The sequence below is a fragment of the Pseudomonas graminis genome (assembly GCF_900111735.1).
Classification (GTDB): Bacteria; Pseudomonadota; Gammaproteobacteria; order Pseudomonadales; family Pseudomonadaceae; genus Aquipseudomonas; species Aquipseudomonas graminis.
This window is the reverse complement of the sequence record NZ_FOHW01000016.1, coordinates 57,672-115,342: the sequence shown is the minus strand read 5'-3', so window position 1 is coordinate 115,342 and position 57,671 is coordinate 57,672. Positions and strand designations below refer to the sequence as shown.

The window sequence follows — 57,671 nt, the reverse complement described above, 5'->3', positions numbered from 1 at the left end:
ACCTTGGGCGGCTGCACTTCGATGGTCTTGACCACATCGCCTTCGTAATACGTACTCGGCACGGGTTTGCCCGAGGCCATCAGCTCGTCGACGTAGCCTTTGAGTTCTTTGAGGGTGAAGCCGGAAAACACCTGCGCGACCCACGGATAGCAGACCATGTCGTCGATTTCGCACAGCCGGTAGTAGTAGCTGAACAGACTTTCCTTGTGGTCAGCGGTGTCCTTGAACGGGATGAGCTTGAGAGAAGGATCAAGTTTGTCGCGGGTGATCAGCCCTTTATTTTCCATGAACGGCAACAGCGACTCTTCCAGGTCGTAGCGGTAGCTGGTGTTGTCCATGTCGAAAACAGCGAAGTTACCTTTGTTGGCATTTGCCGCAATCATGGCATTGAGCTGCTTGGCGGCGGGCGCGGGCCAGTGGTTCAGCTCGGTGGCCAGTGCCTGTCCGGCAAGGCCAAGACACAGCGCAGTCGCCAAAAGTGTTGGTACGAATTTCATGGTGATCTCCTCCCCTTTTCTGGTTCGAGGAGGACCGTAACAAAAAGCCATGACTGTTTGGATGCGTCAGCGACAGCGTCCGTTCTGATGGCGTCACCTTGATCGTCTTTTGCGACAGATGACACGAAAACGACGTTTTTGTGACAAGTACGGACGTTAACGTGGCGGCAAAACCTGTAGGAGCGCGGCTTGTCCCGCGATCTGCCGGGGACCGGCAGCAATGGCTACCTGCTTGCCGTATCAGACACGCCGCGTTCGCCGGGTTTACTGCCGGTTCCCGGCAGATCGCGGGACAAGCCTCGCTCCTACAGTTGATCGCATACCCCTGTAGGAGTGAGCTTGCTCGCGATAGCAATATCAGGCGCGCTCCCATACCTCGAAGCTGTACGCAGGCTTGTCATCCAGTGCCGGGGTTGGCGTGTCGGAAACCAGTTTCCACTGCGCCAGATCGAATTCCGGAAACCACGCATCGCCTTCGGGACTCAACACCACGCGGGTGAGGTACAGGCGGTCAGCATGCTCAAGGGCCTGGCCGTAGAGCTGCGCGCCGCCGATCAGCATCACTTCGCTGACACCCTGCTCGCGGGCCCACTCTTCCGCGCGGTGCACCGCCGCTTCCAGAGAGGTGAAAACCTCGGCGCCCTCAAGCTGCAAATCCTGTTGGCGGGTGACAACCAGATTCAACCGGCCCGGCAGCGGACGGCCCAGAGAATCCCAAGTCTTGCGACCCATGATGATCGGCTTGCCCAGCGTGGTTGCCTTGAAGTATTTGAAATCGCCCGGCAGGTGCCAGGGCATGGAATTGTCGACGCCGATGACCCGGTTTTCAGCGAGTGCGGCGATCAAGCTCAAGGGGAGATGTTTTTTCATGGTGCGAGGATATCAGAGGCCACCCTCTGATTCCTTCACCGGAGTACAAGCCGAATGACCATCGCCGGGAAGGTCCCTATCGCGAGCAAGCTCACTCCTACACTGTGCGCACAGGGCGGGAAATTTCAAACGACGAACCTGTAGGAGTGAGCTTGCTCGCGATGGCGGTTGTCCAAGCAACGCAAACCCTTGGCAATGCGCGATCGCAGCCACACCGGTTATGCTCACCCACGACTTTACCGACGAGACGCCGCGTGACTGCATTGACTCCCCTTGATGAACTCTGGCTGACCGAAGCCGTGCGCCTGCGTGAAGAACACGCCGGCGCGCTCGAAGACGAAGAAGCCAACCGCCGCGCGCGCGCCGCTGCAGGCGACTTGCAAACCCGGATCAAACACCGCGCCCTATGGCTTGCCGAACGCGACGGCATGCTTAAGGCCCTGCATCACTGGAAACACGGCGCGCGCCTGGCGCTGATACTGCTGGCGGTGTTCGCGGTGGTCAGCGGTGCCGGACTGGCGTTCGCTGCGCTGGGCGACGGACAGACGCCCGTCAATGTGTTCTGGGCGCTGGGCAGCCTGCTCGGGCTTAACCTGATTCTGCTGTTGAGTTGGGCCATAGGTGTGTTCTTCGTCGGGGAAAGTACCGCCGGGCTTGGTCGCCTCTGGTTGTGGCTGAGCGAGAAACTGGCGCGCGATGCCCAGGCGGCGCAGCTCGCGCCTGCATTGATATTGCTGCTGCAACGCAAGCGCCTGAACCGCTGGGTGCTGGGCATCTGCGTCAACGGTCTGTGGCTGCTTGCCCTGCTTAGCGCGCTGACGCTGCTGCTGTTACTGATGGCGACACGGCGCTACGGCTTCGTCTGGGAAACCACCATTCTGGGCAGCGACACCTTTGTCAGCCTGACCCGAGGCCTGGGAGCAATTCCCTCGCTTCTCGGTTTCAGCGTGCCCACCGAGTCAATGATTCGCGCCAGCGGTGACAATGCGCTCGCCATCGAAAACGCCCGTCAGGCCTGGGCCGGATGGCTGGTCGGGGTGCTGGTGGTGTTCGGTATTTTCCCGCGCCTGCTGCTGACGATGCTGTGTTACCTGCGTTGGCGCGTGGGCCGACAAGGGTTGGCACTGGAGCTGAGCCATCCCGGTTTCGTCGAGCTGCGCGAGCGCTTGATGCCCAGCAGCGAACGGCTGGGCATCAACGATGCAGCGCCTCCCGAGCTTCACGAGGTCACCACCGGTCCGTCGGCGAGCGAAAGCCAGGGCGCGCTGCTGGTCGCAATCGAGCTGGACAATCAGCAGCCGTGGCCACCCGAGCTTCCCGACAGCGTGGTGAACGCGGGCATTCTCGACTCCCGTGAATCAAGGCGCACACTGCTCGACCAACTGACACGCTATCCACCTGCGCGCCTGGCCATCGCCTGCGATCCACGTCGTTCGCCGGATCGCGGCAGCCTGGCGTTGATTGCGGAGTTGGCTCGCTGCGCCACCGTCACTCGCATCTGGTTGTTGCCCGCCCCCTCCGGACAGGCGCTGGATGCCGACCGACTGGATGATTGGCGCGCGGCGCTGCAGCAGCTTGAACTGAACTGGACCGACAGCACGCCAGTAACCTGGCTGGAGAGCGGACATGAGTGACAAGGACGCGATTCGACCGCTGAAACTGGCCGTGGTCGGCCACACCAACGTCGGCAAAACGTCGTTGTTGCGCACGCTCACCCGCGATGTCGGCTTCGGCGAAGTCTCCCACCGCCCCAGCACCACACGCCATGTCGAAGGCGCGCGATTGTCGGTGGATGGCGAGGCGCTGCTGGAGCTGTACGACACGCCCGGCCTGGAAGACGCCATCGCCCTGCTGGACTATCTCGAGCGGCTGGACCGGCCCGGCGAACGCCTTGATGGTCCGGCGCGGCTCGGACGCTTTCTCGAAGGCAGCGAGGCACGCCAGCGTTTCGAACAGGAAGCGAAAGTGCTTCGTCAGCTATTCGCCTCCGATGCCGGCCTGTACGTGATCGATGCGCGGGAGCCGGTGCTGGCCAAGTACCGCGACGAGCTGGCCGTGCTCGCCAGCTGCGGCAAACCGTTGCTGCCCGTGCTCAATTTTGTCAGCAGTGCGCAGCAGCGCGAACCGGACTGGCGTGAAGCGCTGGCGCGTCTCGGCCTGCACGCGCTGGTGCGTTTTGACAGCGTCGCCCCGCCCGAAGATGGCGAACGTCGCCTGTATGAAAGCCTCGCCCTGTTGCTGGAAACCTCACGGGGACGACTTGAGCGTCTCATCGCAGATCAACAGGCCCAGCGTGAGGCTCGCAAGCAGAGCGCAGCCCGACTGATCTCCGAGCTCTTGCTCGACTGCGCAGCCTGCCGCCGAAGTGTTGCGACGGATTCCGGTCAAGTGCAGGCCGCCATAGACGATCTGCGCAAAGCCGTGCGTCAGCGCGAACAGCGTTGCGTCGAGTCGCTGCTCAAGCTTTACGCGTTTCGTCGAGAAGATGCCTCGGCCAGCGACTTGCCGTTGATGGATGGCCGCTGGGGGGATGACCTGTTCAATCCCGAAACCCTGAAATTGCTTGGCGTACGCGTGGGTGGCGGTATCGCTGCGGGCGCGGCGGCAGGTGCAGGCGTGGACTTGCTGGTCGGCGGCATCACGCTGGGGGCGGCGGCACTGGTCGGCGCGATTGCCGGCGGCGCTCTGCAGACAGCGCGCAGTTACGGCGGCCGGCTGATGGACAAGTTCAAGGGTCAGCGCGAGCTGACGGTCGACGATGCCGTGCTGCGACTGCTCGCGCTGCGCCAACGGCAACTGCTGCAAGCGCTGGAAGTGCGCGGTCATGCCGCGATGGAGAGCATCAAACTGACCGAGCCTCTGGACAAGACCTGGCGCGAAGGCAAGCTGCCGGAGGCACTGCATAAGGCGCGGGCGCATCCGCAGTGGTCGTCGCTGAATCCTGGCGCAAAGCTGAACCAGAGCGAGCGCCAGGAGCAAGTCGAGGACTTGGCCAAGACTGTGCTGGTCTGAAATGGGCGACCGCAATGAGCTGCCAGGCAGCAGCCGATAGTCGCCCCGACGATTTTGCGGTAGGGGAATTGCGCGCGGACCGGTATGATCGCGCGCCCGATACACCCGGAAGCACACGCTCATGAAGCCCACTTTGATCGCCGCTGCAGAACTCGACCGCATCGAGACCTGGCAGAAATACTCCAGCTATATGTGCGGAGGCTGCGTCTCCAGCTGCTGCACGCTGCCTGTTGAAGTGAAGATCAAGGACCTGATCCGCATCGGCATCGTCGACGAGTTCGAACAGGGCGATAACCCGAAGAACATCGCCAAGCGGTTGCAGAAGGACGGGATCGTCGAGCGCTTCAACCAGAAGTCCGGAATCTTCACCCTTCAGCGCATGAGCAACAACGATTGCCTGTACCTGGATCGCAAGAGCCGGCTGTGCACCATCTACGACAAACGCCCCGACACCTGCCGCAACCACCCGAAGATCGGTCCGCGCCCGGGTTATTGCGCGTACAAGCCGAAAGAAGTCGTGCGCGAAAGCACCGGCACGCTGAACTCGAACTCCGGCCGGGTGCCGTTGAAGTTCTAAGCCTCACCTCAGTGGGACCGGCTTTAGCCGGGAAGAGGCTGGATTGAGCGACATCGCCCTCACAGTTTCGACACGGGCCAAGCCAAATCCCACACAAACAAAAACGCCCCCGGCCTTTCGACCGGGGGCGTTTTCGTTCAGCCGGGGCTAGTTACGCCTTGGCTTTCTTGGCAGCGCGGGTACGCTCGCTTTCGTCGAGGATCTTCTTGCGAAGACGGATCGACTTAGGAGTGACTTCACACAGCTCGTCGTCCTGGATGAATTCCAGAGCCTGTTCCAGGGTGAACTTGACCGGTGGAACCAGAGCGATGGTCTCGTCTTTACCCGAAGCACGCATGTTGTCGAGCTTCTTGCCTTTGGTTGGGTTGATACCCAGGTCGTTGTCGCGGCTGTTCAGGCCTACGATCTGACCGTTGTAGATCTCCTGGCCGTGTTCTACGAACAGCTTGCCACGAGCCTGCAGGGTTTCCAGCGAGTAGGTCAGCGCCTTGCCGGTCTCAACCGAAACCAGAACGCCGTTCTGACGGCCGGAGACGTCGCCCGACTTCATGGTGTCGTAACGGTCGAAGATCGAGGTCAGGATGCCTGCACCAGAGGTGAGGGTCAGGAACTCGTTACGGAAACCGATCAGACCGCGAGCCGGGATGTTGTACTCAAGGCGCACACGGCCCTTGCCATCCGGAACCATGTTGGTCAGATCGCCTTTGCGCAGACCCATTTGCTCCATGATGGCGCCCTGGGATTCTTCTGGCAGGTCGATGGTGACGTTTTCAAACGGTTCCTGCTTGACGCCGTCAACGACACGGATGATCACTTCCGGACGACCAACACCCATTTCGAAGCCTTCGCGACGCATGGTTTCGATCAGTACGGACAAGTGCAGCTCACCACGGCCCGAGACCTTGAACTTGTCAGCGGTGTCGCCTTCTTCAACGCGCAGAGCAACGTTGTACAGCAGCTCTTTGTCCAGACGTTCCTTGATGTTACGGGACGTCACGAACTTGCCTTCTTTACCGCAGAACGGCGAGTCGTTGACCTGGAAGGTCATCGAAACGGTTGGTTCGTCAACGGTCAACGGCACCATTGCTTCCACGTTCAGCGGATCGCACAGGGTGTCGGAAATGAACAGCGAGTCCATGCCGCTGATGCAGACGATGTCACCGGCTGCTGCTTCATCGACGTCGATGCGGTGCAGACCGTGGTGACCCATCAGCTTCAGGATACGGCCGTTGCGACGCTTGCCGTCAGCACCGATCGCGACAACCGGAGTGTTCGGCTTGACGCGGCCACGAGCGATACGGCCAACGCCGATAACACCCAGGAAGCTGTTGTAGTCCAGTGCCGAAATCTGCATCTGGAACGCACCGTCACGGTCAACCTTTGGCGCAGGTACGTTGTCGACGATCGACTGGTACAGCGGGGTCATGTCTTCAGCCATGTCGGTGTGTTCCAGACCGGCGATGCCGTTCAGGGCCGAGGCGTAGACGACTTTGAAGTCCAGCTGTTCTTCGGTGGCACCGAGGTTGTCGAACAGGTCGAAGATCTGGTCCAGAACCCAGTCCGGACGCGCGCCTGGACGGTCAACCTTGTTGATGACCACGATTGGACGCAGGCCGGCTTCGAACGCCTTCTTGGTCACGAAACGGGTTTGCGGCATAGGGCCGTCTTGAGCGTCGACCAGCAGCAGAACGGAGTCAACCATCGACATCACGCGCTCTACTTCACCACCGAAGTCGGCGTGGCCCGGGGTGTCAACGATGTTGATGTGGTAGCCATTCCAGTTGATCGCGGTGTTCTTCGCGAGAATGGTAATACCGCGTTCTTTCTCCTGGTCGTTGGAGTCCATCACGCGTTCGTCGTTGAGCTCGTTGCGCTCAAGGGTGCCGGACTGGCGCAGAAGCTTGTCGACGAGGGTAGTTTTACCGTGGTCAACGTGAGCAATGATGGCGATGTTGCGTAGATTTTCGATCACTTGTGTATCTCGATCAGAGGATTCGGTCAGCTGCCTGATTCCAGGCAGCTATGAACGGTGGAGCCGGCGAAAGCCGTTACGGCTGACGACTGGTGTCGGGGGGCCGGTGACGCAAGCCACAGGCAAACAGCCCCGGGCACTTAGCTCGGTCGATAAACGCGCACATTGGCATGCCCCTCACTGAGCAGATGATGAGCATGCAGGCGACTCATGACGCCTTTGTCGCAATAGAGCAGGTACTGGCGCGTGTCATCCAGTTCCTTGAAACGGCTGTTCAATGCAAAGAACGGCAGCGTTTGTACTTCAACGCCAGCCAGCGCCAGCGGACGGTCTTCAGCGTCATCCGGGTGACGGATGTCGATGACCACTTGCCCGGCCAGCGCCTGACTGACTTCTTCAATCTGAATGTCCTGGCCCAATTCCTCGATCACACGATCGATCGGTACCAGACGAGCGTTTTCCAGCGCACGTTCGAGCACGGACATGTCGAACGATTTTTCTTCGTGCTCGACCCGGTTGCGCTTGGCGGCGGTCTTCGGGTTCACCGAAATCACACCGCAGTATTCGGGCATGTGCCGGGCAAAATCGCCGGTGCCGATCTGATCGGCCAGGTCGATGATGTCCTGTTTGTGACTGGCGATCAGCGGTCGCAGGACCAGCTTCTCTGTCACGCAATCAATCACCGACAGGTTGGGCAGCGTCTGGCTGGACACCTGGGAAATCGCCTCGCCGGTGACCAGCGCGTCGATTTCCAGCCGGTCGGCAATATTGGTCGCAGCGCGCAACATCATACGCTTCAATACTACGCCCATATGACTGTTATCGACTTTTCCGAGAATTTCTCCCAGAACTTCCTCGAACGGTACGCTGACGAACAGCACTCGCTGGGAGCTGCCGTACTTCTTCCAGATGAAGTGCGCGACTTCCATCACGCCCAGCTCGTGGGCACGTCCGCCCAGATTGAAGAAGCAGAAATGGCTCATCAGGCCACGGCGCATGATCTGGTAAGCGGCCACGGTTGAGTCAAAGCCACCGGACATCAGGATCAGGGTCTGTTCAAGCGAACCCAGCGGATAACCGCCCATGCCGTTGTGCTGGCTGTGGATCACGAACAGACGCTGGTCCCGAATTTCGATTCTGACTTCGACTTCCGGCGCCTTCAGCGAAATACCGGCGGCGTTGCACTCACGGCGCAGCTTACTACCGACGTACTTCTCGACGTCCATGGAGCTGAAGTCATGATGACCTGCGCGCTTGCAGCGCACCCCGAATATCTTGCCGGGGATCGCATCGCCGAAGTGCAGTTTGCACTTCTCGTAGATGTCATCCATGTCGCCCAGCGGATACTGGTCAACCTGCAGAAAGTGCGTGATGCCGGGCATGCAGCTCAGCCGCTCGGTCATCTCGCGCAGGACTTTGGCATCCTCGACCTTTGTTTCGACCTCAAGGTTGTCCCACACGCCATCCACCACCAACGCCGGGTCCAGATCGCGGAGCACCGTACGGATGTTCTTGGCCAGCTGTTTGATGAAGCGCTTGCGCACAGGCCGGCTTTTGATAGTGATTTCTGGGAAGACTTTGACGATTAATTTCATGAAAACAGCGCGCTAGGTCCCGGTCGAAAATGGGGGGCGCGGATTATAGCGGAAATTGCTCAAGGTTTAACCAGTTATCGTACAGCCAATCGTCCACGCACCAAAACGGCCCTGTATACAATTACTTAGCACCACAACGGTGCGCCCGTTTTCGAATATGCGACGTTTAACGCGCTAAAAGACTGGTATTCCCGCGGAAAACCCAACACAGGGCACTGGCATGCAAATTGCTCCCTTGTGAGGCAGGTTGCCTTGGTCGAGTATCGCGCCCGGCATCACCCAAATTGAAGGGCCCACTACTACTCAGGCCCTAATCCACCCCGGAGGACAACATGTCGAAGTCGGTTCAACTCATCAAAGATCATGACGTTAAGTGGATTGATCTGCGCTTCACGGACACCAAAGGCACTCAGCACCACGTGACCATGCCGGCCCGCGATGCGCTGGAAGACGACTTCTTCGAAGTCGGCAAAATGTTCGACGGTTCCTCCATCTCGGGCTGGAAAGGCATCGAAGCCTCCGACATGATCCTGCTGCCGGACGACGAAACCGCCGTCCTGGATCCGTTCACCGAAGAGCCTACCCTGATCCTGGTTTGCGACATCATCGAACCTTCGACTATGCAGGGCTACGATCGCGACCCACGCGCCATCGCTCACCGCGCCGAGGAATACCTGAAGTCGACCGGTATCGGTGACACCGTATTCGCCGGCCCTGAGCCAGAATTCTTCATCTTCGACGAAGTGAAATTCAAGTCCGACATCTCCGGCTCCATGTTCAAGATCTACTCCGAACAAGGTTCGTGGATGTCCGACGCGGACATCGAAGGCGGCAACAAGGGCCACCGTCCAGGCATCAAAGGCGGCTACTTCCCGGTTCCACCGTTCGACCACGACCACGAAATCCGCACCGCAATGTGCAACGCTCTGGAAGAAATGGGCCAGGTCGTCGAAGTTCACCACCACGAAGTGGCAACCGCTGGCCAGAACGAGATCGGCGTGAAATTCAACACGCTGGTTAAAAAGGCTGACGAAGTTCAGACCCTGAAATACGTCGTGCACAACGTTGCCGACGCTTACGGCCGCACCGCTACCTTCATGCCAAAGCCTCTGTACGGCGATAACGGTTCGGGTATGCACGTTCACATGTCCATCTCCAAAGATGGCAAGAACACCTTCGCAGGCGAAGGTTATGCCGGCCTGTCCGACACCGCTCTGTACTTCATCGGCGGCATCATCAAGCACGGCAAGGCACTGAACGGCTTCACCAACCCGGCAACCAACTCGTACAAGCGTCTGGTTCCAGGTTTCGAAGCGCCGGTCATGCTGGCCTACTCGGCTCGTAACCGTTCGGCATCGATCCGTATTCCTTACGTCAACAGCCCTAAAGGCCGTCGTATCGAAGCACGTTTCCCGGACCCGGCAGCCAACCCGTACCTGGCATTCGCTGCACTGTTGATGGCTGGCCTGGACGGCATCCAGAACAAGATCCACCCTGGCGACGCTGCTGACAAAAACCTGTATGACTTGCCGCCTGAAGAGGCGAAAGAGATCCCACAAGTTTGCGGCAGCCTGAAAGAAGCCCTGGAAGAGCTGGATAAAGGCCGTGCGTTCCTGACCAAAGGCGGCGTATTCAGCGACGACTTCATCGACGCTTACATCGCGTTGAAATCCGAAGAAGAGATCAAAGTGCGCACCTTCGTACACCCACTGGAATACGAGCTGTACTACAGCTGCTGATCCAGTCGCGCCGGCGTAAGCTGCGTGAACAAGAGGCCTCCTTCGGGAGGCCTTTTTTGTTTCTGGCCGCGCATTGCTCGGTCGCTATAAATATGTACCGCAGATGGGAATGACGCTTCCGGCAACCTTGTGTTTTCTGCTTTTCAACAAGCACAAGGATTTCATCCATGTTCAACATCACCCCCGCTTGCCTGCTGCTGGCGGTGATCGCCCTTGGCGGATGCGCCACTGCGCAAACGTCCAGCTCCGTTCCAGTCTCAACGGTCGAATCCACCGTGCTGCTCAAAAGCTCAAATTCCTGGGACGGAACAGCCTATGACGCCTACCCCGTCGGCAAGCCTGAGCTGACCGTCCTCAACATCAAGATCCCCGCGAACACCGCACTCAAATGGCACGAGCACCCGATGCCCAATGCGGCCTATGTCGTTTCCGGCAATCTCACGGTCGAAACCCGCGAAGGCGGCAAGTCGATTCTGCTCAAGCCAGGCGATGTGCTGCCTGAAATGATCAACAGGCAGCATCGGGGTCTGACGGGAGACACCGCCGTGGAGCTCGTCGTTTTTTACGCCGGAACACCGGGAATGCCACTTTCTACCAGCCAAAGTGATAAACAGTGATCGCTCGGTCATACGTGAGGACATAACAATGCTTAAACAGCTCCAACTCGCTGCCTTGGCCTGCGGCCTGGTGTCAACCGGCCTTCACGCGGCGCCTGCCCAGCAGCCCCCTGCGCAACTTCAGCCGCTTATTGCGGCCATGGAGCAGCGGCTGGAAATCGCCAATGACGTAGCACGCAGCAAATGGCACAGCGGCAAGCCGGTGCAGGACAGTGAGCGCGAGCGTCAGGTGATTCAGAACGCCGAATCACGGGCGGGTGAATTCAAGCTGGCGACCGACGACGTACGCGCTTTCATGACCGCCCAGATGGAAGCCAACAAGATGGTGCAATACGTGCGCATTGAGCAGTGGCGTGAAAGCGGCCACTCCCCGGAGACGCCCGATTCCAGTCTCACCGATGGCATCCGGGGTCGGCTGGATACGCTGCTGCCGGTATTGATGCAGAGTTACTCGGCGTTCCAGCCCTACCGCAGCGATGCTAAATGCCCAGCCTGGGTGCAGTCGGAGATCCACCGACAGGCAAGTGATCCCGTCATCGTGACCGCACTGCAAAGGGCGGCAGGCGACCTCTGCCGGACCACGGCAAGCCAGTGAGCAAGCGCGCAGATCCGCTTCTCAACTGACACCGTCGATCAGTATTCCTCTATGCTGACCCACGCCGCGCCATGCATTGAGCGCGGCACCATTGTGGGTTGTCCTGATCGCTGCACTGGAGTGTTCATGCGTCAATGTCTCGCCCTTCTGTTGCTGGTGTTTGCACTGCCCGCTGCCGCGCAGATCTACAAATACACCGATGCCTCCGGGAACACGGCGTACAGCAATCAGCCGCCGAACGGCACCAAAGCCGAAACCGTCGAGCTGCCGCCACTCAACAGCGTCGAGACCGTCGTGCCTGCTGCGCCGCCGCCACTCCCCGCGACGCAGACGCAGACCCAGAGCCAAACCCGGAACCCGCAAAACGCCGCTGCCTATCAGGTGCTCGCGCTGAAAGACCTGCCTCAGGAAGAAGCGCTTCGTGCCAACAACGGCTCGTTCACCGTGGGCGTCGCCATTGAGCCTCGTTTACAGCCCGGGCATCTGCTGCAGTTGATTGTGGACGGCGCGCCCTACGGCCAGCCCACCAACATTCCGCGTCTGCAGGTGATGGAGCTTGAACGGGGCGAGCACAGTTTTTCGGTTCAGGTGCTGGAAAACCAGCGCTCAATCCAGCAAAGCGAGACGGTCAACCTGACGGTGCAGCGAGTCCATGTCGGCAAACCTTAAACACCTTTGCCGGATGGCCATTGCCCTGTGCCTGCTGTTCGGCGTGAGCCAGTCCATCCTCGCTCAGGTGTATACCTACGTCGATGCGGACGGCAATCGGGTCTTTACCGATCAACCTCACCGCAATGCGAAGAAGGTCGACATTGCGCCGACCAACCGGGTCGCCCAGCCCACGAGTGCGCCCGCTCGACCATACAAAGCGAAACCAGCGGCCAGCCCCATCTTTCATTATCAGTTACTGCGCATTCTGGCGCCGGAGCCTGACAGCACGATTCGCGACATTGAGGGCAACCTGAACGTCACCGTCAGCAATGAGCCCGAGTTGCAGCCAGACCATCTGTACCGGTTACTGCTCGACAGCAAGCCCTTTGGTGAGCCGACCCGCAGTCCGGTGTTTCCGCTGACGAACATCGATCGCGGCACTCACCAACTGTCCGTGGAGATCATCGATCAATATGGCCGAGTGCTGGAGCGAACCCCCAATCAGCCCTTCCATTTGGTACGCATCTCCCTGGCCCAGAAGCGACTCGCTCAGCCCTGCAAAACCGATGACTACGGCGTGCGCCCCGAGTGCCCCCTCAAGGACAAGCCGGAAGAAGAATCGAGCTTCTTCCCGTTTTTCCGCTAAAAACTGCCTGACCCGCTATGCTCTATTATGGTGCGCAACCTGAACAAGGTTTCGCCATAAAAGCCCATTTTGGTTCGGCATTCAGGAATCCATGCACTGTCGCCGGGCCTGTCGTGCAAAAAACGCTCGCAATTGCTCAATCCGCGCTTCTTTTCGGAGCCTTGGTTTGGTTTTTGCATTTTGTAATGAATGCGCGAGCACATCACACGTTTCAGCGGTTTCCATACGCTGGCAAAGACCAATCAGAGCCTGCACCAACGGCCCAGCCCGTGTGCATAGAGCCAAAAGAGGTCACCGGGATTCATGACTATCAGCGATGCGTTGCATCGGTTGTTACTCGACAACCTGACCACTGCCACGATTCTGCTCAACTCGGACCTGCGCCTCGAGTACATGAATCCTGCCGCTGAAATGCTGCTGGCCATCAGCGGCCAGCGCAGTCACGGACAATTTATCAGCGAGCTGTTCACCGAATCTGCCGAAGCGCTCAGCTCGCTTCGCCAGGCCGTCGAACAGGCCCATCCGTTTACCAAGCGTGAAGCGATGCTGACCGCACTCACCGGCCAGACGCTGACGGTCGATTACGCCGTAACGCCGATCCTTTCCCAAGCCGAGACCATGCTGCTGCTGGAAGTCCATCCCCGTGATCGCTTGCTGCGGATCACCAAGGAAGAGGCTCAGCTGTCCAAGCAGGAAACCACCAAGATGCTGGTGCGTGGCCTGGCCCATGAAATCAAGAACCCCCTCGGCGGGATTCGCGGCGCCGCACAGTTGCTGGCACGCGAGCTACCGGAGGAGAGTCTCAAGGACTACACCAACGTCATCATCGAAGAGGCCGACCGTCTGCGTAATCTGGTCGACCGCATGCTGGGCTCGAACAAGTTGCCGATGCTGGCGATGACCAACGTGCATGAAGTGCTCGAGCGCGTGTGCAGTCTGGTAGAAGCCGAAAGTCAGGGATGCATCACCATCGTGCGCGACTACGATCCGAGCATTCCCGATGTGCTGATCGACCGCGAGCAGATGATTCAGGCGGTGCTCAATATCGTGCGCAATGCCATGCAGGCCATCAGCAGCCAGAACGAGCTGCGTCTGGGCCGCATCAGCCTGCGCACTCGCGCCATGCGCCAGTTCACCATCGGCCACGTGCGCCATCGTCTGGTCAGCAAGATCGAAATCATCGACAACGGCCCGGGCATTCCGCCGGAGCTGCAAGAAACCATTTTTTATCCCATGGTCAGCGGCCGCCCGGATGGCACCGGGCTGGGCCTTGCCATTACTCAGAACATCATCAGTCAGCACCAGGGGCTGATCGAGTGTGATAGCCACCCTGGCCATACAACATTCTCGATCTTCCTGCCGCTGGAACAAGGAGCAGCGTCGACATGAGCCGTAGTGAAACTGTCTGGATCGTCGATGACGACCGTTCCATCCGCTGGGTACTGGAGAAAGCCCTGCAGCAAGAGGGCATGACCACGCAAAGTTTCGACAGCGCCGATGGCGTGATGAGCCGGCTGGCCCGCCAGCAACCGGATGTGATCATTTCCGATATCCGCATGCCCGGCGCCAGCGGCCTGGACCTGCTGGCGCGCATCCGTGAACAGCATCCGCGCCTGCCGGTCATCATCATGACCGCGCACTCGGACCTCGACAGCGCCGTAGCGTCCTATCAGGGCGGTGCCTTCGAGTACCTGCCCAAGCCGTTCGACGTCGACGAAGCCGTTTCGCTGGTCAAACGCGCCAATCAGCACGCCCAGGAGCAGCAAGGCCTGGCCGTTCCACCCACCCTGACCCGCACCCCGGAAATCATCGGTGAAGCACCGGCAATGCAGGAGGTGTTTCGTGCCATCGGCCGCTTGAGCCACTCCAACATCACCGTGCTGATCAACGGCGAATCCGGGACCGGTAAAGAGCTGGTTGCCCACGCCCTGCACCGCCACAGCCCGCGTTCGGCGTCGCCGTTCATTGCGCTGAACATGGCGGCGATTCCGAAAGATTTGATGGAGTCCGAGCTGTTCGGCCATGAAAAAGGCGCGTTCACCGGCGCGGCGAACCTGCGGCGCGGGCGTTTCGAGCAGGCAGACGGTGGCACGCTGTTTCTCGATGAAATCGGCGATATGCCGGCCGACACCCAGACCCGACTGCTGCGCGTGCTGGCCGACGGCGAGTTCTACCGGGTTGGCGGGCATGTGCCGGTCAAAGTCGACGTGCGCATCATTGCGGCGACCCACCAGAATCTGGAAACGCTGGTCCAGGCCGGCAAGTTCCGCGAAGACTTGTTCCACCGCCTGAACGTAATCCGCATCCACATCCCGCGCATGTCCGACCGTCGCGAAGACATTCCGACGCTGGCACGCCACTTCCTCAGCCGCGCTGCGCAGGAACTGGCGGTTGAGCCGAAGCTGCTTAAGGCGGAAACAGAGGAGTACCTCAAGCACCTGCCGTGGCCGGGCAACGTCCGTCAGCTGGAAAACACCTGCCGCTGGATCACCGTGATGGCGTCGGGTCGCGAAGTGCATGTCAGCGATCTGCCGCCTGAACTGCTGAGCCTGCCGCAGGACGCTGCTCCGGTAACCAACTGGGAACAAGCGCTGCGCCAATGGGCCGATCAAGCGCTGGCACGCGGCCAATCCAGCCTGCTGGACAGCGCCGTGCCGACGTTCGAACGCATCATGATCGAGACCGCGCTCAAGCACACCGCCGGCCGTCGTCGCGACGCCGCCGTGCTGCTGGGCTGGGGCCGCAACACCTTGACCCGCAAGATCAAGGAATTGGGCATGAAGATCGATGGTGGAGATGATGACGAGGGTGATGAGGGCTGAACGGATGCAGCCCGTGTATTGATGGGCTAGACCTGAAATTGTAGGAGCCGGGTTGCTGGCGAACGGAACGGTGTCAACGATAGAAACGTCGCCTGACGTGTTGAGTTCGCCAGCAAGCCGGCTCCCACAGCCCCAGCGTCACTCAGCCGAAGACGGCTTTTCCCACAGGTTGATCCCGCCTTCCACCGCAAACCGGTCGATCTCGGCCAGTTCTTCCTGACTGAACTCAAGATTGTCGAGGGCGCCAACGTTCTCGATGATCTGCTCCGGGCGGCTTGCACCGATCAGCGCAGAGGTGACGCGTGGATCGCGCAGCGTCCAGGCCAGTGCCATCTGCGCCAGGCTCTGGCCACGACGCTTGGCAATCTCGTTCAGCGCACGCACGTGCTCGATGTTCTGCTCCGACAAATGCGCCGCCTGGAGCGAGCCGCCACCGGGACGGTTAACCCGTGCATCCTTGGGAATGCCGTTCAGGTATTTGTCCGACAGCAGCCCTTGGGCCAGTGCGGTGAAGGCGATGACGCCCGAGCCGAGTTCTTCGGTGGTGTCCAGCAGGTCTTTTTCCACCCAGCGATTGAGCAGGTTATAGGCCGGCTGATGAATCAGCAGCGGCACTTTCCACTCTTTCAGCAGGCCTGCGATTTCCCGGGTTTTCGCGCCCGAATATGACGAAATCCCGATATACAGTGCCTTGCCCTGCTGCACAGCAGTGGCCAGTGCGCTCGCGGTCTCTTCCAGCGGGGTGTCCGGGTCAAAGCGGTGGGAATAGAAAATATCGACGTAGTCCAGCCCCATGCGCTGCAGGCTCTGGTCGAGGCTGGCGAGCACGTACTTGCGCGATCCACCGCCCTGACCGTAAGGCCCCGGCCACATGTCCCAGCCGGCTTTGCTGGAAATGATCAGCTCGTCGCGGTACTGCTTGAAGTCTTCTTTAAGCAGACGGCCGAAGTTGATCTCGGCACTGCCGTAGGGCGGGCCATAGTTGTTGGCGAGGTCGAAATGGTTGATACCCAGATCGAAGGCCGTGCGCAGCATGGCGCGCTGGGTGTCGATCGGCGTGCTGTCTCCGAAGTTGTGCCACAAGCCCATGGAGAGCGCTGGCAGCACAAGGCCGCTGCGGCCTACGCGACGATAGGGAATGCGTTCATAACGGTTTTCGGCAGCGATGTAAGTCATCCAGTCCTCTCTTTCTTGTATGGAAGTCAGGTCACATAACGAACCCGTGAGATTACTCGGATTTCTCTGGGACGAGGGGGTTCACACGAGCGGACGGATGCCACCCTTTCCAGCACCTGACCAACATCCGCCGTTGCAGCGGTTAGGTCAGCCGGAAGCCATCGCCAACGTCGTTTTCTGCTGCGCAAGCCCGGATTCATGCCGGGTGAATGGGCAGGTGGTGCGAGCGAATGGTGGCTTGCCGTAAAAAACCGAATTGCAGAAGCCAGCGTGCCCGCGAAGATTTCGTGTCAGTCCGGTCAGGTGACTGACACGACGCCGTCGCGGGCACGCGTGTTCCTACAAAACAAACAGCCTCAACGCACCAAGTGCAGGAACTGCATGTGGCGCTCGTACTGGTCGAGGATGTCGTTGATGACCTGTTCTTTGGTGTAACCGACCAGGTCGTAGTCCTGGCTGCCCTCACTCAAGTGCACTTCGGCGCGGTAGTAACGGCGGTTGTTGAGCTGTTTGGAGCCCATGCCGCCGCGCGCAAAGGACGGCGTGAAGTAGCCACGCATGGTCACCTGGTACACGAACGGACGCTCTTCACCGTGGCCGATTTCCAGCCCCACGGTGTCGTTGGCCGGATCCGGCTGAGTCACGACGGTCAGACCCTTCTCGACGAACACTGCCGTCACTTCTTCAATGGCCGGGCGCACGGTCTGATCGAGGAAGCGGTAAACCTCATCACGGGACGGGAATGCCACCGCCTGGGTCAGACGCTGACGCCAGCCGCCGCGCCGGGATCCGGAGACCGGTGCCAGTGAATAGAGCTGCGCGATCTTGCGCTGGGACTCCATGTAGAACGCCTTGTGCAGGCCCCACATCATCAGCAGTAGAATCAGGGAGAACGGCAACGAGGTCAGTACCACCGCTGACTTCAGCGCATCGATGCTGCCCGAGAACAGCAAGCCGCTGGTGATCAGCGCAGTCATCACGCCCCAGAACACCCGCAGCCATTTCGGGCCGTCTTCGTCCGGGCTGCCGCCTTTGGCGGACAGCGTCGACAGCACCACAGTGCCGGAGTCAGCCGAGGTCACGAAGAACACAAAGCTGATGAACACCGTCACGGCAATGACCGTTCGGCTCCACGGGTATGTCTGCAGCATCAGATACAGGGTCATCGACGGATCGTCGATAGCCGATTGCCCCAATGCCGCCATGCCGTGGTTCAGCACCAGGTCGATGGCGCTGTTACCAAAGATCGACATCCAGGCCAACGTAAAGCCCAACGGGATCAGCAGCACACCGCAGACGAATTCGCGAATGGTGCGACCACGGGAGATACGCGCAATGAACAGACCCACAAACGGCGACCAGGCAATCCACCACGCCCAATAGAACACGGTCCAGCCGCCCAGCCAGTCACTCGGGCCGTCGTACGCGTAGACGTCGAAGCTTTTGACCGGCAACGCGCCGAGGTAATCGCCGATGTTCTGCACCAGCGTATTCAGCAGGTGCTGGGTGGGTCCGGCGAACAACACGAACAGCAGCAGCGCGCAGGCCAGCAGCATGTTGATATCGGACATGACGCGCACGCCTTTGTCGACGCCCGCAATGGCCACCAGGATTGCCGCGCCCATCATCAGGGTGATCAAACCCACCTGAATCCATTGGGTGTGCGGCACGTTGAACAGGTAGTCCAGCCCGGAGTTCAGGTGCAATACGCCAAAGCCCATGTCGGCACCGAGGCCGAAGATGGTGGCGATAATGCCGAAGCCATCGACCGCATAGCCGATGGGGCCGTTGATGCGCTTGCCGATCAGCGGATACAGCGCTGAACGCAATGCCAGCGGCAGGTTATGGCGATACGCGAAGTAGGCCAGTGCCATGCCGACGAACGCGAACACGCCCCAGCCATGCAGGCCCCAATGCAAAAACAGAAGCTGCATGGCTTGACGCGCTGACTGGGTGGTCCCGCCTTCGCCCTGAGGCGGCTGCAGCATATGGGTCAGCGGCTCGGACACACAGAAAAAGAACAGCGTGATGCTGATCCCGGCGGCGAACAACATCCCGGCCCAGGACAGGTAGCTGAACTCGGGTTCGTCGTGGTCAGCGCCGAGCTTGATCTTGCCGTAGCCTGAAATCGCGGTAACCACCACGAACAACAGATACAGGGTCATGGCCAGCATGTAATACCAGCCAACGGTGTTGGCGGCCCAGTTCTGCGCGGCAAGCAACCAGGCGCCCGAAGCTTCCGGGAAACCGATCACGACCAGTCCGAAGATCAGAATGAAGCTGGCGGCAAAGTAGAAAACAGGGCCGTTCATGCGAACGGAGGTGCTGTTCGGGGCGCTCGAATTATTCATATGAATACCGCCGAGCGGGCGATGGGATCGATCATGCAACGTGTATGCGGCAAAGGTAGGCCTCCTGAGATCAGCGGGCAGCGAACCACCGGTTTAACTTGATTGAACGTTCAATTAAAACACGAAAAGACGGCCGGAGACTAATGCGCAGTGGCGTGACGCTCACTCAGGCGAGGGTAGGACGGACAACGAAAGCCTTTCGTTCCGTGGGTTCGGGAGGGTTTTCAAAGCACTGAATAAATTGCGGAGTGACACACACCGCCTTCCCGGCTAAAGCCGGTCCTACACTATGTACGCGATCGATTGGTGGGACCGGCTTCAGCCGGGAAAAGGCCAGCGTGCGCACCCGAAGATTTGCGAAATGACGACTGACGCCTTCCCGGCTGAAGCCGGTCCCACAATGTGTACGCGGTCAATTAGTGGGACCGGCTTTAGCCGGGAAGAGGCCAGTGTGCGCGCCCTTGGAGTTGGGATATGAACGGCTACTTCGGACAGCCGTCCTCGTGCTGCAGACTCGCCTGATTGACGTTGCTGCCCGCCGGGACGCCGCGCGTGAGCCACACGTTGCCGCCGATGGTCGAGCCCTTGCCGATGGTGATGCGCCCCAGAATTGTGGCGCCGGCATAGATCACCACGTCGTCTTCGACGATCGGGTGGCGCGCATGGCCTTTGAGCAACTGACCATCCTCATCGGAAGGGAAGCGTTTGGCGCCCAGCGTGACCGCCTGATAAATGCGCACGCGCTCGCCGATGATGGCGGTCTCCCCAATCACCACGCCTGTCCCGTGATCGATGAAGAAGCTCGGGCCGATCTGCGCGCCGGGATGGATATCGATGCCGGTCGCAGAATGGGCCAGTTCGGCGCTGATGCGTGCAAGCAAGGGCAAACCGTTGTGATACAGGTGGTGGGCCAGCCGATGGTGAATCACCGCCAGAATGCCCGGGTAGCACAGCAACACCTCATCGACACTGCGCGCGGCGGGGTCACCGTGATACGCCGCCAGCACATCGGTATCCAGGATGCGGCGAATGGTCGGCAGCGCGCTGGCGAAATCCTGAATCAGCCGCTCGGCATGCACGTCCGCGCAACTGGCATCCTGACCTTTCTGCCGGGCGGCGTAACGCAGCTCAAGCCGCGCCTGGTCGAGCAAGGAATTCAACGCCACGTCGAGGGTATGGCCGACGTAGAAGTCCTCGCTTTCTTCGCGCAGGTCCACCGGCCCCAGCCGCATCGGAAACAGCGCGCCGCACAGCGCGTCAAGAATGTCGCGCATGGCCTCGCGCGAAGGCAGCTCGCGGCCGCCCTTCTCGCCGCTGATTCGGCCGTTGCTGGTACGCCAGTCATCACGCGCGGCGCGCAATTCGCCCACAATCCGCTGCAATTGCCAGTGGCCGGTCACGCCCTCGGCGCAGGATTCCGGGGACAGGTCGGGAATAGTGCTCACGCAGATTTCTCCTCAATTCAACGGCGAGTCAGGCTGTAACGGCCGAAGTGGAATCACTCTACGACATCCATTCGCGGCAAAAAAATAACTATTTTCGTGGGGCTTTTGCGCAGGGGGCCAAGGACGGCGGGCGGTTGCCCTGTAGGAAACGTCTGCCTATAGTCCTGCGACTCAATTGCAGACCTGTCGACGCCACCATGATCAAACAACAGCTCGCCCGTTTTAATCGTCTGGAATTGCTCGGCGGCCCGACGCCTTTTGAAAAGCTCGAACGCCTTTCGAACTGGGCCGGCCGCGACATTTACGTGAAACGCGACGACATCACGCCGCTGGCCATGGGCGGCAACAAGCTGCGCAAGCTGGAGTACCTTGCGGCCGACGCTCTGGCTCAAGGGTGCGACACGCTGATCACTGCAGGCGCCATTCAGTCCAACCACGTGCGCCAAACTGCCGCCCTCGCTGCCCGTCTTGGCCTGGGCTGTGTCGCCCTGCTGGAAAACCCGATTGCCACCGACGACATCAATTACCTGAACAACGGCAATCGCCTGTTGCTGGATTTGTTCGATACAAAGGTCGAACTGGTCGAGAACCTCGACAATGCCGATGATCAACTGCAAGCCCTGGCCAGCCGACTGCGTATGAGCGGCAAGAAGCCGTACCTGGTTCCGATCGGCGGTTCGAATGCCCTCGGCGCATTGGGTTACGTGCAGGCCGGTTTTGAACTGGCCGAGCAGATCAAGCAAAGCGGCCTGTCATTCGCAGCCGTCGTGCTCGCGTCCGGCAGTGCCGGCACCCACAGCGGCCTGGCACTCGCATTGGCTGAAGAACTGCCCAAGCTGCCGGTGATAGGCGTGACCGTGTCGCGCCCGGAAGAAACCCAGGCGCCCAAGGTTCAGCGCCTGGCCGAGCAAACCGTCGAACTGCTGGGCGAATCATTGCCGGCCGCGTTCAAGGTGCAGCTGTGGGATGAGTACTTTGGCCCCCGCTACGGCGAGCCAAATGCCGGCACGTTGGCGGCAATCCGGCTGGTGGCCAGTCATGAAGGGTTGCTGCTGGACCCGGTCTACACCGGCAAAGCCATGGCCGGCCTGCTCGACGGCATTGGCCGGCAGCGCTTTGAAGACGGGCCGATCGTCTTTCTCCACACCGGCGGCGCGCCTGCCTTGTTTGCGTATCAGGGCGTCTTCTCGGCGAAATAGAGCCTTCGCCACTCGCCCGCTCAAATGGGAATGCGGGCGCTATATTCTAAAAACTGATAAGCAATCCGCTTTTTATTATTTTTCATGCCTCGCTTCGGGTCTTATGATCGCCGCCAGCCGGCGCGCAGCACCACGCAGGCGACTGAAAAAGCTGGATAAACGCGTGATGCCAACGTAGCTTCGTCGGGTCTGATACTTGCCTGACATTCCAATTAAAACAGGGGTCTTTCATGAACATGTCTGCAATCCGCCGCACCTTTCTGTTGTCGGCCTTCAGCCTGGTGCTGGGCACCGGCCTGGTCAGCCAGGCCATCGCTGGCGAACAGCTGGCAACGATCAAAAAGAATGGAACCCTTAATGTCGGCCTGGAAGGCACTTATCCCCCGTTCAGCTTCGTGGGTGAAGACGGCAAACTGACCGGCTTTGAAGTCGAGTTCTCCGAAGCACTGGCCAAGGAGCTGGGCGTCAAGGTCAAACTGCAAGCCACGCCGTGGGCTGGCATTCTGGCCGCGCTGGAATCCAAGCGTCTGGATGTCGTGATCAACCAGGTGACCATCTCCGACGAGCGCAAGAAAAAGTACGACTTCTCCGAACCCTACACCGTGTCGGGCATTCAAGCGTTGGTGCAGACCAAAGACGTCGGCGTGATCAAAACGGCTGCCGACCTGAAAGGCAAGAAAGTCGGCGTCGGCCTGGGCACCAACTACGAAGAGTGGCTGAAAGCCAACGTGCCTGATGCCATCGTCAAAACCTACGACGATGATCCGACCAAGTATCAGGATCTGCGTGTCGGCCGCATCGACGCCATCCTGGTTGACCGCCTCGCGGCACTGGAACTGGTCGCCAAGACCAAGGACAAGCTGGCGGTCTCCGGCGAAGCGTTCTCTCGTCAGGAATCCGGTGTTGCACTGCGCAAGGGCGAGCCTGAACTGCTGGACGCGATCAACAAGGCCATCGACAAGCTGCGCGCCGACGGCACTCTCGCCAAGCTGTCGGACAAGTACTTCAAGGCTGACGTGACCAAATGATCCCAGAGAGCCTTCAGCTCGCGCTGGACTCCGCGCCCTTTCTGCTCAAGGGCGCGTATTACACGGTGGGCTTGAGCCTGGGGTCGATGTTTTTCGGATTGGTGCTGGGCTTCGGCCTGGCACTGATGCGTCTGTCGAAGATCTGGGTCATCAGTGCGGTTGCCAGGGTTTATGTGTCGTTCTTCCGCGGCACACCGCTTCTCGTCCAGCTGTTCATGATCTATTACGGCCTGCCGGACCTGGGCATCGAACTGGACGCGATCACCGCAGCGCTGATCGGCCTGTCGCTGAACATGGCCGCGTATGCCTGCGAAATCCTTCGGGCCGCGATTGCGTCGGTGGACCGAGGGCAATGGGAAGCCGCTGCGAGCATCGGCATGACGCGCGCCCAGACCATGCGCCGCGCCATCTTGCCGCAAGCGGCACGCACCGCATTGCCGCCACTGGGCAACAGCTTCATTTCGCTGGTCAAGGACACGGCGATGGCCGCCACCATTCAGGTGCCGGAAGTGTTCCGCCAGGCGCAGTTGATCTCTTCGCGGACGCTGGAAATTTTCACCATGTACTTCACCGTTGCGGTGATCTACTGGGTGCTGTGCAGCATCCTGGCGCATTTTCAAAATCGCCTGGAAGCACGGGCCAACCGCCACGATGTGGAGTCCTGAGGCATGATCACGGTTGAAAAACTGACCAAGCAATTCAAGGGCAACGAAGTGCTCAAGGGCATTGACCTGAAGGTCGAGCCTGGCGAGGTGGTGGCGATTATCGGGCCTAGCGGCTCAGGCAAAACCACCCTGTTGCGCTGCCTGAATCTGCTGGAAGTACCTACGAGCGGCAGCATTGTCGTGGGCGACATCAAAGTCGATTTGAGCCGCCCGCTGAGCCAGCAGCAGGGACTGATCCGGCAACTGCGCCAGCACGTCGGGTTCGTCTTCCAGAACTTCAATCTGTTCCCGCACCGCACCGCGCTGGAAAACGTCATCGAAGGCCCGACCGTGGTCAAGAAGATGCCGCGCGAGCAGGCCATCGAGCTGGGCCGCGCGCTGTTGGCGAAAGTCGGCCTCGCGGGCAAAGAGGACGCCTATCCGCGTCGTCTGTCCGGCGGCCAACAACAGCGCGTGGCGATTGCCCGTGCGCTGGCTATGGAGCCGGAGGTCATTCTGTTCGATGAACCGACGTCGGCGCTGGATCCCGAGCTGGTGGGCGAGGTGCTGAATACCATTCACGCCCTGGCCCTGGAGAAACGCACGATGGTGATCGTGACTCACGAGATGAGCTTCGCGCGGGATGTCGCCAACCGGGTGATCTTCATCGACAAGGGCGTCATCGTTGAGCAGGGTGAGGCGAAAGAGCTGTTCGCCAACCCCAAAGAGGAACGCACAAGGCAGTTTCTTGAACGCAGCAGGAATTAGTCCGACACGTTATGTGTTCAAAACGGCGCCAACAGGCGCCGTTTTCTTTGCCGTTCATATTTAGAAAAGCGTTGATTCACTAAAAGTCCCACTGTTTCGATGCCGGTTAAGCGTCACCCATCTATCTATTTTTTCTATACGAACAGCGCTCACTCTCCCCGCTTCCCCGCAACGTAGATTGACCATTTTTTCGCCCGTAAATAACTGCCGCTGACACTTTTCATCCGCCTGCTGGCCGCAGAACAGGGCGCGCCCGGCGGCTCAGGTAGGACCACAGTCGCAACTCCCTCTCATAACCAACGCGCGACTGTAGGAACTTTCTGCATTTGCTTCACACACACTTTAAAAACTTGAATGCCGTTGACACAAACACCGCAACACAATTAGCTGAAATCGCTCTCTGTCTATTTTCTTTCCAAAACAGCAACCCACTAATTGCCACCGTTTGTAATGTTTGCCATGCCTGTACGTCCCGGCGTGTACTAGTGCCAGTCGTTTCCACGTTGCAGTTGCGATGAATTAATCACCTGACTTGCCTTGATCCAGGCACACATTCGAAGAGTATTAAAAGATGATCCATACCCCTGTAATGACTCAGTCTTTCAAGTTGATGGCCCCCTATCTTCCGCAGTCGAACAAGCACGGGATTGGCGCCCTTGCGGCGGCCGATCTGCAGGTACACATCGACCCCTGGCCAGAGATGGACTGCGGTGACTTGATCGAATTGTTTTGGGGAGGCTGTTATGCCGCGTCAAAACTTTTATCGGAGTCCGACATCGGGCATACATCCGTCCTACATGTACCCGAAAGTTTTCTTCGAAGTGGAAAAGTTAAAACCTACTATCGCGTTACCAAAATTGGCAGCGAACCCATTAAGTCTCCCGGCGCCAAGCTGTGGGTCAAACTGGAGACTCCCGGCGGTCAATTGGTCAGCGGCGAGGACGATGAGAATCAGGGACTGGCACCGGTGACCTTCGCCGAGTCGCTCATGCAGGACGGTTTGACTGCCCGCCACTTCGATGAGGGCGTTCAACTCACTCTTGACGCTTATCCCAACATGGATGCCTACGATGAGATCACCCTGCGCTGGGGCGACCTGCGCCTGGACCTGCCAGCGCTCACACAGGACGACGTCGGCAAGCCCTTAATCGTTGATGTACCGGCGGCATTGGTGCGCGAGGCCGGCGAGGATCCTCATCTGGAGGTGAGCTACTGTGTGATTGACCGGGTTGGCAATAACTCGCGCTGGGCGCCGGCGCGGCTGATCAAGGTATCGACCGAGGTGATCGATGGGGCCGAAGCTTGATATCGGCCCTGTCCAGAATGTTGTCGCGGCGCACCATTGGCGCGCTGCGACAGGTCTGCCGCCCACCGCCTTCCGTCTTGCAATCGTGAACGACTCCACAGATCTGCCCCGGAGAAGAAACTTCCCACATCATCTGCAACAGCGTCCTACAGCTTGCCCCCTCGCCGCGGGAAAACGAGGTGCTAGCCTGCGGTGAAACCCTTCACGAGGTGTTCGCCATGCCCTGCAGACATATCGTCAAGTACATGATTCTCGCGCTGGCCTTCGGCTCATGCCTGACCTACACCCAAGCCACGGCACTGGCGACGGCCGCCGCCATTTAGCCTTCTATGCTTATTCCTAAATGTGAGTTTATTTAATTTTTATACACGCTTAGGGTATATGCACCGGACCACCGGACCATCGTCAATTTTCTCGCCGCCAACGCGGTATTGATTCGAGGTTCGAATGGTCAAGCACAACGACCCCAGTGCTCGCGCTCGTGAAGGTCAACACCATGACTGATCTGAACGCCCTTCCTGTCCAGCACACCCTGGATGTGGCTCCTCCCCTGCTCCCTGCCAACGTACTGCACAATGACGCTGACGCCATTGCGGCGGCCCATGAGCTGGCCGCCGTCGTGCGCCCCCAGGCCGCCACGCGAGACCGCGAGCGGCAATTGCCCTGGTCGGAAATCGAGCTATTTACCCGCAGTGGTCTGGGCAGCATCTCAGTGCCGCGCGCCTATGGCGGGCCACAAGTGTCATTCGTCACAGTGGCCGAGGTTTTCGCCATCCTGTCGGCGGCTGACCCTGCAGTCGGCCAGATTCCACAGAACCACTTCGGCATCCTCAATTCGCTGCTTGGCAGCGCAACCGAGGCGCAGAAACACACCCTCTTCGCCAGCGTTCTCGGCGGCGCACGCATCGGCAATGGCGGTCCCGAGCGCGGGACCAAAAATACCCTAGACATCCGTACGCGCCTGACCACCGACGGTGATCATTTTTTGCTCAACGGCCGCAAGTTCTACTCGACCGGCGCGCTGTTCGCCCATTGGGTGGCGGTCAAGGCCATCAATGACGACGGCAAACAGATGCTGGTGTTTGTGCCGCGCGGGACACCGGGGCTGCACATCATCGACGACTGGTCCGGCTTCGGTCAGCGCACCACCGCCAGCGGCAGCGTCCTGCTGGAAAACGTGCGCGTGAGTGGTGAGTTGGTCGTTGATAACTGGAAGCTGGGCCTGGCGCCGAACATTCAGGGGGCGGTCTCGCAGCTGATTCAAGCAGCCATTGATGCAGGCATTGCCCGGGAAGCCATCGACGAAAGCATTCGTTTTGTGCGCGAGCGCTCACGCCCGTGGATCGACGCCAATGTCGAACGTGCTGGCGATGATCCCTATGTGATCGCCGACATCGGCAAGTTGAAGCTCGAACTGCACGCCGCCGAAGCACTGTTGCGCAGGGCTGGCCGCGCGCTGGATGAAATCTCTGCGGCGCCCATCGACGAACACTCCGCGGCGCGGGCCTCCATCGTGGTCGCCGAAGCCAAGGTGCTGACCACACAGATCGCCCTGCTCGCCAGTGAAAAACTGTTCGAGCTCTCGGGCAGTCGCGCGACGCTGGCCGAATTCAATCTTGATCGTCACTGGCGCAACGCGCGGGTTCACACCCTCCACGACCCGGTGCGCTGGAAGGTTCACGCCGTCGGCGCCTGGCACCTGAACGGCACCCTGCCTGCCCGTCATTCCTGGATATAACCAGAGCACTGGAAGCACACCTATGAGCCTTCAAACCTTGCCGCGTGGCACGCAGGCGACCGCCGTGACCGCGATCATTCGTGACGACGCCGAGGCGCTGCGCATCGCCCGCACGCTGGCGGAAGATTTCAAACAACAGAGTGTCACGCGTGACCGTGAACGGCGCCTGCCCCATCTGGAACTGGAAGCGTTTTCCCGCTCGGGCCTGTGGGGCATCAGCGTGCCGAAGGCCTTTGGTGGCGCAGGCGTGTCCAGTGTCACCCTGGCCGACGTCATTCGCATAATCTCCGCCGCCGACGCCTCCCTGGGGCAGATTCCGCAAAACCACTTTTACGCGCTGGAAGTCCTGCGGGTGAACGGCAGCCCGGCGCAGCAGGCGCGGCTTTACGCCGAGGTCCTCGCCGGTCAGCGCTTCGGCAACGCGCTGGCCGAACTGGGCACCAAAACCGCCCACGACCGCACTACTCGCCTGAGCCGCGACGGCAGCGGCTGGCGCATCAACGGTCGCAAGTTCTACGCCACCGGCGCGCTTTACGCCCAACGCATACCGACCTCGGTCGTTGATGACAATGGCGTGCAGCAGCTGGCATTCGTGCCGGCGAACGCCGCCGGGCTGAGCGTGATCGACGACTGGAGCGGCTTCGGCCAGCGCACCACGGGCAGCGGCTCGGTGGTATTCGATAACGTGTATGTCGAGGCCGATGACGTGGTGCCGTTTCAGACGGCGTTCGAGCGCCCGACGACGGTCGGCCCGCTCGCACAAATCCTCCATGCCGCCATCGACACCGGCATCGCCCGCGCGGCCTTTGAAGACGCGCTGCATTTCGTACGCACGCGCACGCGGCCATGGATCGACTCCGGCATCGAGAAAGCCGTCGATGACCCGCTGACGCTGCACAGCTTCGGCAAGCTCGGCATTCGTCTGCACGCCGCCGAAGCCCTTCTCGAACGTTCCGGGGAATACCTTGATCGCGCGCAGGCCGAGACCACGCCCGAAAATCTGGCACAGGCATCGATTGCGGTGGCTGAAGCACGGGCGATCAGCACCGAAATCTCGCTGGAGGCCGGCAGCACCTTGTTCGAACTCGCCGGTTCCCAAGCCACGCTGGCGGAGCACGGCCTTGACCGGCACTGGCGCAACGCGCGGGTTCACACGTTGCACGACCCGGTGCGCTGGAAGTATCACGCCATCGGCAATTACTACCTCAATGACGTCAACCCGCCACGTCGGGGGACGATCTGATGAGCAAGAAAAAGATCCTGCTCAATGCGTTCAACATGAACTGCATCGGCCACATCAATCACGGTTTCTGGGCCCACCCCCGGGACACGTCGACCCAGTACAAGACCCTCGAATACTGGACGGATCTGGCGCAGTTACTGGAGCGCGGGCTGTTCGACGGTTTGTTCATCGCGGACATCGTCGGGGTCTATGACGTCTATCAGAAGTCGGTGGACGTCACCCTGAAGGAGTCGATCCAGCTGCCGGTGAATGATCCGTTGCTGCTGGTATCGGCCATGGCCGCCGTGACCAAAAACCTCGGCTTCGGCCTGACGGCCAACCTCACCTACGAGGCGCCGTATCTGTTCGCCCGGCGCATGTCGACGCTGGATCACCTGACGCGCGGACGCGTGGGCTGGAACATCGTCACCGGGTATCTGGACAGTGCCGCACGCGCGATGGGCCTGACCGAGCAGATCGAACACGACCGCCGCTACGACCAGGCCGATGAATACCTGGAAGTGTTGTACAAGCTGTGGGAAGGCAGCTGGGAGGACGACGCGGTGATCGAGGACCGTCGGGCGCGCATCTACGCCCAGCCGGAAAAGGTCCATTACGTGCGGCACAGCGGCGAGTTCTATCAGGTAGAGGGTTATCACCTCTGCGAGCCTTCGCCCCAGCGTACGCCGGTGCTGTTTCAGGCGGGCAGTTCCGAGCGCGGTTTACAGTTTGCCGGCAGCAACGCCGAGTGCGTGTTCATCAGCGCGCAGAACAAACCCGCGACCCGCGAGCAGGTGGACAAGGTCCGCGCCAGCGCCGTGGCCGCCGGGCGCAATCCGGATGACATCAAAGTGTTCATGGGCCTCAACGTGATCGTCGGCGCCACCGAAGAAGCGGCGCGGGCCAAACATGCGGAGTACCTGACCTACGCCAGCGCCGAGGCCGGGCTCGCGCATTTTGCCGCGTCCACCGGCATCGACTTCGCCGACTACGATCTCGACGAGCCGATCCAGCACGTGAAAGGCAACGCCATTCAGTCAGCCACGAAGATCCTCAAGAACAACGACTGGACCCGCCAGAAGTTGCTCGATCAGCACGCCCTGGGCGGCCGTTACATCACGCTGATCGGCTCGCCCGGGCAAGTCGCCGACGAGTTGGAATCGTGGATCGCCGAAACCGGGCTGGACGGCTTCAACCTTACCCGCATCGTCACCCCGGAGAGCTATGAGGACTTCATCGATCTGGTGATCCCGGAACTGCAACGACGGGGCTCGTACAAGACCGCGTACGAACACGGCACCTTGCGCGAGAAGCTGTTTGAAGGCGGCGCGCGACTGCCGGAACGGCACGCGGGGGCGAGCTATAGAACACAGACCAACCTGTAGGAGCGCGCTTGGTCTGGGCCGCATCCGGACGAACGCGCTATGTCAGTCACCGTATGTGTGCCTGAACCGCCGCCTTCGCGAGCAAGCTCACTCCTACAGGTTGTGTTTGCTGCGCCAAAGCGTGGCGTCTGGACGACAGGGAGTCGCCCACAGAGGCAGTAATTTATTCACACATGACGTGAGCGAGCTCGGCCCCTGTAGGAGTGAGCTTGGTCGCGAAGACGGCTTCACAGACACCCAAGCATTCAAACCAGACCACTGAACCGGATTACACGCCATGACCAAAACCCTTCTTACCCTCGCGCTGTCCCTGGGCCTGTTTGCCGGCTTCACCCTCGCTGCCGATCAACCGCTCAAAGTCGGCACCACGGCGGCGTTCGCCATCCCGCTGGAGGCGGCCGTCGCCGAAGCCGAGAAACAAGGCCTGAAGGTCGAGCTGGTGGAATTCACCGACTGGATCGCGCCCAACGTCAGCCTCAACGCCGGCGACATCGACGTGAATTATTTCCAGCACATTCCGTTTCTGGAGAACGCCAAGGCCGCGTCCGGCTTCGATCTGGTGCCCTACGCGCCGGGCATCATCAACAACGTCGGGTTGTATTCGAAGAAGTACAAAAGCTTCGATGAGCTGCCAAACGGCGCCACCGTCGCTATCGCCAATGACCCGATCAACAGCGGTCGCGGCCTGCAGCTGTTGGCGAAGGCCGGCTTGATCACCCTGAAACCGGGCGTGGGCTACAAGGCCACCGAAGACGACATCACCGCCAACCCGAAGAAGATAAAGCTGATTCAGGTCGAAGCCGTGCAGTTGGTGCGCGCCTATGACGATGCCGATCTGGTGCAGGGCTACCCGGCCTACATTCGTCTGTCGAAGACCTTCGATGCCGGCTCGGCGATTCTGTTCGACGGCCTCGACCACCCGGAATACGTGATTCAGTTCGTCATCAAACCGGACCACAAGGATGACCCGCGCCTGGCCAGGTTCATCGACATCTACCAACACTCACCGGTCGTGCGCGCCTCCCTGGATAAGGTCAATGGCTCGCTGTATCAGGTTGGCTGGAAGAATTGATCATGAGTGCATCCGCGCAACGCGTTTTAGCGCCTGGGGGTGATGCCCTCCATGCCGCCGTACAAGCCGAGCTGCATCCGCAAAAGCAGCACGCCCATGTGCGCTTCATCAATCTGGGCAAGGTCTATGAAGGTCCGCAAGGGCAGGTGCCGGCACTTCAGGGCATCGATCTGGATATCCAGCGCGGCGAGGTGTTCGGCATCATCGGCCGCAGCGGCGCAGGCAAATCATCGCTGATCCGCACCATCAATCGTCTGGAGAAACCCAGCACCGGGCGCGTGCTGATCGATCAGGTGGACATCGGCGACTTCAACGAGGACACGCTGGTGGCGCTGCGCCGACGCATCGGCATGATCTTTCAGCACTTCAATCTGATGTCAGCCAAAACCGTTTGGCAGAACGTCGAATTGCCGCTGAAAGTGGCCGGCGTGCCGAAGGAACAGCGTCAGCGCAAAGTCGCCGAATTGCTGGAGTTGGTAGGGCTGGAAGGCAAGCACAAGGCGTATCCGGCGCAGTTGTCGGGCGGGCAGAAGCAGCGCGTCGGCATCGCCCGGGCGTTGGTGCATGATCCGGCGATTCTGCTGTGCGACGAGGCGACGTCCGCACTCGACCCGGAGACCACGCAATCGATTCTCGGCCTGCTGCGCGAGATCAACCAGCGCCTGAGCCTGACGATCATTTTGATCACCCACGAGATGGCGGTGATCCGGGAAATCTGTGATCGCGTGGTGGTGCTGGAAAAAGGCGAAGTGGTCGAGCAGGGCCCGGTCTGGCAGGTATTCGGCAATCCGCAGCATGAGGTGAGCAAGACGCTGCTGGCGCCCCTGCAACACGCGCTGCCGGAGGATGTGCAAGCGCGTCTGCAGTCGCACCCTTCCGAGTATCACGCCAGCGTTGTGCTGGATCTGCAATTCACCGGCAGCGAGCCTGACCTGTCAGCGTTGTTCAGCGTCTTCGGCGGGCAGGTGAGCCTGCTGCATGGCGGCGTCGAACGCATTCAGGGGCGAGCGCTGGGTCATCTGTTGCTGGCGATCAGTCATTCGCCACTGTCGGTTGAGGAACTACTGATTCGCGCCCGTAAACATGCACAGCAGGCGGAGGTAGTGGGTTATGTGGCTTGATCGTCTGTGGCAGGGGGTTATCGATACATTCCTGATGGTCGGCGTGTCATCACTGATCGCGTTGATGCTGGGCATTCCGCTGGCGGTGATTCTGGTCACCAGCGGCAAGGGCGGCATCTTTGAAGCGCCCACCATCAATAAGGTGCTGGGTGCGTTCGTGAACATTTTCCGTTCGGTGCCGTTCCTGATTCTGATGGTCGCGCTGATCCCGTTCACGCGGCTGATTGTCGGCACGACCTACGGCGTGTGGGCGGCGGTGGTGCCACTGACCATTGCGGCGACGCCGTTCTTCGCGCGTATCGCGGAAGTGAGCCTGCGCGAAGTTGACCATGGCTTGATTGAAGCAGCACAGGCGATGGGTTGCCGCCGCTGGCACATCGTCTGGCACGTGCTGCTGCCCGAAGCACTGCCGGGGATTGTCGGCGGATTTACCATCACGATAGTGACCATGATCAATTCATCGGCCATGGCGGGCGCGATTGGCGCCGGTGGATTGGGGGATATCGCTTACCGATATGGCTATCAGCGGTTTGACACGCAAGTGATGCTCACCGTGATCGTGTTGCTGGTGGTATTGGTGGCGGCGATTCAGTTGGGCGGGGATCGGTTGGCGTTGCGGCTGAACAAGCGCTAGCACGCAGCGATTGCCGACGTTGCATTGGCCATTTACTGCCGCTTCGCGCCAGATCGCGAGCAAGCTCACTCCTACAGGTTCGTGCCGCGCCTCCCGAATCCGTGTCCGATGCAAATCAACTGTAGGAGCAATCGGAGGTTACGACGGTCGCGAAAGCGGTGGGTCTGTGACCTGGATGCTGACTGACACGACGCATTCGCGAGCAAGGTGGAGCGCCACCCCGGTCACCCCTACAGGTTCGTCCCCGCACCAGCCTTTACGTCGGGCGCCAATCTGATGCCAGAGCGGCGTTGAAGTCCGCGAGCGGGGTATATTGGCGGCCTTATTCGCCCAGACACTCGCCCCATGAAACTCGACTCAGAAGACCTCGCCCAGATCACGGCCACCACCCTCGGCAATTACAACGAGGTCGCCGAGGGCTTTCGCGAAGGGACCCGCGACCATGATGTGAGCCAGAACATTGATGCGTTGCTGCGCAATATCACCGGCCCGGCGCCGTTCCAGATTCTCGATTTCGGGTGCGGACCAGGGCGTGATCTTCAGACATTTTCTGCCATGGGCCACATCGCCACCGGCCTGGATGGCTCCGAACGCTTCGCCGACATGGCCCGTGCCGACAGCGGCTGCGACGTGCTCCATCAGAACTTCCTTGAGCTGAACCTGCCCGCCGAACGGTTCGACGGCATATTCGCCAACGCCTCGCTTTTCCACGTCCCCCGTCAGGAGTTGCCTCGGGTGCTGCGCCAACTGCGCGCCGCGTTGAAGCCCGGCGGCGTGTTGTTCAGCTCCAATCCCCGTGGCGACAACCAGGAAGGCTGGAAAGGCGAGCGCTACGGTGCCTTTCATGACCTGGCGTCATGGACCGTACTGCTGACTGAAGCCGGGTTCATTGAGGTCGAGCACTACTACCGACCGCCGGGATTGCCGAGGGACCAGCAGCCGTGGCTGGCGAGTGTCTGGCGCAAGGCTTGAAGGGTTTCAGGCTTTTCACGCAGCAAAAGATTCGTCACCAACAAGGCGAGCCGGAACAGATTCCGGCTCGCCTTTATTTTATCGAGCAGGCGTCGGCTTTTCGTCCGCGCCGCCTTGGTCGCGCTCATTCTCCGCACTCTTTTCCTGCTTCTCCCGCTCAGCTTTCTGACGCTCCTCGTCACTCGGCTCCTTGATCTTGTACCAGGCCACGTAAAGCGCTGGCAGGAACAGTAGCGTCAGCAGGGTCGCGATGATGATCCCGCCGATCATCGCGTAAGCCATCGGCCCCCAGAACACTTCGCGGGCGATGGGGATCATGCCCAGGCTTGCCGCGGCAGCGGTGAGCAGAATCGGCCGACGGCGGTGCTCGGTCGCTTCCGCCACCGCATCCCACGGCAGATAGCCGGCCACTTCATACTCATGAATCTGCGTCACCAGAATCACCGAGTTGCGGATGATGATGCCAATCAGCGCCAGAATGCCGAGGATCGCCACAAAGCCCATGGGCGTTCCGGTCGGCACCAGCGCCAGCACCACGCCTATCAGCCCCAACGGCGCCACGCTGGCGACGATGAACATCTTCTGCACGCTGTGCAGCTGGATCATCAGGAAGGTCGCCATCAGGAAGATCATCAACGGCACGACCTTGGCAATCGGCCCTTGGGCCTTGCCGCTCTCCTCCACCGTACCGCCCGTGGCAATCTTGAAGCCCACCGGCAAACCGGCGGCAAACTTGTCGATCTCGGGCTTGAGCTCCTTGACCAGATCGGTCGGCTGCATGTCGTCGCTCACGGCGGCCTTGAGCGTGATCGTCGGTTTACGATCACGACGCCACACCAGCGGCTGCTCCAGCTCATAGCGCACGTTGGCGAAGGCCAGTAGCGGAATCGACGTGCCCTGGGGCGTGACGATCTGCAGGTTCTGCAGGGTTTCCGGCGATCCGCGCTCGGAATCCACCGCACGACCGACGACGTTGATCAGGTAGATGTCGTCGCGCACCTGGGTCACCGCCGAGCCGGTCACGATGCTGTTCATCAACTGCGCGACGTCCTCGGACGACAGCCCCAGTTGCCGCGCCTTGTCCTGATTGATGTCGATGCGCAGGACTTTGCCGGGCTCGTTCCAGTCGTAAATCATCTCGCCGATGTGCTGATTCTTGTCGAGCAGCGTGGCGAGTTCGATGGCGTGCTGGCGCACTTCATCAATGTTTTCGCCGCTGACCCGGTACTGAATCGGGCGCCCCACCGGCGGCCCCATTTCCAGCGCCTGAACGTAGGTGCCGATGCCGACGAAGTCATCCCGCAGGCGTTTTTTCAAACGCTCGGTCAACGCGCCGCGCTCTTCCAGCCCTTTGCTGACGATCACCAACTGCGCGTAGTACGGGTTCTCCAGCTGCTGATCGAGCGGCAGGTAGAAACGCACCGCGCCTTCGCCGATGTACGTGCTCCAGCTGACAATGTCCGGATCGTCCTTGAGGGTCGCCTCAAGTTTGTCCACCGCGCGGCGGGTCTCGTTGATCGACGCGTTCTGCGGCAGGTTGAGGTCGACCAGAATCTCCGGGCGATCCGATGAGGGGAAGAACTGGTTCTGCACGAAGCGCATGCAGAACAGCGAGGTGGCAAACAGCAAAATCGTGATGATGATGGTCAACCAGCGGTGACGCATGGCCCAGAACATTGAGCCGTTGAAGGCCCGTGCGATGCGTCCGGGCTTGGCGTTCTCGTCGTGCTTTTTCACGTTCTCGCTGAGGATGTGCACGCCGATCACCGGGGCGAACAGCACTGCGACGACCCACGACACCAACATCGCGACAGCGATCACCGCGAAAAGTGTGAAGGTGTATTCCCCCGCCGAGCTGGCGTTCAGGCCAATCGGCACGAAGCCCGCAACTGTCACCAGCGTACCGGTGAGCATCGGGAAGGCCGTCGAGGTGTAGGCGTAGGTCGCGGCCTGGGCTTTGGTTTCGCCTTTCTCAAGGCGCGACACCATCATCTCCACCGTGATCATCGCGTCATCGACCAACAGGCCGAGGGCAATAATCAGGGCGCCCAGGGAAATACGCTGCATGGTGATGCCGCTGTATTCCATGAACACAAAGACCATCGCCAGCACCAGCGGAATCGAGCAGGCCACCACCAGACCGGCGCGCATGCCGAGGCTGATGAAGCTGACGATCAACACGATCACCACCGCTTCGAACAGCGCGCTGGTGAAACCACCGACGGCTTTCTCGACCACTTGCGCCTGATCGGAAACCACATTTACGCCGACGCCAATCGGCAGGTCGGCGGTCGCGGCGGTCATGCGCTCGTGCAACTGCTTGCCGAACTCCTGAACGTTGCCGCCTTTCTTCATGGCAATGGCCAGCCCAATCGCTGGCTTGCCATCGAAGCGGAACAGCGGCTTGGGCGGATCGACGTAGCCGCGGGTGATTTCAGCGATGTCGCTCAAGCGATAGAAGCGATCATTGAGGCGCAGATTGACGTTTTCCAGGTCTTTTTCCGACGCGAACTGGCCGGAGGTGCGCACCGATATGCGCTCAGGACCCGCCTCGATGACCCCGGCAGGCGTCACGGTGTTTTGCGATTGCAGGCTTTGCACGACCTGACGCTGATCCAGCCCCAGCGCCGCCAGCTTGCGGGTGGAAAAGTTCAGGTACAGCACCTCGTCCTGCTCGCCGATCATTTCGACTTTGCCCAGGCCCGGCACGTCGCGGATCTGGACGCGCACTTGCTCCACATAGTCGCGCAGCTGGCGCAGGGTCAGGCCGTCAGAGGTGAAAGCGTAGATCGAGCCGTAAACGTCGCCGAACTCATCATTGAACGCCGGGCCTTGAATACCTTGGGGAAATTGCCCGCGAATGTCGTCGATCTTCTTGCGCACCTGGTACCAGATGTCAGGAATGGCCTCCGCGCTGGTGGTGTCGCGCAGGTAAACCATAACAGTGGACTCGCCCGGCCGGGTGTAGCTCTTCACGTAGTCGAGGGAATCGAGCTCTTCGAGCTTTTTCTCGATGCGGTCAGTCACCTGCTCAAGGGTTTCATCCACCGTCGCGCCCGGCCAGCGGGTTTGTATGACCATGGTCTTGATGGTGAACGAAGGGTCTTCTTCACGGCCCAGGTTCATGTAGGAAAACACGCCCATCAGCAGGCCGACGAACATCAGGTACCAGACGAAAGACTGATGCTTGATCGCCCAATCGGAGAGGTTGAACGTCCCTTTCATCGTGGGCTTTCCTTATCGACTTTAATTTTCTGCCCCGGCTTGAGGCTGTTGACGCCGGCGGTCACAACGCGATCGCCATCGCTGACGCCACCGGCCAGTACCACGGAATCATCACTGCGGCTGACGACCGTGACGACGCGTGGGGAAACCGTCTGATTCTGCATGTCGATGACCCAGATCTGCGTCTTGCCGTCGACCTCCTGCACGGAGGTGGCGGGCAGCTCGATGCGCGGTTTGATCGCCGAGCTGAGGGTCACGCTGATCGCTGTACCCAATCGGAAGGCCGCCGGCGTGTCCGCCAGGGTCAAACGTGCGCGACGGGTGCGCGTGGTGCTTTCGGCCTGAGGCTCGAGTTCTCGAACGGTCGCTGTGGTGTTGATCTCCGGCTCCAGCTGGCTGGCGACTGTGAACACCACGTCGCTGGGCAGTTGATCGCCCAGTTGCGCCGGCAGGTCAATGACCGCTTCCTTGATGTCCGGGCGCGCCAGTGTCACCACCTGCTCGCCTGCGCTGACCACTTGGCCGGCCTCGACTTTCCATTGGGTGACCACGGCATCGTGATCGGCGCGCAGCTCGCTGTAGCTCAACTGATCCTTGGCCTGTTGCATCGCGGCCTTGGCCTGATCATAGGAAGACTGAGTGGTTTTCAGGTCGGTGACTGCGACATCCAGCGCGGCCTGGGCGCCAACGCCGCGATCAAACAACTCGTGCTGCCGCCGTGCATTGGCCTGGGCGTTGATCAACTGGGCCTCGACCCGGGCCAGATCGCCCTGGGTCGAGCGCACCTGGTTCTGTTGGTCCGTCGGGTCGAGCACGGCGAGCAGGTCGCCCTTCTTGACCTGAGCGCCGACATCGACACTGCGCTGGGCGATGCGACCCGAAACGCGAAAGCCCAGGGTGCTTTCATAGCGCGCGGCAATGTTGCCGGCGAAGCGACCCAGGCTTTCTTGGGCCTGTGGCTTCACCTCGATGAACAGGACCGGCCGAACCGGCTCCGGTGGCGGCTCTTCCTTGCTGCAGGCGCTTAACAGCAGACCGGCCAACACAACCCCTGACAAGCGCTTCATTGCTGGGCTCCTGCCGATTGCTTCGCGGGATCGGGGTGCACGTCGGCGAGTTCGACTTGCATATCGGGGTGCAATAACTGATTACCGGCAACGACCACTTTTTCACCATTCTTCAGACCGTCGACGATGATCACCTTGCCTGTGAGGTAGCGCCCAACGGTCACGCTGCGCAGGCTGACCTTGTTGTCGCCATCGACCACCCAAACGGCAGGTTTGCCGAGCTGATCGCCCAGACCTTTGGTCAGCGCTGACCATGGCAGCTCGACGCTGGTCTTGGCCGGTACGGTCAGGGCGGCACTGACCACCGAACCCAGGTCCATGCCCGGAGGCAGTGAGCTGAGTGCGATTTTCACTTGCAGCGTGCCCGTCTGCGCTGAAACGGCCGGGGTGACTTCGCGGACTTTACCGACGGCCTTGACCTTGGGGTTGTCCAGCAACGTGACTTCGACCGGCTGGTCGGTGGGCGGGTTGACGAACAGCGATTCGTAAACGTCGAACACGGCGTCACGCTCGCCATCGCGGGCCAGGCTGAAGATCGGCGCCGTTGGCTGCAAGACCTGGCCCACCTCAGCCTGCCGCGCGGTAATGATACCGGGCGCATCGGCGATCAATGCGGTGTAACTCAGCTGCTCGCGGGCGTTGGCCAGTTGCGCCTGAGCGGCTTTGAGCGCGCTCTGACTGCCGCGCAATTGCGCCTGGGCTGAATCGTATTCACTGCGGCTGGTGTAGCCCTTGGGCAGCAGTTTTTCCTGGCGCACGAAGGCCGCAGAGGTCTGTTTCACGCGCGCCTGCTCAGCGGCAACGGCAGCGATGGCGGAGTCGACGTTGGTCTGCAGGTCTTTGGGGTCGAGTTTGGCCAGTACTTGTTTGGCCGACACTTGATCGCCGACATCGACCGAACGCTGAATGATCTTGCCGCCCACGCGAAACGACAGCTGCGTCTGCACCCGCGCCTGCACATCCCCGGTCAGCGCGACCGCGGCGGCGTATTCACTGGTTTTGACGTCCTGGATCTGGACGCGGGGCAACACCGGGTCCTGGGGCTTTTCCTTGTCACAGCCGGCGAGAACGGCCAGGCACAAACCGATGGAAAGAACGGTCAGACGACCAAGAAACAGAGAGGGTTGGGCGGGCATGCAAGCTCCTTGTGCCAATGCCGTTGCGACACCGCGCCGCCGGGGCCGTCGCGATGTGATCATGCGACTGTGAGCTTACATCAGGGTTCCTTGGTGGTACTGAACTCTGCCGGAATCTATAGCGCACGCTAATCTACGCTAGAGCGCGCCTGTCCGCGATGGGATTGGTCTGTGACATTGATGTTGGCGGACACACCGCGTTCGCGGGCAAGGTGGAGCGCCACCCCTGTCACTCCTACAGGTTTCGTGCCGTGCCCGATGTGTGCGTCTGACGCAAATCCCCCTGTAGGAGCGTGGCTTGTCCCGCGATCGGCCGGGAACCGGTCGTGGAATCGGTTCACGCGGTGGATCAGGCAGAAACCGATGGCAGACCTGCTGCCGCTGCGCACCAGATCGCGGGACAAGCCACGCTCCTACCGATGATTTGCATACGCCGGACGTCCAGCGCCGGACATAGATCGGTGCAGGAGCGCGCTTGGCCTGGGCCGCATCCGGACGAAGGCGGTGGGTCTGTGACATTGATGTTGGCGGACACAACGCGTTCGCGGGCAAGCGCGCTCCTACAGGTACACGCCGTGCCAAACATCTGCACCGGACGCAAAATCCCTCTGTAGGAGCGTGGCTTGTCCCGCGATCGGCCGGGAACCGGTCGTGGAATCTGTGCACGCGGTGGATCAGGGAAAAATCGGTGCAGACCTGCTGCCGCTGCGCGCCAGATCGCGGGACAAGCCACGCTCCTACCGATGATTTGCATACGCCGGACGTCCAGCGCCGGACATAGATCGGTGCAGGAGCGCGCTTGGTCTGGCCGCATCCGGACGAAGGCGGTGGGTCTGTGGCATGGATGTTGGCAGACACACCGCATTCGCGCGCAAGCGCGCTCCTACAGTCATGCGCCGGGCCCAACATCTGCGTCTGACGTAGATCAGTTTGGTGCCCGCGGCGAATATCTTCGGTGGACGCCAATCCCCTGTAGGAGCAATCGGAGGTTACGACGGTCGCGAAGGCGGCGTGACTGACACACCGCCTCCCCTGGCTGGCCTATCTAGACAGCCCGATCAAACATGGAGGATCAACTCCCCGCGCCACCGTGGGCTTCTTCGAAGAAGAAATCCTTCCAGCTGTCAGCCTTGTTTTTCAGCACACCCAGCTCGTGCAGTTTTTCGGCGTAGATGAACGTGCGCTGGGGCACGACGGTGAAGTCGATCTCAGGGTCGGAGACGATCTTCTCCACCAGCGGCAACGGCAATTTCGATTTCTCGACGTCGATGTAGGTCTTCGCCGCCGCAGGTTTGTCGGCTTTGATGATTTTCTCGGCCTCGGCCAGGGCGTCATAGAACGCTTTGTAGGTCTTCGGGTTTTCGTCGTGGAATTTCTGAGTAGTGTAGAGCACGTTGAACGTCGCCTCGCCGCCCAGCACATCGTACGAACTCAGCACTTTATGCACCTTGGGGTTTTCCAGCTCCTGATACTGAAAAGGCGGACTGGAGAAGTGCGCGCTGATCTCCGAACCGCCGGCAATAAGCGCCGACGTGGCGTCCGGGTGCGGCAGGCTGACGGAGATGTTGTCGAACTTCTTGAAATTCTCGTTCCCGAACAGCTTGGCGGTTTCGATCTGCAACGTACGCGACTGGAACCCCACGCCCGCCGCCGGCACCGCGATGCGGTCCTTGTCGGTGAAGTCGTTGAGGGTTTTCACGTTGGGATTGTTGCTGAGCAGGTAATTAGGCATTGAGCCCAGCGAGGCGATTGCCTTGACGTTCTGCTTGCCCTTGGTGCGGTCCCAGATGGTCAGCATCGGCGGCACGCCCGCCGACACCACGTCCAGCGCGCCAGCCAAGAGGGCTTCATTCATCGCGGTGGCGCCGGAGATGCTGTTCCAGTCGACCTCGATGTCCAGACCCTGCTCCTTGCCGTGCTTCTCGATCAGCTTCTGCTGCTGAACGACGTCCAGAATCAGATAACCGATGCCGAACTGCTGGGCGATGCTGATCTTGCCTTCAGCGTGAGCGCCGTTGCTCAACAAGGCCAGCCCCAGTGCGGCGGCGAGCGTGGTCAGTGTCGGGCGCTTGAACTGTGCAACTCTCTTTGGAAAATTCATACACTTCTCACGATGAAGGCGAAAGGGGTGACAGCCTCATTGCCCATCCAGCGGCCACGAGGCGGAGCGTTCGTTTGAAAAAAACAGATCAGCGCTGCATGCCCCACCGCTTCACGGTCAGGCGCTCGACGTTGCTGAACAGCAGGTTTTCCACCAGCAGACCGATGATGATCACCGCCGCCAGGCCCGCGAACACCTTGTCGGTGTACAGCTCGTTGCGATTCTGGAAGATGTACCAGCCCAGACCGCCCTTGCCCGAAGACGCGCCGAACACCAGTTCAGCGGCGATGAGGGTTCGCCAGGCAAAGGCCCAGCCGATTTTCAGGCCCGCGAGAATCGACGGCAGCGCCGCAGGGATCAGGATGTACCAGACGAACCGCAGGCCCTTGAGGCCGTAATTGCGCCCGGCCATGCGCTGGGTTTCAGAGACGCCGAGGAATCCCGCGTAGGTATTCAAGGCCAGCGCCCAGAGCACGGAATGCACCAGTACGAAGATCAGGCTGTTTTCACCCAGGCCGAACCACAACAGCGACAGCGGCAGCAGCGCGATGGCCGGCAACGGGTTGAACATCGCCGTCAGCGTGCCCAGCAGGTCGCGACCCAGCTGGGTCGATACCGCCAGCGTCGTCAGCCCGAACGCCAGGACGATGCCGATCAGGTAACCCTTGACCAGCACCGTCAGAGAAATCCAGACCTTGGTCAGCAATTCGCCGCTGACGATGCCGTCGATAAACGCCGAAGCGGTTTGCAGAAAGCTCGGCAGCAGCAGGTCGTTGCCCTGAATGCGCGCGGCGATTTCCCAGATGATCGCCAGGGCCAACAGGATGACGGCTTTACGCACCCAGCTGACCTGCCAGATACGTTGCGCGAGGGGAATGTCGCGGGCCAGGTCTTCCTGAGTGAAAGGCTCCAGCACGACTTCGTATTCTTCCCGCAGTGGGGGTGAAAGGCTCATGGGTATGTCTCTCAAGACGACGCGCCCAAGGAGCCGGCTTGCTGGCGAACCATCTGCCATCCACCAAAACGGTGTCAGACCTAACGCGTTCGCCAGCAAGCCGGCTCCTACGGAGATACGCTCAGTTCATGCAGCCGGTCGAGGGTCCCACCGGCAGCGCTGTTAATAGGCAATACGAACATCCTGAAACCGCAGATCCGGCTCGACCGCATGCGCTTCGCCTTCGTCGAACAGCAGGCGGTGAATGCGCTGCGCAGACGCCTGAAACTCAACGCCGCCGAGGCTTTTCAGGGTGTACTGATGGCTGTTGATCTCGGCGCGCACGCGGCCCGGATGGGGCGACAGCAGCAGAATCCGGTTGCCCACCACCAGTGCTTCTTCGATGGAGTGGGTCACGAACAGCAGCGTGAAGCGCACCTCTTCCCACAACTCCAGCAGCTCTTCCTGCATCTTGCGGCGGGTGAGCGCATCAAGCGCGGCGAAGGGCTCGTCCATCAGCAGGATTTTCGGCTGCATCGCCAGCGCCCGGGCAATCGCCACGCGCGCCTTCATGCCGCCGGACAACGTATGCGGATACGCATCGGCGAAGGCGCTCAAGCCGACCTTTTCCAGGTAATACCGCGCACGCTCCTCGGCTTCACGGCGCTTGAGGGTGCGCGAGGCCAGCAGCGGAAACATGACGTTCTGAATCACCGTCTTCCACGGCGGCAACTGGTCGAATTCCTGAAACACCACAATTCGGTCCGGCCCCGGTTCCGTGACCTGCTGACCGGCCAGTCGAATCTGCCCTTCGCTGGGCTGAATGAACCCGGCCACGGCCTTGAGCAGCGTTGACTTGCCGCAGCCCGACGGGCCGAGCAGGACAAAGCGGTCGCCAGGATCGATTTCAAAACTGACTTGATGGGTGGCCCGCACCACGCGCTCCGGCGTGCGGTATTCAAGGCTGACGCCCTGTACTTGCAGCAGCGCTTCAGCAGTGGGCTGGCTGGCCTGTTGCGCGTTCAAGCGATCGCTAGCCGTGTGGCTTTGCAGAGCGGCATTCATGGAGCTCTCCTGATCAGAACGGCGCATCGCCCTGAATGGTGGTGCGGTGCAGGCGACGGCGCAGGTGATCGGGCGTGCCGCCGGCCAGATGAATCAGCGAACGGTTGTCCCAGAACACCATGTCGTTCTCCTGCCACTTGTGGCGGTAAACGCCTTCCGGGCGAACGCTGTGGGCGTACAGCTCGGTCAGAATCGCCTGACTCTCGTCGTCCGGCAGGCCAAGGATATGGGTCGTGAAGCCTTCGCTGACGAACAGCGCCTTGCGCCCGTTTTCCGGGTGAGTGCGCACGATCGGGTGACTGACTACCGCGACCTGGGCCAACTGTTCAGCGCTGAGGGTCGGGCGCCAGTTATCGGCGTTATGCCCATGGCTGTAGCGCGAGGTGTAACTGTGCGCGGCGTTGCGCCCTTCGACGGCTTTGCGCAGGTGCTCGGGCAGCGTGTCCCAGGCCAGGTGCATGTCAGCGAACAGGGTGTCGCCGCCTTCGCTTGGCAGCTCCTGGGCATAGAGCATCGAGCCCAGGCTCGGCAGCTCTTTGTAAGAAAGGTCCGAGTGCCAGTATTTGCCGGCATCCCCCAGCCCCACCGGCTGACCGTTCTCGACGATATTGGAGACGATCAAAATTTCGGGGTGATTGGCGAGCAGGAACTGCTTGAGCACGTGAATCTGCAGGACGCCAAAACGGCGGCTGAAATCGATCTGCTGCTGCGGGGTGATGTGCTGATCGCGGAAAACGACAACGTGATAGTCGAGATGCGCTTGATGCACCCGGGCAAAATCGGCGTCGTTGAGCGGACGGGACAGATCCAGACCGACGATTTCCGCGCCCACCTTTTCGGCGAATGGACGCACATCGAACGGCTGACCGGGCGCTTGCGCGGACGAAGCGTGGGAGGCTGCTGGCATGAGAACTCCGACTCCAAAAGGTGTGGCTAAGGAGGGAAGACTTTAAAGCTATAAGAACGGAATTTTAAATATCGTTAGAGCATATGCATAGCGCTGAACGACCTAGCGACGGCCTCCGGCAGTTACTGCCATACGCGGTGCGCCGGCTTGCGGACTTATGCACAGGCGCCGCGCTTGAAACGCAAAAACGCGCTTGCCTGTCGCCACCCCCAACCCTCGATGACTGTGCGTCAGCGGAGTAGGAGCGGCGGCAGGCAAGCGCGTTTTGTAAAAATGAACGCGCTGCAATGGCGCGCTCAGGCCTTCATCAGAACGCTGGCAATACCGCGCCGTCGTACTTCTTGTTGATGAAGTCTTTGACTTGCTGGCTGGTCAGCGCTTTGGACAGCTTCTCGATCGCGTCGGTGTGAGCGTTGTCGGTACGGGTCACCAGGTAGTTCACGTATGGCGAGTCGGCACCTTCCAGAATCAGCGCATCCTTTTTAGGGCTGAGCTTGGCTTCCAGCGCGTAGTTGGTGTTGATCAGATCCAGGTCAACCTGATCCAGCGCGCGCGGCAGCAGCGCCGATTCCAGCTCGCGGAACTTCAGGTGCTTCGGGTTGGTGGCGATGTCTTTCGGCGTCGCCAGGGCGTCGGTTGGATCTTTCAGGGTGATCAGGCCGTTCTTCTGCAACAACAGCAGAGCGCGACCAGCGTTGCTGCCTTCGTTAGGGATGGCAACGGTTGCGCCGTCAGGCAGCTCGGCGATCGACTTCCACTTCTTCGAGTAACCACCGAACGGTTCGACGTGTACGCCGACGCCGGTCACCAGGGTGGCGCCCTTGCCCTTGTTGAAGCCATCCAGATAAGGCTTGGTCTGGAAGTAGTTGGCGTCCAGACGCTTCTCGTTCAGTTGCACGTTGGGCTGCACGTAGTCAGTGAAGACTTTGATCTGCAGGTCCACGCCTTCTTTGGCCAGTTCAGGCTTGATCAGCTCAAGGATCTCAGCGTGCGGAACAGCGGTGGCGCCTACGACGAGCTTCTCGGCAGCTTGTGCAGCGCTGATGCCCAGGGAGAGAGCAGCCGCCAGTGCGGTGAACAGAAACGTCTTCTTCATGCGATGTCCTTAATAGAAATCGGGTCGCCTCGTGGGCGACTTGTCTTCGGTCTGCCGCGGGATCGACCCTCGGCAGGGTGGCGGCTGGTGCCGACAGTACCGAGATTTTTTATTCCGAGACAATACTTTTTAGTCAGGCGGTTATGCTTTTTGGTTCTCAACGGGCATCTTGCCACCCAGCCGCCTGGCGCCGGGGCTAGAGAGCCATCACCGAATCGGCAGATTCAGATGCTCGGGCAGGATTTCCGCGCCGCTGCTGACCAGCAGCGCGAAGTGAATGACGTTCTCCAGCTCCCGCGTGTTGCCCGGCCAGTAATGGGCTTCGAGCACGCGCTGCGCGTCCTCGCTGATCAGCGGCATCTCGAACCCGAAGCGCTGGCTGTAAATCCCCAGGAAGTACTCGGCCAACGGCAGGATGTTGCCGGGCTGCTCGCGCAACGCCGGCAGGTCGAGACGCCCTTCGTTCAGGTAGCGATAAAGCCGCTCGTGGAATTTGCCAGCGGCGACCGACAGGCGCAGGTCGATGCTGGTCGCTGCGACCAGCCTGACGTCGACCTGGCTGGGCTGCGTGGCGCCAACGCGGGTGACTTCGTGGTTTTCCAGCGCCGCGAGCAATTTGATCTGGATCGCCATCGGCAGGTCGGCGATCTCATCCAGATATAGGGTGCCGCCCGTTGCCGAGCCGAACCAGCCTGCCCGACTGCTGACAGAGCCGCTGTGGGCGCCGGCGGCGTAACCGAACAGCTCGGCGTCGGCGTAGGTCGAGCTGATGGCGCCACAGTTGACGGATACGAACAACCCGGCCCGGTCGCTGCCACGATGGATATGACGCGCCAGCAATTCCTTGCCGGTGCCGGATTCGCCGCGGATCAGCACCGGCAGGTCCAGTGGCGCCAGCAGCTCCATCTCTTCGCGCAACTGCCGCGATCGTGGATCGATGAACACCAAGGCCTTGGCGCGGATGCTCAGCGGGCTTTTTTCAGCATCAGGAAAGGTCAACAACGGGTGGCTCGAAATGTCGGAAAGGCTCATGGCAGGCTCCCGCCCGACCATTCATGGACCCGGGCGTTTAAAAAAAAGCCGCAGCACCTGTCGGTTCACTGCGGCGAAAATGATGCTGAGAAAAGTTGGCTCGTGCGTACCGACGGTGACGTGTGCTGATGTCATGCGCGGCGGCGGGTAAGTTGCTCGATACGCCCTTGGAGCCGGTACAGGTAAGCGAAACCCTGCTCCCACCGCTGATGGCCGGACTTCACGTTGATATGGCCAGCGCCGCTGAGGATGCCGATTTCGGCGCCCCAGTTGCGGGCCATTTCCATCGCGCGCAATGCGCTGACGGCTGAATCGTTGTCCGAACTGACCACTTGGATCGGGAACGGCAGCAGGTGTTCGGGGATCGGCGCGAAATTGCGGATCGCCGGCGGGCAATTGGGCCGCTCGACGTCGGCGGGAGCCACCAGCAAGGCTCCGCGCACTTGACGCAAACTCGCCAATGGCGCCAGCTGCGCCCAATGGGCGACGGTGACGCAACCCAGGCTGTGGGCAATGAGAATCACCGGTGTGCTGTCCGAGGCGATAGCGCGTTGCAGTTCACCTACCCAATCTTCGCGGCGCGGTTTGAGCCAGTCGGCCTGCTCCACGCGCACGCTATTGGGCAGGCTGTTCTGCCAGTGAGTTTGCCAATGGTCGTCGGCAGATCCTTGCCAGCCTGGCACGATCAAGTAACGGATCGATTCGTTATGCATGGCCTTCGCCTCCTGCACGGTGCGTTCATGGGGGCGAGTATAGGGATCGGGCATATATTCGAAAAAGAATAAGAAGCTATTTATTAATAGCTCGAAAATATATGCCGCAACTTCGGGGGATAGCGCAAAAAAAGAGGGCCACCCCCTGCCTTAAAGGGGTGACCCTGATAATCACGCTGTCTGCCCCCAGCTCGCCGGGGATGAGCAGAGATTAAGGGGCGGTTGTTACAGAAATTTTTATCCAGAAAAATTTCTGAACGCCAGCATCACTGGCACAACAGGCAGGCAGGCATCAACCGCGCGCAGGCTTGAGCACCGTGTCGTTTTCAGCAGTGCGCTCAAACCGGTTGGCCCGTCCGAAGGTGCCGAAATCATTGAAGCGCACCCCCATCTCGGCCATCACCTTGTGCGCAACGGGCGCCGTCATCTGGCGTATGTAAAACGGCTCCTTCACCACGAAGTGATGGATCCCGTGGGTGCTGCCGAAGTTGAAGCAGAACGCCTGCAGCGGCCACATCCACCACGGATTGAGCACTTGGGTCTGTTGCATGACATTCCCCAGTTCGACGTCGCCGTAGTAATGCATGTTCGAACTGACGAAGTGCAGGCAAAAGGTACGCAGCACGTTCGGACCGACCAGCACCACGACAGCGACGTCGATGACGTGCATGACCGCCAGCGTATTCGCCGACCATTCAATCGGGCTGCCCATAAGACCGGCAATGCCGTTGGCGCCGTGGAAGCCGAGAAACACGTACCACGCGCCCCAATTGAGCAGCGCCAGCGGCGCATAAACGCGAAGGGTGCGTTTGAGAATGCTGAATTTATGCGCCCGGGTTTTCGCCCGCAGCATGCGGATCAGCGACGACATGACGTTATCGCCCACCATCAGCAACCGCGCCACGCCCCACGGTTCGCCATTGGTGATGGCGCGCTCCTCCATGTCGGCCTCAGTGCCGGAGACCTTGTGGTGATTGAGGTGCAAGTGTCGGCGAATCCAGGGATTGATTGTGCTCGGCCGCGCCAGCCAGACCAGCGCCAGCATCAGGTTATGGGGCACGCGCTGCTTGCGGAAGTACATGCTGTGGATCAGGTCGTGTTCAAGCTCGTGGGTCAGCGAGGCGAAGAACGCATTCAGCAGCAGGCACGCCCACCAGGCCAGATAACCCCCGAGATAGAGCGCCGCGCTGCCGATCATGCCGGCCAGTGCGAAGAACAGGATGCCGGCGCCAATGGCGTCTTGATGCCGCAACAGCGGATGGCGCTCACGCAACGCAGCGCCGTGGGCGGAAACCACCGCACGAATATGCGCTGATCGTTGTTGTGCATTCAGTCCGGCAGCACTTGCAGAAGTGTCGTGCATGCTTCCATTCTCCGGTTTCAGGATGAAAAAACATGGCACCACTGTGCCGCTTCAGGAGGAAAGCTGCCTGACCGTGAACGCCAATCTGTAGACCGGAGGCGCCAACCTGTATGTCTGAGCCGAGCATCCTCGCCAGCTGGACCCGCGCCCTGCGCAAGCAACTCGATGCCCTCGGCCTCGACAGCCTCGCACTGAGCCAGGCTGCGGGCCTGGATCCGCAACTGATGGATGATCCCAACGCTCGATACCCGGTGACGGTGACCACCCGTTTCTGGGAGCTGGCGGTGCAGGCGAGTGGCGATCCGGCGCTGGGCTTGCGGGTGTCGCGCTTCGTCAGCCCGACAACCTTTCATGCGCTGGGTTACGCCCTGGTCGCCAGCGGTTCGTTGCGTGAGGTGTTCGAGCGCATCGTGCGTTATCACCCGGTGGTGAGCGACGCGCTGGTCATGAGCTTTGAACGTTTGGACGAGTGTTACGAGTTTCGCTTCCGCGTGCCCGACGGTAGTCCGGTGCCAGCCAATGAGGCGATGGACGCCTTCGCCGCAATCTATGTGCGCACGTGCCGCAACCGCCTGGGCCGTCATTACGCGCCGCTGGCCGTGCACCTGATGCGGCCGCCACCGGCAGACCCGCAGCCGTGGCATGACGTCTTCCGTGCGCCGCTGTTCTTCGGCGCGGCGGAGAATCTGCTGAGTTTTGCCAGCGAGGATTTCGACAGGCACCTGGACGACGGTAATCCGGAGCTGGCCGTGCACAACGAGGCGGTGCTCAACCGAACCCTCGAGCAACTCAGTGCACTGACCTGGGAGCGCAAGGTGCGTGGCGCCATCGAGACCCATTTGCCGGAGGGCGAGCCGTCCGCCGAGCACATTGCCCACACGCTGCACCTGAGCCTGCGCAGCCTTCAACGCCATCTGGCCGACGAGGGTTGCCGCTACGACTTGCTGCTCAATCAGTGCCGGCAGAATCTGGCCCTGCAGCACATGCGCGACCCGGCTAGCTCGCTCAGTGAAGTCGCCTACCTGCTCGGTTTCGCCGACACCAGCAGTTTCAGCCGCGCGTTCAAGCGCTGGACCGGCATGACGCCCAGTCAGTATCGCGAAGGTTTAAACCGCTGAGCGGCGACGCCCTTCATCGCTTGCGCCGGTCAGGCGGTGAAGGGCCGCCTCGCGCAGCCATTCTATGTCCTCCACGCCGATAAGATCGTGATCGCGACGCACGATCTGCCGTTCGGCGAACTCCCCTACTACCCGCTCGACCACCTCGGCGCTCAGCCCGAGGCAACGATTCGAGGCCATGTCGGCAAGGGGCACGCTGCGCACGGAGCGATCCATCTCGCCGTAGGCTTCGGCGAGCATCAGCAGCCGAAACGCCACGCGTTCTTCAGTGGGCATCAGCGTGATGTCTTCAATGGCAGGCACGGCAAGACCGAGCTTGCGCCCCAGCAACTCACGAAAATGCCGCCACAAGGCCGGGTGTTCGGTCAGCAGTTGTTTGAGTGGCGCATGGGGCATGTGCAGGAGAATGACCGCGTCCTGGGCGAACACATCGTGGGTCGCGGGCAGGTCGTCGAACAACGAGACTTCGCCGAACCAGAAGGGCCGATAGCCTTCTGCCGGTGGCATGTCCGTTTGCTGCGGCTTGAGGGGATTGATGCGCAACGAGCCCGTGAGCAAGGCGTACAAGCCAGGCGCAGAATCGCCGCGCTGGAAGATCGATTTACCGGGCGTCACCCGACGCTGACGCATGCCGGTCAGCAAGCTATCCTGCAGCAGCGCAGGCAGATCGCGGAACCATCGGTCGTTGATAAACCATGAGCGCCATTGGGTTCCATTCGTCATGTGAATCTCCTTTTGATAGCCGGCGTTTTGTTGCAGGCTGAGCCGTGCAGCGGGCTTGGCCGAAAAAAATCAGCGGCATGATCCACGTATCCATAGAGGAATAACAATGAAAAACCTCGTCGATCACCTCAGCCAGTACGCGGCCTACCACCGCGACACACGCAATATCGTCACCCACTTCGTCGGCATTCCCCTGATCGTGATCGCGGTGGCCGTGCTGTTGTCACGCCCCGGCTGGACCAGCTGGTCCCTCGGCGGTGTCTGGGTGTCGCCGGCCTTGCTGGTGAGTCTGGCCGCGACATTTTTCTACCTGCGGCTGGATGCCTTCTTTGGCGTGCTGATGGGTGTCTTGCTCGCGCTGTGCCTGTGGGTCGGCGCGAACCTGGCGCAACAGACCACCATGGTCTGGCTCAGCGCCGGCGTCGGGTTGTTCGTGCTCGGCTGGGTGATTCAGTTTGTGGGCCATTATTACGAAGGCCGCAAGCCGGCGTTTGTCGACGACCTCACAGGCCTGATCATCGGGCCGTTGTTTGTCGTCGCCGAAGCGGCTTTTTTGCTGGGAATGAGAAAGAAGTTGCAGCACGCCATCGAGGCGCGAGTGGGCAAGACGCACCGGCGGGATCTGAAAAAAGCCACGGTCTAGAACTCGCATTACTGTAGGAGCGACCGGGGTGGCGCTCCACCTTGCTCGCGAATGCATGGGTCAGCCGACGTGGATGTCGCTGACCCAGCGCCTTCGCGACCGTCGTAACCTCCGATTGCTCCTACAGTGGATTTGCGTCCGGCCCGGATTGTGAGTACCCGCACGAACCTGCAGGAGCGTGGCTTGTCCCGCGATCGGCGACGCAGTCGCCGCAAACTGGATAATGCGGTGCATCAGGCAGAACGCATTATCATGATTGCTGCCGGTCCCCGGCAGATCGCGGGACAAGCCACGCTCCTACAGGGGTACGCTTAGAGGTTGTCGACTTTCTGCCAGACCTTCGGCTTGAAGAACAACGTCTCGCCCCGCGCCAGTCCGGTCAGGCTGTCATGGTCTTTCACCACTTCCGCTTCGATCAGCTCGGGTTGCCCTTCGACTTTCAGGGTCACGCGCGTCGTGGCTCCCAACGGGCGGATGTCCCGCACTTCTGCCGCGTGGTGCCCTTCCACTTCATGCCGTGACAATGACACCTCGTGTGGGCGGAACAGCACGTGGTTGTCATCGCCCAGGTGCAGGCGGTTCGAGTCACCCAAAAAGTGATACACGAAATCGCTGGCCGGGTTCTCGTAGACATCCCCGGGCGAGCCGATCTGCTCGATCACACCCTTGTTCATCACCACGATGCGGTCCGCGACTTCCATCGCCTCTTCCTGATCGTGGGTCACGAAGACCGAAGTCAGGTTGATGTCTTCGTGCAGCCGCGCCAGCCAGCGACGCAGTTCCTTGCGCACCTTGGCATCCAGCGCGCCGAACGGCTCGTCCAGCAGCAACACTTTGGGCTCCACCGCCAAGGCCCGGGCCAGTGCAATCCGCTGACGCTGACCGCCCGACAGCTGCTCCGGATAGCGGTCCGACAGCCAGTCCAGCTGCACCATGTTCAGCAGTTCATGCACTTTGACAGCGATCTGGCTCTCGTTCGGGCGCTGGTTCTTCGGCTTCATGCGCAGGCCGAAAGCGACGTTGTCGAACACGGTCATGTGGCGAAACAGCGCGTAGTGCTGGAAGACGAACCCTACGTTGCGATCGCGCACGTCGTGGCCGGAGACATCCTCGCCGTGGAACACAATGCTGCCTTTATCCGGCGTTTCCAGCCCGGCGATGATGCGCAGCAGCGTGGTCTTGCCACAACCGGACGGGCCCAACAGCGCCACGAGCTCGCCACTCTGGATATCCAGACTGATGCCGTCGAGGGCCTTGAAGGCGTTGAAATTCTTGCTGACGTTACGGACTTCGATCGACATGAATTATTCCTCCGCCGCGTTTTTGCGCAGACGGCTAATGCGCGCTTCGCTCCACTGCTTGAGCAGCAGGATGAACAGCGCAAGGATCAATAACAGGCTCGCCACGGCAAATGCAGCCACGTGGTTGTACTCGTTGTAGAGAATCTCGACATGCAGGGGCAGGGTGTTGGTCACGCCGCGAATGTGCCCCGACACCACCGACACCGCGCCGAACTCACCCATGGCCCGCGCGGTACACAGCACCACGCCGTAGATCAGGCCCCACTTAATGTTGGGGACGGTCACGTGCCAGAACATCTGCCAGCCATTGGCACCGAGCAGGCGCGCGGCTTCTTCTTCCTGCGTGCCCTGCTCCTGCATCAGCGGGATCAGCTCGCGGGCGACGAACGGCACCGTCACGAAGATGGTCGCCAGTACGATGCCCGGCAGGGCAAAGACGATCTGGATGTCGTGGTCCTGCAGCCAGGGGCCGAACACGCCACGGGCGCCGAACATCAGCACGTAAATCAGACCGGCGATGACCGGCGAGACCGAGAACGGCAGGTCGATCAGCGTGACCAGAATCGCCTTGCCACGGAACGAGTATTTGCTCACGCACCAGGCTGCCGCGACGCCGAAGACCACGTTGAGCGGCACCGAAATCAGCACCGCGAACACGGTGAGCTTGAGGGCCGACAACGCATCGGGCTCCAGGATGGCCGCAAAGAATCCGCCGAGGCCGTTGCTCAAGCCCTGGCCGATCACCACCACCAACGGCAGCAACAGAAAGAACGCAAAGACCAGCCAGCCAAGGCCGATCAGAATGCGCCGCGACACCGCGCTGCCACGACGGGCAGCATTGGCGGAGGACGCAGCAATGAGCGATGAATCAGACATGGGTGCGCCTCCTCAGTTAGGGGTTTCGATGCGTCGCTGCAACAGATTGATCAGCAGCAACAGCACGAACGACACCAGCAGCATCATCACGCCAATTGCCGTGGCGCCGGTGTAGTCGTACTGGTCGAGCTTGACCATGATCAGCAACGGCAGGATTTCGGTTTTCATCGGCATGTTGCCGGCGATGAAAATCACCGAGCCGTACTCACCCACGCCTCGGGCGAAGGCCAGCGCAAAGCCGGTCAGCCAGGCAGGCAACAAGGCAGGCGCGAGGATGTAACGGAACACTTGCAGCGGTTTGGCGCCAAGGCATGCCGCCGCTTCTTCGACTTCCCGGGGGATGTCGGCCAGCACCGGCTGAACCGTGCGCACCACAAAGGGCAAGGTGACGAAGGTCAGTGCCAGGGTGATGCCGAAGGGGGTGTAGGCGATCTTGATGCCCAGGTCGGCGGCAAACTGGCCGATGAAACCGTTCGGCGCGTACAGCGCGGTCAGCGCGATACCGGCAACGGCGGTGGGCAGTGCGAAGGGCAGATCGATCATCGCGTCGATGATCTTGCGACCGGGGAAGGTGTAACGCACCAGCACCCAGGCCAGCAGCGTGCCGATGATGCCGTTGATGATCGCCGCGCAAAATGCTGTGCCGAAGCTCAGCTTGAGTGCTGCGAGCACGCGAGGGGCCGTAACGATGTTCCAGAACTGAACGGCGCTCAGCTGGGAAGCGTGGATGAACATGACCGCAAGCGGTATCAGCACAATCAGGCTGAGGTACACCAATGTGTAACCCAGCGTCAGCCCGAAGCCGGGTATGACGGGGGATATGCGTCGCGACATAAAAGTCCTTGGTTTACACACGTTACCCGGAACGAGTCCGGGTCCATTTATTCCGCTGGCGCTGCGCGGAAATATCTATCAGAAACCGCACCCGATGCCAGTGATCCACCTGTAGGAGCGCGCTTGCCCGCGATAGCCATCTGCCTGTGCCAAATGCATTGACTGACACAACGCATTCGCGGGCAAGCGCGCTCCTACACCGTTCAGCGACTACTGCGGGATGTAGATCTGATCGAACACACCGCCATCATCGAAGAACTTGGGCTGAGCCGATTTCCAGCCGCCGAAGTCTTTGTCGATGGTCAGCAAATTCAGTTTGGGAAACTGCTTCTCGTACTTGGCCGCCACTTCCGTGTCCCGAGGACGATAGAAGTTTTTCGCCGCGATTTCCTGACCTTCCTTGCTGTACAGGTGCTTGAGGTATTCGGTGGCGATTTCGGCGGTACCGTGCTTCTCGGCGTTCTTCTCGACGACAGCCACGGGAGGCTCGGCCAGGATCGACAGCGAAGGTACGACGATGTCGAACTTGTCCGCCCCGCCGTTTTCTTTCAGCGCCAGGAACGCTTCGTTTTCCCACGCCAGCAACACATCACCCTGACCGTTGTTGACGAAAGTAATGGTCGAACCCCGTGCACCGGTGTCCAGCACAGGCACATGCTTGAACAGCTTGCCGATGTATTCCTTGGCCTTGGCTTCATCGCCGCCATTGGATTTGAGACCGTAGCCGTAAGCCGCCAGGAAATTCCAGCGCGCGCCGCCCGAGGTTTTCGGGTTCGGCGTGATCACCGACACGCCGTCCTTGATCAGGTCGGCCCAGTCATGGATGCCTTTCGGGTTGCCCTTGCGCACCAGGAACACAATGGTCGAGGTGTACGGGGTGCTGGCGTCCGGCAGCTTGGTCTGCCAATCCGCAGGAATGGTCTTGCCCAGCTTGGCGATTTCGTCGATGTCGCCGGCGAGTGCCAGGGTCACCACGTCGGCAGGCGAGCCGTCGATCACCGAGCGGCCCTGCTTGCCCGAGCCACCGTGGGACTGGTTGATTTTCACGGTGTCGCCCGGGTGGGACTTTTTCCAGTAATTGATGAATTCGGCGTTGTAGTCCTGGTACAGCTCGCGCGTAGGGTCATACGACACGTTCAGCAGGGTGAAGTCCTTGGCGACAGCAGAACCGGCAAACACCGCACTGGCGAGAGCGGCCAGCGCATAACGACGAATGGACATGAATCAGGCTCCTGGACACATTTTGTGCTGTTGGCTTTTTCTAGTTTTAGGTCATGCAGCGTTAGTGATGCGGGAGCGTGGCTCAGCCCTGCTTGTTGCTCGGGTTCTGCAGACGGAATTTTTCCTTTCGCTCGATCTGGACCACCTGCGCGTTGTGCACGGTGATTTCAACCGCACCAAAGCGCAGGTCGCGCAGCGCGCTTTGAATTTCACGCAAAATGCTTGCTTCGTCCTGGCCGTCGACGCTACGTAGAGATGCGCTCATGTTCCTGCTCCTTGAAAGATGTGCCGCAGCGTGGGGGGCGGCCGCTGCTTGTGGCGTGAGCGGGATAGTAGAGACGCAGAGATATTCTTAAAAATACTATTTAAGAATGCAGATATAACCAAAAGGAATTTGGGAAGTGAGTACGCAGGCGGTCGGTGTTCAGCCGGGATTTGAGGATCTAACGCCGATCCAATGTAGGAGCGCGCTTGCCCGCGATGCAGACGAAGAGGTTCATCAGACTCACCGCGTCATCGTTTATCGCGGGCAAGCGCGCTCCTACAACAGCGTCACGTGTAGGCCGCCGTATCACGCAGAGACAAACACCGGCGCATGCTGCCAGTTGATCTGCTCCGCCGGCATAGGCCGGGCGAACCAGTAGCCCTGGCCCAGTTCGCAGTTGTGCTTCAGCAGAAAACTGGCCTGACTGGCCTGCTCGATACCTTCTGCCAGCACGCGCATGCCCATGGCCCGTGCCAGGGCGATGATGGCGTTGACGATCGCGATGTCGTCATCGTCGTCCGGCAAGCCGGCGACAAACCCCTGATCGATTTTCAGTTTTTGCACCGGCATACGCTTGAGCCGCAGGAGCGACGAATACCCGGTGCCGAAATCGTCGATGGACAGTTTCAGACCCAGATCCCGCAGCCGGTGCATCTGCTCGATGGCTTGATCGGGGTCGTCCATGATCGCGCTTTCGGTAACCTCCAATTCGAGAAACTGCGGCGCCAGTCCGGTTTCGTTCAGCACCTTGGCCACCCGCCGATCCAGATCACCGCGACCGAACAACCGGCTGGACACGTTGACTGCGACGAACGATACATTCACGCCGTCCTCCAGCCACTCACCCATCTGCCGGCAGGCTTCGGTCAGCACCCAGTTATCGATGTCGGCGATCAGCCCGCTTTGTTCGGCAATCGGGATGAATTCACCCGGCGAAACCATGCCCCGCGACGGATGCTGCCAGCGCACCAGCGCCTCGACGCCTTCGATGCCGCGGCTGTGAAGGTTGTGAATCGGCTGATAAAACACCCTTAGTTCGTTCTCCTCGACAGCCTGTCGCAGCTCGGCCGCCAACTCGACACGGCGCTGGGCGTGAGCAGTCAATTCGGCGGTGTACATCGCGTAGCTCTCACGGCCTTGGTGTTTGGCCTGTGAAAGCGCGGCATCGGCGTTACACAGCAACTGCTCGGCAGTCAGCGCATCGTGGGGGAAGATGCTGATGCCGACGCTGGCCGTCAGAAACAGCGATTGCCCGCTGACCAGAAAAGGCTCCCGCAGCCCTTCCAGAATGCTCTGCGCCAGTTCGGCGGACTGCGCGACCTGCTGGGAGTTTTCGAGCAGAATCGCGAATTCGTCGCCACCCAGCCGCGCCAGTGTGACGCCCTTCTCCAGATGGGTTTCGAGGCGCTCGGCGGCAGCCTTCAGCACCTCGTCCCCGGCGTTGTGGCCGAGGCTTTCGTTGATGTGCTTGAAGTGGTCCAGGTCGACGAGCAACAACGCCAGGCTGCGTTTGTTGCGACGGGCGTGGGTGTGCGCCTGTTCGGCGCGGTCAGTGAACAGCAGGCGATTGGGCAGACCGGTCAGCGGGTCGTAATGGGCCAGATGCGCCAGCTCGCGCTCGGAATGCTTGATCGAAGAGATGTCGGAAAACACCGCGACGAACTGGGTAATTTCACCGCGCTCGTCTCTGATCGGACGAATGCTTTGCCACTGCGGGTAGATTTCGCCGCTTTTACGACGGTTCCAGATTTCGCCGCTCCATTGCCCGGCGCTGACAATGGTCTTGAACATGCGCTCGTAGAACTCGGGGCCATGGCGCCCTGATTTGAATTTGCTCGGCCGCAGACCCAGCACTTCATCCTGCTGATACCCGGTGATCTCGCTGAAGGCGCGGTTCACATGCACGATCACGCCCGTGGCATCGGTGACCAGCACGCCTTCCAGGGTGGTGTCGAACACGGCTGCTGCCAGCCGCAGACGCTGCATGTCCTCATCACGGCGCGCCAACTCGGTGACGCCCATGAATCGGAGCAGTCGCGAGCGAGCCAGATAGATCATCACCGCGCTGAAGGCCAGCCAGAGATAACCGCCGGCCTGTTGCGCCCGCGCCAACACAGTCGCGTCGTCGATCAGCCGCGGCAGCACATGGTCCATGACCGCCGACCACCCAATCGATACAACCCCGTACAACGTTGCGGTGCTTAGCGCATCCCGGGTAGTGCTCGACATAGATAGAAACAACCTTGCGAAAGTCCGAAATTATAGAACAAGAAACATCTTGCGACGCTTATCTGAAAGAGCGGGTGGTTTTATCTGCGAGCTAAGTGATAATGCGCCCTTCTGTCTCAGGGTCTGCTCAGGCGGATCCGTACATTGCACGCGTTACAACCGAGGGCA

At 60.5% G+C, this 57,671-nt stretch carries 48 protein-coding genes and 2 pseudogenes (1 of these 50 only partly in view); 25 read left to right on the top strand and 25 right to left on the bottom strand.

All coding sequences use genetic code 11. The annotated features are described in order from the left end of the window. Positions 1-497: the start of an HAD family hydrolase gene (locus BMY98_RS14090; RefSeq protein ID WP_074890169.1), read on the bottom strand. The gene continues 559 nt to the left of window position 1, outside the view; 497 of the gene's 1,056 nt are visible here — the first part of the coding sequence; it begins with the start codon at positions 495-497; the stop codon falls past the left edge of the window. Positions 498-854: 357 nt separating this feature from the next. Then, positions 855-1,367, bottom strand: coding sequence for a dihydrofolate reductase (locus tag BMY98_RS14085; RefSeq protein WP_074890168.1), 513 nt, complete (start codon positions 1,365-1,367; stop codon positions 855-857). A gap of 254 nt (positions 1,368-1,621) precedes the next feature. Between BMY98_RS14085 and BMY98_RS14080 the strand changes: the two genes are divergently transcribed. The 3 genes from BMY98_RS14080 to BMY98_RS14070 all read left to right on the top strand — a co-directional run bounded on the left by BMY98_RS14080 (position 1,622) and on the right by BMY98_RS14070 (position 4,956). Then, entirely contained in the window at positions 1,622-3,001 is a 1,380-nt protein-coding gene (locus BMY98_RS14080; protein WP_074890166.1) for a DUF2868 domain-containing protein, read from the top strand. Continuing rightward, the gene (locus BMY98_RS14075; RefSeq protein WP_074890164.1) at positions 2,994-4,379 is read left to right on the top strand and encodes a GTPase/DUF3482 domain-containing protein; all 1,386 of its coding nucleotides are present in this window, start codon (positions 2,994-2,996) and stop codon (positions 4,377-4,379) included. Before BMY98_RS14080 ends, BMY98_RS14075 begins: the two co-directional genes overlap by 8 nt. Before the next feature lie 121 nt (positions 4,380-4,500). Continuing rightward, complete coding sequence (locus BMY98_RS14070; protein WP_074890161.1) at positions 4,501-4,956, top strand: YkgJ family cysteine cluster protein; 456 nt, start codon at positions 4,501-4,503, stop codon at positions 4,954-4,956. A 151-nt stretch (positions 4,957-5,107) separates the two neighbouring features. On the opposite strand, the gene typA is transcribed toward BMY98_RS14070, so the two are convergent. Further along, positions 5,108-6,928 carry a translational GTPase TypA gene (typA, locus tag BMY98_RS14065; RefSeq protein WP_074890157.1) on the bottom strand — a complete coding sequence of 607 codons (1,821 nt, stop codon included), beginning with the start codon at positions 6,926-6,928 and terminating at the stop codon, positions 5,108-5,110. 140 nt (positions 6,929-7,068) lie between these two features. Beyond that, complete coding sequence (gene thiI, locus BMY98_RS14060; protein ID WP_074890154.1) at positions 7,069-8,523, bottom strand: tRNA uracil 4-sulfurtransferase ThiI; 1,455 nt, start codon at positions 8,521-8,523, stop codon at positions 7,069-7,071. 332 nt (positions 8,524-8,855) lie between these two features. On the opposite strand from thiI, the gene glnA reads away from it, so the two are divergent. The 7 genes from glnA to ntrC all read left to right on the top strand — a co-directional run bounded on the left by glnA (position 8,856) and on the right by ntrC (position 15,593). Then, complete coding sequence (gene glnA, locus BMY98_RS14050) at positions 8,856-10,262, top strand: glutamate--ammonia ligase (protein ID WP_037018763.1); 1,407 nt, start codon at positions 8,856-8,858, stop codon at positions 10,260-10,262. Positions 10,263-10,429: 167 nt separating this feature from the next. Continuing rightward, positions 10,430-10,879: a cupin domain-containing protein gene (locus BMY98_RS14045; RefSeq protein ID WP_074890151.1), complete on the top strand. Its 450-nt coding sequence runs from the start codon at positions 10,430-10,432 to the stop codon at positions 10,877-10,879. A 28-nt stretch (positions 10,880-10,907) separates the two neighbouring features. Further along, a complete protein-coding gene (locus BMY98_RS14040) occupies positions 10,908-11,474 on the top strand; it encodes a chorismate mutase (RefSeq protein WP_083398790.1) in 567 nt (188 codons plus the stop codon). A gap of 126 nt (positions 11,475-11,600) precedes the next feature. Next, complete coding sequence (locus tag BMY98_RS14035) at positions 11,601-12,143, top strand: DUF4124 domain-containing protein (RefSeq protein ID WP_074890149.1); 543 nt, start codon at positions 11,601-11,603, stop codon at positions 12,141-12,143. Continuing rightward, a complete protein-coding gene (locus BMY98_RS14030; RefSeq protein ID WP_074890146.1) occupies positions 12,127-12,771 on the top strand; it encodes a DUF4124 domain-containing protein in 645 nt (214 codons plus the stop codon). The genes BMY98_RS14035 and BMY98_RS14030 overlap by 17 nt, the downstream gene beginning before the upstream one ends. A gap of 303 nt (positions 12,772-13,074) precedes the next feature. After that, entirely contained in the window at positions 13,075-14,160 is a 1,086-nt protein-coding gene (gene glnL, locus BMY98_RS14025) for a nitrogen regulation protein NR(II) (RefSeq protein WP_074890143.1), read from the top strand. Continuing rightward, complete coding sequence (gene ntrC / locus BMY98_RS14020) at positions 14,157-15,593, top strand: nitrogen regulation protein NR(I) (protein ID WP_074890141.1); 1,437 nt, start codon at positions 14,157-14,159, stop codon at positions 15,591-15,593. The genes glnL and ntrC overlap by 4 nt, the downstream gene beginning before the upstream one ends. Before the next feature lie 138 nt (positions 15,594-15,731). On the opposite strand, the gene mgrA is transcribed toward ntrC, so the two are convergent. Next, complete coding sequence (mgrA, locus tag BMY98_RS14015) at positions 15,732-16,769, bottom strand: L-glyceraldehyde 3-phosphate reductase (RefSeq protein ID WP_074890138.1); 1,038 nt, start codon at positions 16,767-16,769, stop codon at positions 15,732-15,734. Positions 16,770-16,896: 127 nt separating this feature from the next. On the opposite strand from mgrA, the pseudogene BMY98_RS27650 reads away from it, so the two are divergent. Further along, positions 16,897-17,016, top strand: a pseudogene (locus tag BMY98_RS27650) (3-ketoacyl-ACP reductase); the annotation flags it as partial. 109 nt (positions 17,017-17,125) lie between these two features. Here the strand turns inward: BMY98_RS27650 and betT are convergent. Continuing rightward, positions 17,126-19,120: a choline transporter BetT gene (betT, locus tag BMY98_RS14010; protein ID WP_074890136.1), complete on the bottom strand. Its 1,995-nt coding sequence runs from the start codon at positions 19,118-19,120 to the stop codon at positions 17,126-17,128. Between the two features lie 482 nt (positions 19,121-19,602). After that, positions 19,603-20,547, bottom strand: a complete 945-nt coding sequence (gene epsC / locus BMY98_RS14005) for a serine O-acetyltransferase EpsC (protein ID WP_416148415.1) — start codon at positions 20,545-20,547, stop codon at positions 19,603-19,605. Positions 20,548-20,762: 215 nt separating this feature from the next. On the opposite strand from epsC, the gene BMY98_RS14000 reads away from it, so the two are divergent. The 12 genes from BMY98_RS14000 to BMY98_RS13945 all read left to right on the top strand — a co-directional run bounded on the left by BMY98_RS14000 (position 20,763) and on the right by BMY98_RS13945 (position 33,654). Continuing rightward, entirely contained in the window at positions 20,763-21,764 is a 1,002-nt protein-coding gene (locus BMY98_RS14000; protein ID WP_074890135.1) for a D-cysteine desulfhydrase, read from the top strand. Between the two features lie 230 nt (positions 21,765-21,994). After that, on the top strand, positions 21,995-22,792 hold the full coding sequence (gene tcyJ / locus BMY98_RS13995) for a cystine ABC transporter substrate-binding protein (protein WP_074890133.1): 798 nt from the start codon (positions 21,995-21,997) through the stop codon (positions 22,790-22,792). Further along, positions 22,789-23,457, top strand: coding sequence for a cystine ABC transporter permease (tcyL, locus tag BMY98_RS13990; RefSeq protein ID WP_074890131.1), 669 nt, complete (start codon positions 22,789-22,791; stop codon positions 23,455-23,457). The genes tcyJ and tcyL overlap by 4 nt, the downstream gene beginning before the upstream one ends. A gap of 3 nt (positions 23,458-23,460) precedes the next feature. Beyond that, the gene (tcyN, locus tag BMY98_RS13985) at positions 23,461-24,204 is read left to right on the top strand and encodes an L-cystine ABC transporter ATP-binding protein TcyN (protein WP_074890128.1); all 744 of its coding nucleotides are present in this window, start codon (positions 23,461-23,463) and stop codon (positions 24,202-24,204) included. Positions 24,205-24,775: 571 nt separating this feature from the next. Beyond that, positions 24,776-25,510 carry a hypothetical protein gene (locus tag BMY98_RS13980; protein WP_074890127.1) on the top strand — a complete coding sequence of 245 codons (735 nt, stop codon included), beginning with the start codon at positions 24,776-24,778 and terminating at the stop codon, positions 25,508-25,510. A gap of 496 nt (positions 25,511-26,006) precedes the next feature. Further along, on the top strand, positions 26,007-27,248 hold the full coding sequence (locus BMY98_RS13975; RefSeq protein ID WP_074890203.1) for an SfnB family sulfur acquisition oxidoreductase: 1,242 nt from the start codon (positions 26,007-26,009) through the stop codon (positions 27,246-27,248). 37 nt (positions 27,249-27,285) lie between these two features. After that, on the top strand, positions 27,286-28,491 hold the full coding sequence (locus tag BMY98_RS13970; protein WP_425438876.1) for an SfnB family sulfur acquisition oxidoreductase: 1,206 nt from the start codon (positions 27,286-27,288) through the stop codon (positions 28,489-28,491). Then, positions 28,491-29,855, top strand: a complete 1,365-nt coding sequence (locus tag BMY98_RS13965) for an LLM class flavin-dependent oxidoreductase (protein ID WP_074890125.1) — start codon at positions 28,491-28,493, stop codon at positions 29,853-29,855. The genes BMY98_RS13970 and BMY98_RS13965 overlap by 1 nt, the downstream gene beginning before the upstream one ends. A gap of 277 nt (positions 29,856-30,132) precedes the next feature. After that, positions 30,133-30,927 (top strand): MetQ/NlpA family ABC transporter substrate-binding protein, encoded by a 795-nt coding sequence (locus BMY98_RS13960; RefSeq protein ID WP_074890124.1) that lies wholly within the window; start codon positions 30,133-30,135, stop codon positions 30,925-30,927. A 2-nt stretch (positions 30,928-30,929) separates the two neighbouring features. After that, positions 30,930-32,048 carry a methionine ABC transporter ATP-binding protein gene (locus BMY98_RS13955; RefSeq protein ID WP_074890123.1) on the top strand — a complete coding sequence of 373 codons (1,119 nt, stop codon included), beginning with the start codon at positions 30,930-30,932 and terminating at the stop codon, positions 32,046-32,048. Next, on the top strand, positions 32,038-32,682 hold the full coding sequence (locus tag BMY98_RS13950; RefSeq protein WP_074890122.1) for a methionine ABC transporter permease: 645 nt from the start codon (positions 32,038-32,040) through the stop codon (positions 32,680-32,682). Before BMY98_RS13955 ends, BMY98_RS13950 begins: the two co-directional genes overlap by 11 nt. 345 nt (positions 32,683-33,027) lie before the next feature. Continuing rightward, the gene (locus BMY98_RS13945) at positions 33,028-33,654 is read left to right on the top strand and encodes a class I SAM-dependent methyltransferase (protein WP_074890121.1); all 627 of its coding nucleotides are present in this window, start codon (positions 33,028-33,030) and stop codon (positions 33,652-33,654) included. A 78-nt stretch (positions 33,655-33,732) separates the two neighbouring features. Here the strand turns inward: BMY98_RS13945 and BMY98_RS13940 are convergent, their stop codons facing one another. The 11 genes and pseudogenes from BMY98_RS13940 to BMY98_RS13890 all read right to left on the bottom strand — a co-directional run bounded on the left by BMY98_RS13940 (position 33,733) and on the right by BMY98_RS13890 (position 48,293). Beyond that, positions 33,733-36,879: an efflux RND transporter permease subunit gene (locus tag BMY98_RS13940; protein ID WP_074890120.1), complete on the bottom strand. Its 3,147-nt coding sequence runs from the start codon at positions 36,877-36,879 to the stop codon at positions 33,733-33,735. After that, a complete protein-coding gene (locus BMY98_RS13935; protein WP_074890118.1) occupies positions 36,876-37,946 on the bottom strand; it encodes an efflux RND transporter periplasmic adaptor subunit in 1,071 nt (356 codons plus the stop codon). Before BMY98_RS13935 ends, BMY98_RS13940 begins: the two co-directional genes overlap by 4 nt. Next, the gene (locus tag BMY98_RS13930; RefSeq protein WP_074890116.1) at positions 37,943-39,082 is read right to left on the bottom strand and encodes an efflux RND transporter periplasmic adaptor subunit; all 1,140 of its coding nucleotides are present in this window, start codon (positions 39,080-39,082) and stop codon (positions 37,943-37,945) included. The genes BMY98_RS13935 and BMY98_RS13930 overlap by 4 nt, the downstream gene beginning before the upstream one ends. Positions 39,083-40,154: 1,072 nt before the next feature. Beyond that, the gene (locus BMY98_RS13925) at positions 40,155-41,183 is read right to left on the bottom strand and encodes an ABC transporter substrate-binding protein (RefSeq protein ID WP_074890114.1); all 1,029 of its coding nucleotides are present in this window, start codon (positions 41,181-41,183) and stop codon (positions 40,155-40,157) included. 88 nt (positions 41,184-41,271) lie between these two features. Further along, positions 41,272-42,138: an ABC transporter permease gene (locus BMY98_RS13920; RefSeq protein ID WP_074890113.1), complete on the bottom strand. Its 867-nt coding sequence runs from the start codon at positions 42,136-42,138 to the stop codon at positions 41,272-41,274. A 162-nt stretch (positions 42,139-42,300) separates the two neighbouring features. Further along, positions 42,301-43,143 (bottom strand): ABC transporter ATP-binding protein, encoded by an 843-nt coding sequence (locus tag BMY98_RS13915; protein WP_175514171.1) that lies wholly within the window; start codon positions 43,141-43,143, stop codon positions 42,301-42,303. 52 nt (positions 43,144-43,195) lie between these two features. After that, positions 43,196-44,089 carry a TauD/TfdA dioxygenase family protein gene (locus tag BMY98_RS13910; protein WP_074890106.1) on the bottom strand — a complete coding sequence of 298 codons (894 nt, stop codon included), beginning with the start codon at positions 44,087-44,089 and terminating at the stop codon, positions 43,196-43,198. A gap of 307 nt (positions 44,090-44,396) precedes the next feature. Beyond that, positions 44,397-45,185 carry a MetQ/NlpA family ABC transporter substrate-binding protein gene (locus tag BMY98_RS13905; protein WP_074890104.1) on the bottom strand — a complete coding sequence of 263 codons (789 nt, stop codon included), beginning with the start codon at positions 45,183-45,185 and terminating at the stop codon, positions 44,397-44,399. Positions 45,186-45,401: 216 nt separating this feature from the next. Then, a pseudogene (locus BMY98_RS13900) lies at positions 45,402-46,217 on the bottom strand (sigma 54-interacting transcriptional regulator); the annotation flags it as partial. Positions 46,218-46,348: 131 nt separating this feature from the next. After that, positions 46,349-46,930 (bottom strand): alpha/beta hydrolase, encoded by a 582-nt coding sequence (locus BMY98_RS13895; protein ID WP_074890101.1) that lies wholly within the window; start codon positions 46,928-46,930, stop codon positions 46,349-46,351. A 292-nt stretch (positions 46,931-47,222) separates the two neighbouring features. After that, positions 47,223-48,293 carry a fatty acid desaturase gene (locus tag BMY98_RS13890; RefSeq protein WP_074890098.1) on the bottom strand — a complete coding sequence of 357 codons (1,071 nt, stop codon included), beginning with the start codon at positions 48,291-48,293 and terminating at the stop codon, positions 47,223-47,225. A 110-nt stretch (positions 48,294-48,403) separates the two neighbouring features. Here BMY98_RS13890 and BMY98_RS13885 point away from each other — a divergent pair, with 110 nt between their 5' ends. Further along, a complete protein-coding gene (locus tag BMY98_RS13885) occupies positions 48,404-49,411 on the top strand; it encodes an AraC family transcriptional regulator (protein ID WP_074890095.1) in 1,008 nt (335 codons plus the stop codon). On the opposite strand, the gene BMY98_RS13880 is transcribed toward BMY98_RS13885, so the two are convergent. Beyond that, positions 49,400-50,134 carry a Crp/Fnr family transcriptional regulator gene (locus tag BMY98_RS13880; RefSeq protein WP_074890092.1) on the bottom strand — a complete coding sequence of 245 codons (735 nt, stop codon included), beginning with the start codon at positions 50,132-50,134 and terminating at the stop codon, positions 49,400-49,402. The two genes, BMY98_RS13885 and BMY98_RS13880, sit on opposite strands and share 12 nt — an antisense overlap. Positions 50,135-50,240: 106 nt before the next feature. Here BMY98_RS13880 and BMY98_RS13875 point away from each other — a divergent pair, with 106 nt between their 5' ends. Further along, positions 50,241-50,777: an Mpo1 family 2-hydroxy fatty acid dioxygenase gene (locus tag BMY98_RS13875; RefSeq protein ID WP_074890086.1), complete on the top strand. Its 537-nt coding sequence runs from the start codon at positions 50,241-50,243 to the stop codon at positions 50,775-50,777. A gap of 311 nt (positions 50,778-51,088) precedes the next feature. On the opposite strand, the gene BMY98_RS13870 is transcribed toward BMY98_RS13875, so the two are convergent. The 6 genes from BMY98_RS13870 to dibA form a co-directional block, all read right to left on the bottom strand. Next, positions 51,089-52,078: a sulfate/molybdate ABC transporter ATP-binding protein gene (locus BMY98_RS13870; RefSeq protein ID WP_065990983.1), complete on the bottom strand. Its 990-nt coding sequence runs from the start codon at positions 52,076-52,078 to the stop codon at positions 51,089-51,091. Between the two features lie 3 nt (positions 52,079-52,081). Beyond that, complete coding sequence (cysW, locus tag BMY98_RS13865; protein WP_074890084.1) at positions 52,082-52,954, bottom strand: sulfate ABC transporter permease subunit CysW; 873 nt, start codon at positions 52,952-52,954, stop codon at positions 52,082-52,084. A 12-nt stretch (positions 52,955-52,966) separates the two neighbouring features. Then, positions 52,967-53,788, bottom strand: a complete 822-nt coding sequence (cysT, locus tag BMY98_RS13860) for a sulfate ABC transporter permease subunit CysT (protein WP_074890082.1) — start codon at positions 53,786-53,788, stop codon at positions 52,967-52,969. 210 nt (positions 53,789-53,998) lie between these two features. Further along, a complete protein-coding gene (locus BMY98_RS13855; RefSeq protein ID WP_074890081.1) occupies positions 53,999-55,009 on the bottom strand; it encodes a sulfate ABC transporter substrate-binding protein in 1,011 nt (336 codons plus the stop codon). An 82-nt stretch (positions 55,010-55,091) separates the two neighbouring features. Beyond that, positions 55,092-55,274, bottom strand: a complete 183-nt coding sequence (gene oscA / locus BMY98_RS13850; RefSeq protein ID WP_065990977.1) for a sulfur starvation response protein OscA — start codon at positions 55,272-55,274, stop codon at positions 55,092-55,094. Between the two features lie 306 nt (positions 55,275-55,580). Beyond that, entirely contained in the window at positions 55,581-57,503 is a 1,923-nt protein-coding gene (gene dibA, locus BMY98_RS13845; protein ID WP_074890079.1) for a phosphodiesterase DibA, read from the bottom strand. Between the last annotated feature and the right edge of the window lie 168 nt (positions 57,504-57,671).

Excerpts from the sequence above, each read along its gene's own strand:
- BMY98_RS14085 (WP_074890168.1), bottom strand. The coding sequence starts at position 1,367 with ATGAAAAAACATCTCCCCTTGAGCTTGATCGCCGCACTCGCTGAAAAC.
- BMY98_RS14075 (WP_074890164.1), top strand. The coding sequence starts at position 2,994 with ATGAGTGACAAGGACGCGATTCGACCGCTGAAACTGGCCGTGGTCGGC.
- BMY98_RS14070 (WP_074890161.1), top strand. The coding sequence starts at position 4,501 with ATGAAGCCCACTTTGATCGCCGCTGCAGAACTCGACCGCATCGAGACC.
- thiI (WP_074890154.1), bottom strand. The coding sequence starts at position 8,523 with ATGAAATTAATCGTCAAAGTCTTCCCAGAAATCACTATCAAAAGCCGG.
- glnA (WP_037018763.1), top strand. The coding sequence starts at position 8,856 with ATGTCGAAGTCGGTTCAACTCATCAAAGATCATGACGTTAAGTGGATT.
- BMY98_RS14045 (WP_074890151.1), top strand. The coding sequence starts at position 10,430 with ATGTTCAACATCACCCCCGCTTGCCTGCTGCTGGCGGTGATCGCCCTT.
- BMY98_RS14040 (WP_083398790.1), top strand. The coding sequence starts at position 10,908 with ATGCTTAAACAGCTCCAACTCGCTGCCTTGGCCTGCGGCCTGGTGTCA.
- BMY98_RS14035 (WP_074890149.1), top strand. The coding sequence starts at position 11,601 with ATGCGTCAATGTCTCGCCCTTCTGTTGCTGGTGTTTGCACTGCCCGCT.
- BMY98_RS14030 (WP_074890146.1), top strand. The coding sequence starts at position 12,127 with ATGTCGGCAAACCTTAAACACCTTTGCCGGATGGCCATTGCCCTGTGC.
- glnL (WP_074890143.1), top strand. The coding sequence starts at position 13,075 with ATGACTATCAGCGATGCGTTGCATCGGTTGTTACTCGACAACCTGACC.
- ntrC (WP_074890141.1), top strand. The coding sequence starts at position 14,157 with ATGAGCCGTAGTGAAACTGTCTGGATCGTCGATGACGACCGTTCCATC.
- mgrA (WP_074890138.1), bottom strand. The coding sequence starts at position 16,769 with ATGACTTACATCGCTGCCGAAAACCGTTATGAACGCATTCCCTATCGT.
- betT (WP_074890136.1), bottom strand. The coding sequence starts at position 19,120 with ATGAATAATTCGAGCGCCCCGAACAGCACCTCCGTTCGCATGAACGGC.
- BMY98_RS14000 (WP_074890135.1), top strand. The coding sequence starts at position 20,763 with ATGATCAAACAACAGCTCGCCCGTTTTAATCGTCTGGAATTGCTCGGC.
- tcyJ (WP_074890133.1), top strand. The coding sequence starts at position 21,995 with ATGAACATGTCTGCAATCCGCCGCACCTTTCTGTTGTCGGCCTTCAGC.
- tcyL (WP_074890131.1), top strand. The coding sequence starts at position 22,789 with ATGATCCCAGAGAGCCTTCAGCTCGCGCTGGACTCCGCGCCCTTTCTG.
- tcyN (WP_074890128.1), top strand. The coding sequence starts at position 23,461 with ATGATCACGGTTGAAAAACTGACCAAGCAATTCAAGGGCAACGAAGTG.
- BMY98_RS13980 (WP_074890127.1), top strand. The coding sequence starts at position 24,776 with ATGATCCATACCCCTGTAATGACTCAGTCTTTCAAGTTGATGGCCCCC.
- BMY98_RS13975 (WP_074890203.1), top strand. The coding sequence starts at position 26,007 with ATGACTGATCTGAACGCCCTTCCTGTCCAGCACACCCTGGATGTGGCT.
- BMY98_RS13965 (WP_074890125.1), top strand. The coding sequence starts at position 28,491 with ATGAGCAAGAAAAAGATCCTGCTCAATGCGTTCAACATGAACTGCATC.
- BMY98_RS13960 (WP_074890124.1), top strand. The coding sequence starts at position 30,133 with ATGACCAAAACCCTTCTTACCCTCGCGCTGTCCCTGGGCCTGTTTGCC.
- BMY98_RS13955 (WP_074890123.1), top strand. The coding sequence starts at position 30,930 with ATGAGTGCATCCGCGCAACGCGTTTTAGCGCCTGGGGGTGATGCCCTC.
- BMY98_RS13950 (WP_074890122.1), top strand. The coding sequence starts at position 32,038 with ATGTGGCTTGATCGTCTGTGGCAGGGGGTTATCGATACATTCCTGATG.
- BMY98_RS13945 (WP_074890121.1), top strand. The coding sequence starts at position 33,028 with ATGAAACTCGACTCAGAAGACCTCGCCCAGATCACGGCCACCACCCTC.
- BMY98_RS13940 (WP_074890120.1), bottom strand. The coding sequence starts at position 36,879 with ATGAAAGGGACGTTCAACCTCTCCGATTGGGCGATCAAGCATCAGTCT.
- BMY98_RS13935 (WP_074890118.1), bottom strand. The coding sequence starts at position 37,946 with ATGAAGCGCTTGTCAGGGGTTGTGTTGGCCGGTCTGCTGTTAAGCGCC.
- BMY98_RS13930 (WP_074890116.1), bottom strand. The coding sequence starts at position 39,082 with ATGCCCGCCCAACCCTCTCTGTTTCTTGGTCGTCTGACCGTTCTTTCC.
- BMY98_RS13925 (WP_074890114.1), bottom strand. The coding sequence starts at position 41,183 with ATGAATTTTCCAAAGAGAGTTGCACAGTTCAAGCGCCCGACACTGACC.
- BMY98_RS13920 (WP_074890113.1), bottom strand. The coding sequence starts at position 42,138 with ATGAGCCTTTCACCCCCACTGCGGGAAGAATACGAAGTCGTGCTGGAG.
- BMY98_RS13910 (WP_074890106.1), bottom strand. The coding sequence starts at position 44,089 with ATGCCAGCAGCCTCCCACGCTTCGTCCGCGCAAGCGCCCGGTCAGCCG.
- BMY98_RS13905 (WP_074890104.1), bottom strand. The coding sequence starts at position 45,185 with ATGAAGAAGACGTTTCTGTTCACCGCACTGGCGGCTGCTCTCTCCCTG.
- BMY98_RS13895 (WP_074890101.1), bottom strand. The coding sequence starts at position 46,930 with ATGCATAACGAATCGATCCGTTACTTGATCGTGCCAGGCTGGCAAGGA.
- BMY98_RS13890 (WP_074890098.1), bottom strand. The coding sequence starts at position 48,293 with ATGCACGACACTTCTGCAAGTGCTGCCGGACTGAATGCACAACAACGA.
- BMY98_RS13885 (WP_074890095.1), top strand. The coding sequence starts at position 48,404 with ATGTCTGAGCCGAGCATCCTCGCCAGCTGGACCCGCGCCCTGCGCAAG.
- BMY98_RS13880 (WP_074890092.1), bottom strand. The coding sequence starts at position 50,134 with ATGACGAATGGAACCCAATGGCGCTCATGGTTTATCAACGACCGATGG.
- BMY98_RS13875 (WP_074890086.1), top strand. The coding sequence starts at position 50,241 with ATGAAAAACCTCGTCGATCACCTCAGCCAGTACGCGGCCTACCACCGC.
- BMY98_RS13870 (WP_065990983.1), bottom strand. The coding sequence starts at position 52,078 with ATGTCGATCGAAGTCCGTAACGTCAGCAAGAATTTCAACGCCTTCAAG.
- cysW (WP_074890084.1), bottom strand. The coding sequence starts at position 52,954 with ATGTCTGATTCATCGCTCATTGCTGCGTCCTCCGCCAATGCTGCCCGT.
- cysT (WP_074890082.1), bottom strand. The coding sequence starts at position 53,788 with ATGTCGCGACGCATATCCCCCGTCATACCCGGCTTCGGGCTGACGCTG.
- BMY98_RS13855 (WP_074890081.1), bottom strand. The coding sequence starts at position 55,009 with ATGTCCATTCGTCGTTATGCGCTGGCCGCTCTCGCCAGTGCGGTGTTT.
- oscA (WP_065990977.1), bottom strand. The coding sequence starts at position 55,274 with ATGAGCGCATCTCTACGTAGCGTCGACGGCCAGGACGAAGCAAGCATT.
- dibA (WP_074890079.1), bottom strand. The coding sequence starts at position 57,503 with ATGTCGAGCACTACCCGGGATGCGCTAAGCACCGCAACGTTGTACGGG.